The organism is Lentilactobacillus parakefiri, from assembly GCF_002157585.1.
Taxonomy (GTDB): Bacteria; Bacillota; Bacilli; order Lactobacillales; family Lactobacillaceae; genus Lentilactobacillus; species Lentilactobacillus parakefiri.
The window spans coordinates 57,672-115,342 of record NZ_BDGB01000161.1 but is presented as its reverse complement, the minus strand read 5'-3'; the positions used below and the strand labels follow the sequence as shown (position 1 = coordinate 115,342).

The following is a 57,671-nucleotide window of genomic DNA, read 5'->3' as shown; positions in this document are numbered from 1 at the left end:
TTCCTGGACACGGATTTATGTTCTATATTAACAAGCCATCAGTGATTATCGGCCGTAATCAGAACGTTTGGGCCGAAGTCGACGTTGACTATCTGCACGAACACGACATTGAGTTGGTTCGGCGAACGTCGGGTGGCGGGGCCGTCTACCACGATCTGGGGAACTTTATCTTTGAAAACATTCTGACGGATAACGCTGATGATTTTGGCGATTATGGGCATTTTGCAGAACCAGTTTTGAAAGCGCTTCGCAAATTGAACATTGACGTTAAAATGAAGGAGAACTCCAGTGATCTGATTTTAGACGGTAAGAAATGGTCTGGCATGACCATGTTTAAGAGTGGGCAAGGCTTGGCTGCCGGCGGCACGATTATGTATGATCTGAATATTGAAAACGCCAGAAAGGTTCTCACTGAAGACCAGATGGAGATTCAAAAGGGGCTCGGAGTCCGCTCCAAGCGCAGTCCGATTATTAATTTGAAGGACTTTCTTCCTGATGGGATGACGATGGCCGATTTCCGGGAATATTTATTAAAAGAAATCTTCAACGTCAAGTCACTAGATGATATTGAGACTTATCACATGACGGACGAGGATTGGGATAATGCGGACAAACGGCTTGAGGAAACCTATGGTACCGATGCCTGGAACTTTGGTCACAATCCCGGCTACTATGATTACGCCGATACTGAATTTGACCAGGGTAAACTGGGGATCAATTGGACGATTGATGACGGCAAGCTTTCCCATCTGAAGTTCAACCCGTTCTTCAAGGTTGATGGTGATTTGAATACCGTTGAAGCTGCCTTGAGTGGGAAGAAACCCAGTCGGTGGAATGTTAAGCGCGCGGTTAAGAAGGCTGGGATTGAGACTGTTGATGAGGATCAGTTGACTAACTTTTTGATGAGTAGTTTTGAGAAGAGCGAATAGGCTTTGGAGAGCTGAACGGAAAGCATGTTGATTATAGTGCTTGATCAATAAATGTGAAAGTTAACGGGAAATTGAGTCCTCATTTACCAGTGCTTTATTGTATTGAAAGGTTAGATTTCAAACTTGGTACCCAAGCTCATTATTATTGAAATGTATGGATAGGAAAGATCTCAATAACAAAATTGAGGTCTTTTTTCGTCGGTGAATAAAATGTGTATTTTACCTCCTAAAATTATCACATATAGAATAATCAATATTTTATTAATAACAAAAGTTACTAATTATGAACAAAAACCGAAAAATGTGTGAATAATTGCACCACAGCAACATTCTGAACACAAATTCTGATATTCTAAAGCCGTAGAAAAGAAGCGGAATCGACTCACGAAATTTCAAGGAGGACAATTTCATGAAGCCAAAACGAATTATATTAGGATTGTTGTGTGCAGGTATTATTCTTGGAGGAGGATTGTCAGCACAGGTTGTGAATGCTGACATAACTAATTCTGAGACTCGAATACAGAACCAACAAGAAATGAACATTGTAGAGTTAAAGCAGGGCGATGTTGAAATGCAAGGGGATACAATCATAGGTGTGATAAGCCATACTGTTGCTCAGAAGCTGATAGATGGTGGGAAGCTTGTTATTCCGAAAGGATTAGCCACTGGGATTGGACACCATGCCTTCGCCCTGCATCAGCTTGAAGCAGTGGCAGGCCATGTTGGGCGGCCGGGAATCACTTCAGTATCTGGTCCAGGAATTGTTCGAATAGATCCCTATGCATTTCACGGAAATCAAATTAAATCAATTGAATTACCGTCGGTAATAGATGTTGGTCCTGCTGCATTTGAAAGCAATCAAATTCAATCATTAGATTTGCCGTCAGCAATCATTGTTGGTTCTTACGCGTTTTACAATAATCAAATTAAATCACTTGAATTGCCATCAGCAACAAATGTTGAGGATCATGCGTTTGCATACAATCAAATTAAATCACTAGATTTGCCTTCGTTAACGGAGGTTGGGAGACGGGCATTTAATAACAACGAATTATATGATATTAGTCTGCCAAACAAGGTCTCAATTACAGACCATGCATTCATGGAACAATATAATGATGACCGACGAAAATCAGAAGCAACTAAAATCGACCCAATGAAATTTTCAGACGTTCTGGAATCACAAAAACTATCATTCAAGATAGGTGGAGTCGAACAATTAACACCAGAAAATATCAACATTAAAGCACGAGGTGTCACGGTTGATAATGACAAGCAAACTATCTCTAATCCAAAAAAGGTAAATCCTATTTATTTATCCATTGAAGCCCCGAGATTACAATATAGTATTCATTCTCAAATTAGTTTGACTGAAAAGCCACCGGTGACTCCTCCCGTGACTCCCCCAACGACGAATCCTGGTGGAGAAAATGAAAAAGAACCAGTAGACCCAACCCCACCAACGGATACTCCAACACTAACTGACCCAGTAGCCCCTGACAAGCCAACGGTGGAATCACCAAATTATGTGGACAAAAAGGGTTCAACAGTTCATGCAATTAAGGGGCTCTACATGTACAAGGCCGCCAACTTCATCAAGACTCAACGAATTGCTAAGTATCCGAAACAAAAACGGATTAATCGCCCAATGTTTGTAATCACAGACTATGCCCGTTCAAAAGGTGGCCCATTACGATATAAGTTAAAAGACGTCAACCATAACAGTAAATCGGCAGGAAAGATTGGTTATATTACCGCCAACCACAAATATGTTGTACCAGCATATTACCAATCAATGCCAAAGAATAAGCAGATTACTGTGATTGGTAAGAATGGAATTCACGCTTATAAGAATGAAACGCTAACAAAACGCACTAGGGCCTATAGAAAGGGGATCAACTTAACTGTTAAGAAGATTGTTAAGCACAATTTAACTACCCGGTATCAGTTAACCAATGGTGATTATGTCAGTGCAAATAAGAGGTTGGTTATTCAAGGCAGATACTAGGTTCAAATGGGAATCTCGATGAGAATCGAGATTTTTTTGATGAATTATAAAATATTTATTTTATCCAATTCTGATAGCAGTATAATTAGTTTGTTAATTATACTGTTAAAGGAGTAATACATGAATGAAAAAATGGAAGATATTGTTAGGAACAGTTGCCTTGTTTCTCGGATTATTATTTGTATCTGGTAGTCTGAATGTTGTTAGTGCATCTTCTCGTAACGTTCCATCTAACATGCGAGGATACTGGTACTACTACGAAGGGCATGGTAAGTATTATCGAATTAAATTTACTAAGCGCATGTTTTATTCCTGGGAATACAAAGGCCATGGTAGTTGGAGTATGCAACGGTTTGCGGTAAACGCCTATAAATCGCACCATAAAGGATGGTATACGATTGGAAGCCCCAAGAAAGAAATGGGTGCTCCAGAAATGTACAAGTATTCACCGAAAAAAATTAACGGACGACTTCATAAATCGCTTCAATTTAGAACTGGAACTATGTACTATCGATACTTTAAAACAAAAGTGCCACACAGCTTTAATAAGTTTGGGGTTCCATCTTGGTATTAAAGGAGGAGTAGTCAGGTGAAAACAAAAACGATGATCGCAACGGCGTTATTAACTGCTGGGTTAGGAATTGGTGCGCTAGGAACACCTGTAAGCGCTTCAAGTTGGCATGAAGGTTTACCATCTATCTTGCGTCATACCAAATGGTACCAAGCAAAACACCCAAGTTATAAGTTGACTTTTGGTAGTCAAAGCTTCGCCTTCTGGGGTCCAACTGGTGGGGCAAGGTTTGGGTTGCCAGAGAATAACGTCAAATATAAAGCCGTTAAGCGTCATCTTTATTTGGTGTACGCACATGATCGCTGGGGAAGCTTTAGTGGACGCTACTTTAAATATACTAACCGGCACAAACTGATTCAGTATGGATATTCTAAGGGATACACATCTGGAACTATCGTTTTTCATAGGTACTATTAATAAGAGTTAGCGACTCGCAACAAAGAGGTATTCAAATGAAGACAAAAAGAATTATCGCAACGGCTTTATTAACTGCTGGATTAGGATTAAGTGCTATCAGTACGAATGCTAATGCCTTAAGTTGGCATAAAGGAACACCACGGGTATTGAGAGGTTACTGGGATAATAATAAAGCTAAAGATGAGCTCCAAATAAGCAGCAAATTAATCTATGTGATCCCGTATGGTGGAGCATCAGTTTCTCCTGTAAAGTCAATTAAGTATCGATATGTTGGTTACCATACTTATCAGTACAAGCAGGGATTATATACCGGGAAAATTAAATTAAGTACCAATCATCACTATGTTAAATTCCAAGGAATATCTGGATTATTTGCTAAGAAGTAAGATCTTACTTATAAAATTTGAATTTTATAATTCCTTTCTCTTGACGCAGGTAGATACATTGTATATACTTTGCTTACCAAGAAGAGAGGTTGTATTTTTATGGCTAAGACTTTAAGTGAAGATGGCAAAACAAAATTGTCCAAGTGGGGCAACTCGAATGCTACCAGAATACCCAGAAACCTTGTTGAACAGTTGGGCTGGAAAGATAACGAGGATTTGTCTATTAATATCGAGAACAATTCTTTAGTTCTGAAACCAATCTCAGATCGCCCGAGCAATATCCATGAACTATTTGCTGGCTGGGAAGACGATGGAAAACGCGATACCGAAATAGATTGGGGAGAAAGTAAAGGTAATGAGCTGAAATGGTAAGACAGGGCGACATCTTTATGGTGAACTTTAATCCTAGTAAAGGACATGAACAAAAATCACAACGCCCAGCAATTGCATTGAGCAATGATCTTGTCACTGAAACGAGCAACATGACAATTGTTGCTCCAATCAGCAGTACTGCAAGACACTATCCAATGTATCATCGACTACAAACGACAACGAAAATCTATGGACAAGTGTTATTAGATCAAACCATTGCACTAGACTTAAATGCACGTGGCGTTGACGATCGTAGCGTTGTTGAGCATATTTTGAGACAAGAACTTAAAGATATCATTTACCAATACAGTTTGTTATTTGATATTGACTGATATATCCATAACAAGAAAGACACTTTGAAACCTGATTCCATACAGGTTGTAAGGTGTCTTTCTGCATTGAAGCCAAGAAATACGACAAATTAACATAATAAATCGAGGTGTTCATTCCACAGCCACTTTCTCTCTCGTCAACATCGGCATCGGCCGGGTTAAAAAGTCGTTTGCAAAACGATCATCCATCAGCCAAGCTCTAATCTCCGATTTCTTCAAAATCAATGGCATTCGGTTATGAATGACGCTGACGGAATCATTGGGTACGGTCGTCATTAAAATACTTTGCGGTGTCCCATCAAAAATATTATAGAAACCACCAATGTATAAAGGATCAGGTTGGTCCTTGTAATTGAACCAATACTTTTGTTTGTCAGGCGTCCATTCAAAAAAGCCGCTCGTCGGGTAAACACATCGGCGAGACTGGAACGATTTGGCGAACATCTTCTTCTCGGTAACCGACTCCGATCGTGCATTGATAATGAGTTGGCCCGTATGAAAGCCGGGGAAGCCCCACTTCATCGCCACGACTTGAACTTGTTGCTGCTTGGCAATGACCAGCGCAGTTTGATCGGATGGGAAGATTTCACCGGTTGTCGGCTCGTAGCCAGCTTGGGTTGCCAACTCATAAATTCGTGCGATTTCACTGTTACGTTTGGGTTCAAACATGTAACGTCCACACATTAGAATTTCCTCCTTAGAGACTAATTGTTAAAGTTATCTAGGATACGCCAATTCCACAATCTCAATATGGCATTGTTGAGTCATAAAATCAATTCCTTGTAATTATGAACCGTTGATTTGACCATAAATTTTATGGAAAGATGTCAAGTAGGCTTTACGGTTGGCTTACATTCTTCGTGTGAGGGATAATACACTTAAGGAAAAGTAAGGAGAAAATGTAATGGCAAAAAGTGATACTAACGTTGTGATTGTTTCAAAAATAACCGCAAACAACCAAGTCACAATTCCAAAAACGGTTCGTGAGGTTCTGAATGTACAAGCGTCAGATGAAATTGAATGGGAAGTAGGATTTGACGGACAAGTTACCGTCAAAAAGGCATCTCCTGAAGAAAGCGACTTTTGGAAAATAGTTGATGAACAAGAAGAGAAATATGGCAAAGTTGATACTCCTGAAGTAGATTGGGGTTCAGATGTCGGGTCGGAGGAGTTTGATTAATGATATTGAATCAAGGAGACGGTTTTTATTAACCTCAATCCTGCAAAGGGACTGAAATGAAGAAGCAACGACCACGCCTAGTTGTTAGTAATGATCAATATAATCGACACTTAGAAAATCCAAAGCTAAAGTAAAAAACTTTAACTTTGGATTTTTTTGTGAGTAGTGTTTCACAGCCAATTAAGCGATGAACAATATTTGAATCTTTTAAGGAAAAATCAGTATAAGACTGTTCAATGCTTAACGCCATGCTGTTTTGAACAAATCACCCAAACCCCACGCCTGTCAACAGATACAAAAAATACGGAATCTTCACAGTTTCTTCTTATATTGTCGATAAGAGACGGATACGATCAATCATATGGAGGAAGACAACAATGAAGAAAAGGACAAGCTTTTGGATACAAGCAATTGGCGTGTTGACGCTGGTTCTGGGGAATTTCTTTACTGCCGGGACCGCTTTAGCCGACGTGATTTCGACTAGGGAAGTTGTCGTCGATAACGCGAAATTGATTGATGATAAACGTGCATTAGTAACGAAATCAAAAGTTGGCGACTCCGCCAACTTGGCATTTGATTTGACAGTGGGCGGGCTATCACAGGCCGGCACTGTGAAATTTGACTATAATGCGGATTATTTCAAAGTGAAGCAGAAACAGTTCAAGTTTTCCAATGGTGACACTAAGGTCGTCGTTGACATTGATGGTAAAGAATCAACCATTTCATGGACCAACGCCATCGATAAAACCGACCTCGAGGTGATTTTGCCGGTGAAATTCAACCGGACGGTGAATGACCGCGAGTTGGACTTTGTAGTGGACGATGAAAAGATTAAGCTGCCGACTTTGACGGTGCTTGATGAAGATGAAAAAGTGAAGCAGGAAGAGACAACCAATCAGCCGGATGGCAACCTGCAGGATGACGACATCTTGAGGGAAGCCCTGGCTGACGAAAAGGCATCTGATGAGGCCCAATCTGCCCGTGAGGCACAAGAGGCCAAGAAGGAAGCCGAAGTTAAGACTGAAGAAGAAGCAGAACCAAAAAAGGAAACTGAAATTGATGAGAACTCTTCTCAAGCAGATGACGTTCAGCAGCCAAAGCAATCCAACAGTGAGAAAGCTGAAGCGCTGCTGAAAGAAAAACGTGAAGCTGATCAGAAGAAGGCTGAAGAAAATAGTCGTCAGGCGATTGAAGACAGTAAAAAAGCCGATCAGCAGGCACAAACTACTTCGCAAGCTGATTCTCAGGCAGTGAAGGCGACGGGGGAAACCAAGGAATCCCAGACGCCACAAACACCTGATGTATCGGACCTGGTGGGTAGTAAGGAAGCCGTAGCGGATGCTGATGATGCGGATGGTGAGGAACCGACTGCCAACACCTTGAAACGCAATCTACCAGTTAATGGCGTTTTCGATGTGAATGAAGGAAAGCGTGATATCACGTCTGCAATCAAAGCTGCTAAAAAGCCACAATTCTTTACCTCAATTGATTTTACCTATACAGATAAAGATGGTAAAACGCAAAACCAAAAAGTTCCTGCTGTGCTTGAGGAGATTATCGAACTTCCAGATATTCTTCGTGTTCATAAGAACATTGAAATTACCTATCTTTGGGATATTGATACCATCAAGGAGAACACCGACGTTGATATTCAGGATGGTGACTTTTACACCTTTGATCTTAAAGGGATGAAGTATAATTATGGCCAATCTAATCAGTTTGACGAATATATTAAGTATAATGGCCGAACAATTGGACGGTTCATCATGACACCTGGTGCCGATGAAGATACTCAGAAAGTTAAGATTATTTTTCTGCCTGGCAAATTAGAAGGTGTGACAAACATTGAGTACAAGGCCAAATTAAAGACTGAAATCAATGCGCACTCCGAAGAAATCTCGTTTGGGGAAACGACGGTTGGTGACAGTGGCATTGAGGTTGAAGAAGATCTCGTTTCAATTGAAAAAGTTGGTGACTTCCATGAGTCCAACGGCGTAACAGATTTAGATATGCTGGAGTGGACATCGACATTTAAGGTGAGGTATGGCAAGGAAGCCACTAATGTTGTTCTTCACGACAAATTCCACAGTGGCTACGAAACGGCTAACAAGAATGTGGACTATGTGTTCACCATCAAAACAGCTGATGGTAGTACTACGACGATCAATGACAAGGATAGCAACGACTATAAAATGATTGTGGGGAGTAGTCCATACTTTAATTTTAATGTTGGAAATTTAAAGTTACCGGACAATATTGTTGAGATTGAAGTTAAGATGATAACTCCCGTTACACGACCCGATTATGATCAATACAAGAATGAAGTTCGTGCCATAAAGGTAGAACTTGCGGGTGTAAAAGATGATGCCAAGACACTGTATGTTTTGGCGACTATAACCCGAAAGGACGATCAACTTAAAAAGACGGCCGATATTGATAAGGACGGAAACATTAAATATACGGTTTCTTTTGAGGTGAAACACGGTCAACAAAACATTGTGCTGAAAGATACTTTAAGCAACGCGGGATTTAACTTTAGTACTGATGAGAAGGACTATACGTTAAGCCCACATGTTGACAAATGGATGAATGGGAAACCGGTTATTAATGATCGGACGCTTACCATCAAATTTAGCGATGCAATCGTTCCAACGGATGAGGGAGCCTCACAAAGGTATACACTTACGTATACCATTAAACCGAAAGCAAATGTAATCGATCAAGATTACAAGATTACCAATACCGTTGAGATTAATGGGCAAAAGAAAGGTCATAAGCTTGACCCAACAATCAACAGTAAGAATAGCGTAAGTCTCGATTGGCAAAAAATGATGAGTTCATGGTCAATTCACGTTAACCAAATTAACAGAAAAGTTGATGGCTCATTCAAGATTACGGAACCCGTCAAAGGAAAAAATCTGAATTTCTTAGATTTTAAGAAGTTTTACGAAAGCTTTAATAATAATGCTGGGTTGACTAACGAAGTTAAGAATCATATCTCGTTTTCAAAGACGGCAAACGACCCAACTTGGGATTACAAAGTTGTGGGCGGTAAAACATATTGGACAGGTGATGAGGGCAATACTCAAGAAGCATTTAAAGTAACACTCTCTGGGAACCAGATTGACATTACCGTTCTAAATTTACCAAAGGATGAAAACTCATTTATTATTTATCTAAACAATGTTCCTTTGAATAAAGAAGAGATTTTAAAGGCAACTCCGGATGAATTGAAACAGATTTGTAATTACGCTGAAATAGATTACCAAGGCTCAGGAAAACCAACGGTGTCTACTTGTGTGGGCCAAGGAGATCAAATTCGGAAAAACATCTCCAAAGAAGGCCAGTTAGACAAAGACTTCCTCAACAATGGTCTCATCAACTGGACAACCCGCTTCAATTACCGTCAGTACCTGGGATCAGATGAATACGCTGCCTTGGTAACTAATGGAATTGATATCACTGATGAGGTGGGGCCGGACGTGATCAAGGATGTGACTGGGCATCCAACTAATAAAAACCTCCAAGATATTCAGGACCGCTTAAAAGAATCGCTAGTAGTTTCGTTGGCGAAAATCAATCTAAATGGTCGCGGAATTTCCGACACGCAGAAATTGACTGCAGATCAGTATGCGATTGATGTTGATATCAATGAAAACCACAAGGTGACCTTTAATCTGAAATTATCTGAAGAGGCTTACAAAAACATTTATCTGGATCATGAAAACGCAAACGGCGAAAGCGAAATTGGTAAACGGGTCTTCGAGCTGAAGTATCAATCAAAGGTTCAGAACTTTAAAGCTAATGAAGATACGACATATGAGCACCTCAAATCTTGGACATTTAATAATAAGGTCACAGCCGAATGGAAAAAGAATGCCGGAGATAAGGAAAAACACAGCCTCACCGCCAATGCTAGCGTATCCTATGCTGATAGTGGGTACCTGCTAAACAAGAGTGGGAAGCTGCTTAAAGACAACCTTGAATTAGATGAAGGTAATGGTCAAACCCGATCGGTTGGGGCGGTTAAATGGAGCCTGGCGATCAATGGGAATGGCTATGAACTTAAATCACCGGTCAAATTAGTCGATACACTTAGCGGTGGTCACTATCATCTGAAGACCAATGACGAACGTTACAAGCTAAAGATCTACGAAGCCAAACGTTCATTGGTGAATGGTAAAGTGGAATATTTCAAGATAGATGATAGTGCGTTAATTGAAGGACATGATTATGATGTTGTGTATTCAGACACCTTGAACACAATGACGATTAAAATGAAGAGCTCATACCAGGTAAAAACGCCATTGTTAGTTGAGTACCACACAGTGACTTCAAAAACAGTTGGCACCACCTACAGTAATGAAGTTAAACTGACAATTGCGTTAAAAGATTTCGAAGATAAGGAAGAAGTTCAGTCAAGCGCTGAAGTTGCGGGGCAGTATACAACTTTTGCGGCCAACATTAAGAAAGTTGATGCGGTCACTGGTGCGCCACTTGAAGGCGTCAAGTTCCAACTTCAAATGAAACGGAATGGTAGTTGGGAAAATGTTGGCGAACCCAAAGCCACCGACAAAGACGGCTTCGTGTCATTCGATGGCCTTTATGACAAACCAACTTACCAAATTGTTGAAGTTCAGGGACTTGAGAACTACGACGATAGATGGGTTTCAAAAGAATTTACGATTACTGATGCCCAAGAAGAAGCTGAAGATGGCAATGAGAACACTTATTGCATGACTGCGAAGAATCAGCGGACCAATGCTTTGAAGATCAAGAAAACGGTCGTAAATGCACTTGGTGTTCATAAAGATGCTGAGTTTGAATTCAAGGTGTATGCGACCGATAAGGATGGCAAGGTAGATACCGCGTTTAACGACGACTTTACGTACGATGTCGATGGTGCTGAGAGTGTTGTAACCTTTAAGGATGGTGTATCGACGAATCTCCGCAGGATTAAAGACGGTGAAGTGATTACCATTAAAGGATTACCACAGGACAAGTATTACCGGGTGATTGAATCAGCCAATGGCACTTATCGTGCAACTCATACGCTCGAAAACCTCACCACGGTCCAAGTAGATGGTAATGACGGCAACGAGACCGATACTTTCCAGATGCTTCAAGGTAAGGACGCTGCGGTGGGAATTGTTAAATTTACCAATGAAGAAAAGACCACTCACTTTGGCTTTTCCAAGCTGATTGAAGGGCCAAATGCGAATGCTGATAAGAACGAAGAATTTGAATTTATGATGAAAATCATGGATGCAAGTGGCAATGTCGATACCAGCTTTAAGGGTGAAGTCGAAGGCATTAAACACACTGCCAACGGGGATGCTGCTGTCAAATTTGATTTCACAAACGGTCAAGCCACTCATGTTAAGTACACCGATGGCAGTACTGACCAAATCAAATTGAAAACTGCTGAAAGTTACCGTAACATCAAGCTACCTGCTAACGTCAGGGTGAAAGTGTATGAAAAGCAGCATGACCGATACACTGAAGTTCATTATCAGGTTGGCGACGGCGATGAAAACGAAGCAGGCGACTCGGACGAAGACGGCTGGAAAGCTGCCGGGGCAGTCACTGCAGATAATTCAACTGTCAAATTTATTAACCGTCAAGTTGTGAACCAGTTTGAATTTGAGAAGATTGTTGCTGGTGATATGCCAGAGGGCGTCGTTGACTTCGAATTTGAAGTGAAGGCAAATGATGATGCCACTCGTAATGCGATTAAAGGTCAGAAATACAAAGCAGTTGTTAAAAACGCTAGTACTGACAGAATTATCAACAGTGGTGAGATCACATTTGACGATGAAGGTGCCGTAACTGAAATTGAGTATGGCGTAACTGGGATCAAGGAGATCACTCTTAAGGACAACGAGAAGTTGGTGATCCTTGGATTGCCAAAAGACGCAACCAAGTTTACAGTTACTGAATTAAGCAAGGGTCACTACGACACCAACACGCATGTTGATGGCGAGAAAAAGAAGAATGACAGCAAAGTTGCTGACATTGAATTGAACAGAGAAAATTTCCAGAACTCAATCCAGTTCGAAAATATTTCTCCTGACCTTGTTCCATTCACATTGCGAAAAACTGTTAGTGGTAGTCTTGCACCGGGAGACCACGACAAAGTATTTGAGTTCGTGTTAACCATCAAGAACCCACCTGCAAATTGGAAAGGCGCAAAAACTAAAGAATTTAAGGCGGACAATGCAAATGGCAAGATCACGTTTACTGAAGACAATGGCGTGTACAAATCTGAAACCATCAAATTGAAAGCTGATCAAGGCATCACCATCTATCTTTCAAAGGGCTTGCTGCTTGAAGCTCAAGAAACTAAAACTCACGGATTTGAAGTGACTCACAAATTTGGTAACCACAGTGAAGATGGCGATACTCATGAGTTGACGACTGACAAGAATATGTCTGACTTGATCTTCAATAACCATTCACTCACAACTGGGATCGAAGTCAAAAAGACTGTCAAAGGCGAAACGGCTGGGGACGAAGACTTCAACAAGCAGTTTAGATTTAGGGTTGAAGGAACCGATGAGAATGGCGGTAAATTAGACGGTGAGTTCACGCTTCGCAAATACGAAGTAAGTGGTAAATACACTGACGCACCCGTTTCGTTTAATGACAACAACATCATTGCGTTCAACCTCAAACACGACCAAAAAGCGCAAATCCTCGGCTTACCAATCAGCGCCAAAATTCAAGTAACCGAAACTGAGAAGAGCAGTGAAGGCTACGATCCGAGTTACAAAGTGAACGAAAACACCGAGAAGTCAGGAAATGTCGCAACTGAATTTGTGACGCAAGAAGACAAGATGGGGATGGTTCATTTCACCAACACCAAACCAACGCCTGAATCCACAAATTTGAAGGTCAAGAAAGTTCTTGCAGGCCCTGTGGATGATGAAGATAAAGACTTTGAGTTCGAGTTCCGCGTAATTGCGACGCCAAAAGCCGGCATTAGCGATCAACTTAACGGGACATTCAAGGCTGAGAAACTCGACCAGAATGGTGATACTACTGATGTTACCGTGGCATTTAAAGACGGCCAGGCTTCAATAGTTGGTAAGGACGATAGAGCTGAACCAATCACGCTCAAGGATCGCGAATCCCTTAACATCCTGGATCTGCCAACCGACTACAAGTACAACGTCAGTGAAAGAACCCGTTACCAACGCTTCATGTTTGAAACAACTTACAATGTTAACGATACGGCTGACAAAGTGGGTAACGAAACTGGTCAGTTCGCGCTGAAAGACGGTCAGCAAGGCACGGTGGTCTTTACCAACACCAAATTTGAAGCCGAAACAGCTGAGCTGAAGATTAGTAAGCATCTGGCAGGCGGCGGGATCATTGATGCTGACAAGAACAAGGCCTTCCAGTTCGTGATTGAATCAGATACAAGCGTTGACGGCGAATATGACGCCTTGTTAAATGGTTACGACAAAGTGAAGGTGAAATTCACTGATGGCAAAGCCACTGTCAACTTGAGGGCTGACGAAAACATCTTGATTTATGACTTGCCAAGTGAGCACAACACTTACACCGTTACTGAAATGAACGGGTCCGGCTTTAAGACGCAGTACCAACTCAACGGAACCCGTATGGAGAACGGCGTCAAGACCAAAGAATTCAAGTTAGTTGATAAAGACCGAGTAAACGTTGACTTCACCAACAGCAAGGAGACCCAAAAACTTGCCAGCCTGAAGATCAACAAGCAAATTACCGGTGATGGGCTGACAACCAGTGACCATGATCGTGACTTCAAGTTCCGAATTTACTCCGGCGCAACCGGTAAATTCAAGGCGACTAAGGTTGATCAACACGGCGACTCACACGAAATGACTGTGAAATTCGCTGACGGCCAATCCAATGTGATCACGTTGAAGGACAGCGAATCGTTGACAGTGACCGGATTGCCGATTGAATACACTTACGCGGTCGGCGAAGAATATGTTGATGGTTTTGCCCCAACTTATCGGGTAAATGGTGCCAAGGTTCAAGAAGGGATGACCACTCAAACCTTCAAATTAGCTGAAGATCAAAAGGGAACCGTTGACTTCATCAACACCAAGAACGGCGAAATGGAGCTGGGAATCCTGCCCGTAAGTAAATTTGTCAACGAATTGGGAGACAGAAGCCGCAAGTTTGAATTCCACATCGAAGTGACTGATGGGGCAAACAATCCACTTAACGGAACGTTTAAGACCCAGGTGACAACTAACGGTCAAGCTGTGGATGGATCGATTCAATTCAACGGCGGTAACGGCAGCTTCACGTTAACCCATGGCCAGTCGATTAAATTCTTCGTTCCACTTGGTGCAAAATATGAAGTGTCTGAAAAGGATTACTCAGCCGATGGCTATGTGACAACGGTTACCAAACGAACCGCGGTGATGAACAGTTCAACGGTTACCGGAACGGCTACCAAAGAGGACGACAGCATTGTTTACCACAACGATTTGGAAGACGATGAAGGCGAGTTGCCGTTACCTGGCGAAGACTTCGATGATGCTTCATCTGGAACCCTTGATTGGGATGACACCACCGGAACATCCGGCAAAACTGGCAGCCTCGACAGCCCGATGGGAATTCCGTCATCTGGGTATACCGGTAAATCAGCCTTACCGCAAACTGGGGAAGACAATAACACACTGCTGATGGTGATTGGGATGTTCTTACTGGTTGGGTTGCTAGGAACCGCAACAATTTACTACGCAAAGCGCAAGCAAGAGAAATGAGACTGGGACGATAGGCGTTTAGATCCCAGAGTTTAACGAGAAAGTGCAATCATTCCTGGTTTTGGAATGGTTGCACTTTCTCGTTAAACTCTGGGATCTGCCGTTTGTCGCAGCTTTTCGCAAGATAGAAGTGGTGATCAAAGTTGCCATTACAAACACACAAAGGGTTATGTCCTAGCCGCTTTTCTGACATCAGCATGTCAATTATTCACATTATTTTCTCAAAAAGTATTGACATACTCTAATCTAACTATCATAATACGAACTATCAATTTGAAAGAAGTTTTCTACAGGCTTATTGACAGAAAATCCATTCGGCGGCTGAGAGATGGTAATGAAATTGTAGATTGTGACTTTCATGCTTTACCCATAAATCGGTGAGCGCAAGTTAGCCGGTTTCGGACTTGTCCGTTAAAGCAAGCAACGAGTGGATACGAAAAGTGTCTATGAAGGTGGTACCGCGGCCAATTGTCGTCCTTTTGTCTTAGTGACAGAAGGGCGACTTTTTTGTACGCCGGGTTGCTTTAGTGGGATTGATAAACATTGTTGATTACATATTCTATTAATGGAGAGGAAGTTTTATTTATGAAATATACAGTATTAGGTGCAGGTGCAATGGGTTTGCGGTATGGTGTTTTGCTGCAGGAAGCCGGGTTTGATGTTGATTTTGTCGACACGTGGGAACCACAAGTTGAAACGGTCCACCAGCAGGGTGGTGTCTATGTCTCCCGTGATGGGCAAAATAAGCATCTTGTGCCAGTGAACGTCTACTATCCTGAAGAATATAACGGTGATCCGGATGTCTTGATTGTTTTCACCAAACAGTATCAGCTGGCCGACTTTTTGAAACGCTGTGCCCGTTTCTTCAATGATAAACAGTATGTCGTTACCTGTATGAACGGCATGGGCCACGTTGAAAAGCTTAATCAATACTTCCCCAAGGAACGATTACTAGGCGGGACGGCCTTAATTGGAACGGTTTTAAATAAAGCCGGTGATGTCGACTTTATCGGCCCTAAAGGTGCTGGTTCGATGAACATTGCTAATGAAACGGAGAAGCCTGACGAGATAACCCACCGAATTGTTGATGACTTTCAACAAGCAGGCCTTAATCCAAACTTAACGACCAATTTCCTAGGAACCTTAATGGCCAAAGTGGTCTTCAATTCCGTCATCAACACCCTTTGCACAATGTTCAAGATTCGCATGGGTGAGTATATCCAATCCCCAGTTGCCCAAAAGCTGGGGGTTCAACTGATTGATGAAGCCTTCGATGTTTGCGAACGTGCTGGGATCACCTTGCTGAACACCCGTCAGGAAGAGTGGGAAACTGTGAAGTACGTCAGCACCGTTTCCAACCCACTGCACTTCCCGTCAATGTATCAAGACATCTCAAAGAATCGCCAAACTGAAGTCGATTACATTAATGGCTACATCTACGATCTTGGTCTGAAGTATCATTATGAAGCCAAAACCCATGATTTCTTGAGAAACCTGGTTCACTTGGCTGAATTCTCCGGTACTTTTGATGTTGATGGTTACATGAAATCGGTGCTGGAAAAAGATCAGCAGAATGCCGTCAAGACACCTGAAGAGCATGTTGCGCAAGCTTAAATACTTTTAGCATTATATAGAAAGAATGGGACTGGACAATAATGATTGTCGTCTCACCTGTAACTTTATCGTTTCGAATATTCCATAGTAAAAACGTGGGACTTAAAGCAGTTTCCGGCCATATAAGCCAGCAATCCAAATATCCAAGCCCTGGATATTCGGATTGCTGGCTTATATTCTGAAAACTAACCGCTTTAAGTCCCACTCCCATTCTTTTTTCGACGTCATTGGAATAGGTGGAGAGCTTTGCCCGGAGTTAAATTTTGGGTTAACATTGCTGAAACCATTTGGAGAAAAGTCCATAATGTAATGTATCTGTTTTGTTTAATTATTTACCAACTTATCCTTGTATTTTAAATGTAAGAGCAGTGATATAGTTCGGTACCTAATTAAGTGCAAATTAACCTTAAAAACGAACCTGGAAGGAGTAGGAAAATGCTGAAAATTGCCAAAAACCGGATCTCGTACATGGCAGTTCTTGGGGCAGTGCTGTTCATGATCATTCAAGTGATTGCGAACTTGAATCTTCCCAGCCTGACCTCTGACATTGTTAATAACGGGGTTGCTAAAGGAGATATTGGCTATATTTGGAAAGTGGGCTTTGAAATGGCTGGCTTTTCACTCATTAGTATTCTCGCAGCGGTCTGCAACGTCTTTTTAGCCGCCCGAACCTCACAAAAGTTGGGGCAGAACTTGCGGAGTGACGTTTACCGAAAAGTCATCAATTTCTCAAAAGATGAATATGATCAGATTGAAACGTCATCATTAATTACCCGAACCACAAACGATGTGGTTCAGATTCAAAACGTAGCGATTATTATGCTGCGGATGATGCTGATGGCGCCGATTATGTTGATTGGTGCCAGCTTCTTGGCCTACACCAAGGATCATCAATTAACCATGATCTTTTTGGTTGTTTTGCCGGTGATGATTATATTTGTTGGTCTCCTACTCTACTTCTCAGTCCCATTATCTAGAGCCATGCAGACGAAGACCGATAAGATTAACCGAATCTTCCGAGAAGGCTTGACCGGGGTCCGGGTTATCCGGCGCATTTCGGCAGGATCAATTTGAACAAGACCGATTTGAATATGCCAACCGGGATTACACCGATAACGCCATCAAAGTCAACACAATTGTGGCTTTGGCGTTCCCGGTCATGACCTTAATCATGAGTGGTACCAACGTCGCGATTGTCTGGTTTGGTGCCAAGCTAATTGGTGCTCAATCAATGCAGGTTGGTAACCTGATTGCGTTTATGAGTTATGCGATGCAGATTTTGATGAGTTTCATGATGCTCTCAATGGTGTTTGTCTTCATCCCGCGGGCACAGGCCTCAGCTAAACGAATTCAAACCGTTCTTGCTTTGAAATCAACCATGAAGCAGGCGGAACATCCGGTAGCACTCGATCCTGATGCCAAGCAGCATGATTTGAAATTTGACCATGTTGAATATCGTTATCGCCAAGCTGAAATGCCGGCCTTAAGTGATATTGATTTTGAAGCCCATAGCGGCCAAACGGTGGCGATTATTGGTGGTACCGGTTCAGGGAAGACGACTTTGGTCAGCTTGATTCCGCGATTCTATGATGTGGATAAGGGCGAGATCGAGTTGGATGGTCACAACATTAATGACTTTTCGATGAAAGACCTGAGAGCCCAGGTTTCCTTTGTCCCACAAAAGGCGACGCTGTTCACTGGAACGATCCGTGACAATATGAAGTATGGCAATCCGGATGCCACCGACGACCAGATTTGGCATGCTTTGGAAATTGCCCGGGCCAAAGATTTCGTCGAAGAAGACCCGGCCGGACTCGATCTTCAGGTTGAGCAGGGTGGGGATAACTTCTCCGGCGGTCAAAAGCAGCGACTCGCTATTGCCCGTTCACTGGTTAAGCAAGCCGCCGTTTACGTCTTTGATGATTCCTTCTCTGCGTTGGACTTCAAGACTGATGCCGATTTACGGGCGGCCTTGCGGGCTGATAAACATATTCAGCAGAGTATTACCGTGATTGTGGCTCAACGAATTGCGACGGTTGCTGATGCCGACCTGATCTTAGTGCTTGATAACGGCAAGCTGGTTGGTAAGGGCACCCATGATGAATTGCGGGCTACCAACAAGGTTTACCAAGAAATTATTCACTCACAATTACGAGAGGAGGATGACAAATAATGGCTGATAAAGATAATGCACCACAACCTGCTAATCAAAATCATGGCGGTCGCGGCGGCTTTCAAGGTGTTGTTGAAAAGCCCCACAACTTCTGGGGCACCACTAAGCGATTGCTTGATTACATGCAGGATCGATTGATCGGTCTGATTCTGGTGTTCGCCTTTGCGATTATCAGTGTTATCTTCCAAATCCGAACACCCAAAATTTTGGGTGAAGCAACCACTGAAATTTTTAAAGGATTGATGAAGGGAAATGCCCAACAGAAAGCCGGCTTTAGCGTGGCTTCTCTGCCAATCAATTACGAAAAAATCGTTCAAATTATTCTCATCGTGATCGTGATGTATCTGGCTTCGGCCGTTTTCAGCTTTTTCCAGCAGTACATTATGACTCGAATTTCCCAAAACACGGTTTATAAGTTACGGCGGGATATGAAAGGCAAGATGCGGCTGGTGCCGATCAAGTACTACGATACCCATAGTAACGGTGATGTCATGAGTCGAGCCGTTAACGATATGGATAACATTGCCAGCACCCTCCAGCAAAGTTTAACCCAGGCGGTGACTAGTTTTGTAACGTTCATCGGAACTCTCTGGATGATGTTCACAATTAGCTGGAAGTTGACTTTGATTGCCCTGGTCACGATTCCATTGAGTCTCGTAATTGTGGGGATTGTTGCCCCACGATCACAGAAGTATTTTGCGGCCCAACAGAAGAGCCTTGGTTTGTTAAACAACCAAGTTGAAGAAAATTATGCCGGCCAGATTGTCCTCAAAAGTTTCAATAAAGAACAGGACACGATTGACCAGTTCGAAGTTCAAAATAAGAAGTATTATCAAGCTGCCTGGAAAGCCCAATTTATTTCCGGAATTATCATGCCGTTGATGATTTTCCTCAACAATATCGGCTATGTTTTCGTGGCCGTTGTCGGCGGGATTCAGGTTGCCAACGGAACGGTAACTCTTGGTAACGTTCAGGCCTTCCTGCAATATACCAACCAATTCTCCCAGCCAATTTCTCAACTTGCCAACCTGATGAACACCATTCAGTCGACGATTGCTTCAGCTGAGCGGGTGTTTGAAGTGATTGACGAAGAAGAAATGAAGAACACCAAAGCCGACCGACCAGTGGAAAAAGACACGGACAACCTGGTTGAATTGGAGCACGTTCAGTTTGGCTACACCGATGATGAACTGTTGATGAAGGATTATAACCTGGCCGTTAAACGCGGTCAGCAGGTCGCTATCGTCGGTCCAACCGGGGCTGGTAAGACGCGACCATCATCAACTTATTGGAGCGCTTCTACGACGTTAAAGGCGGCAGTATTCGCCTCAAAGGGGTCGATACCCGTGATCTGGATCGGGAAGACCTGCGTTCGCACTTTGCGATGGTGCTGCAGGACACTTGGCTGTTCACTGGGTCAATTTATGACAATATCAAATACGGCCGTGAAGATGCCACGAACGACGAAATTATCGAAGCCGCCAAGGCAGCCCATGTGGACGAATTTGTCCGCAAACTACCAGAGGGATACGACACGGTCTTAAATGAATCGGCTTCCAACATTTCTCAAGGCCAGCGTCAATTAGTTACCATTGCTCGGGCGTTCGTTGCCGATCCGGAAATTTTAATTTTGGATGAGGCCACCAGTTCAGTCGATACCCGGACCGAAGTTCAGATTCAGCACGCCATGAGCCAATTGTTGGAGAATCGGACCAGCTTTGTGGTTGCCCACAGATTATCGACGATTCAAAATGCCGATAACATTATCGTGATGAATCACGGCGCAGTGGTTGAAACCGGTACTCATAATGAACTGCTGGCCAAAAATGGTTTCTATGCCGATCTTTATAACAGTCAGTTCTCAGACGACGTGTCGTTCAACTAGGGAGGAGCTTACGATGAAAAAATTAATGCCTTTAGTCGTTGCTGCCGCCTCTTTAATGGTCATTTTGAGTGGCTGTGGCAAACCAACGTTGACGGTGTCTGATCACCATTTGAGTGCGAATGCTTTGGCGGTGACATTGAAGGGCAAAAGTAATCAAAAACAGGTTGATTACACTGTCAATGGCGGCACGAAGCAAACGGTTAAAACAAACAGCGGCGCATTCGTAATTAGTGTGCCAACCAAGAATTATCAACAAACGGTCAAATTAAGCACTGATGGCAAGCATCAAGTCGTTACGGTCGCCAAGACTAACGTAATTGGCAACTATCAAAAGATGCGGACGTCATACAACCAAGGATTGACCGGAGCAGCACTGCCAAAGAAGGATCAGCAACTAGCCCAATCAATGGCCAAACAAGGGGCCCAGCTGAAGAAAGAAGCCGCCGAGTTGAAAGCCACAAAAGCAACCGACATGGCAGCCATGCAGGCTAAAGCACAAAAAGCGGCTGCCCTTCAAAAGCAGGCAGCCAAATTGAAACAAACCCAGGAACAGCTTGCCCCAGCAATGAAGAAGGCCAAGGCAAGTGTCAGTGATCAGCTGTTACCAGCCAACCCCAAAGATGGTATCCACAATTTAATCGATACCAATAAGATGACCTTAAGAATCAATTTATCGGGGGATAAAGTCTTAGGAATCGCGATGATGGTGCCGGTTAATAGTCTGAAGCACAAAAAGGATCTAAAGCCGTTCATTATGTCGTTTTCAATTCTAACAAACAGCGTCGGCGCGAATGCCAAGCATGTTTTGAACAAATTCCAAAAGGAAGCCAAGGCCAAGAAGTCCAGTTCGACAACCGCACCGAAGTTCCATTCCAATGGGCTGTTGTTTAGCTTGGGGTACTCTACCAGTACTTTGTACATCTTTATTACTAAATAGGTTCTCTTCAATCAAAAATGAGACGCTATTTCCAATTAAATGGAAATCAGCGTCTCATTTTTTTAAGTTAGTAACGAACGCCCATCAGCCAAGCCAAAATATACAGTAGCCAAATGTGCAGTGGGTAAAAGGCGTAGAAGAAGCCTTTCATACTGCGACCGAGTTGACCGTTGTAGAAGTAAATGGGAATTACGGCCAGAAACATTAACCACTGGAAGTTGGTGGTGAACATGGCGGACACATTAAAGCCAGTTGATAAAATGGCAACGGCAATAATTGCCAGCATCTGCCAGTTGCGGTTCTTTCTTAAAAGATACATTAATGGTCCTAAGTAGAGCAGAATCCCATTTTCAGCAATTAACGGGCTGGGAAGCATTGATGCCAGACCAGTCAATATGGGATTTGTGTGCCAAGCCGCCAAGATTCCCATGGTAATTGCAGCAAAGATCAGCGGCAGCACGATGATGAAGAGCCCACCCCAAATTTTTGAGGCTTGATGTGATTGGCGCCCTTGGGAAAGGGTTTGAATGCCATACATCGTTAAGACACCAACGAATAAGTCACCAAAAATATTATTGATGAGGCCGAAGCTGCCAAGGCTAAAGGAACGCTGAAGAACGGCGTTACCAATCTGCATGATCCAAAAGCCGATTAACAGCCTCGACAGATAGCGTTTTTGGTTGTGAGTGTGAACAAAGCCTTCCACACTCAGGAAGAAAAAGATGGTCGCAACCGGTCGTCCGAACCAATCGACCCAGTCGGGGGACCCCTGCACCAGCGAACATTTCGTGGACGTGGTCGACAAACATCAGGACGATCCCAATAACTTTGATATCAAAGTTGGTGATGCCACGGCTACGCTTAACAGTTGAATCGATAAGATCACTCCTTAATTAATGTTGTAGGCACATTTTAACATTAATGGGTGGTCATTTCATAAACAGTGCCGTTTTGATTGAATCGGATTTCTTAAATGAATTTCCGAAAGTGGGAGGGGGTCGTTCGATAAAACTTTTTAAATTGATCAATGAAGTGTGATGGATTATGAAAGCCGACTTTTGCGGCGACCTCGCGAATTTCCAGAGTTGGATTGGTTAACAGCAATTCCTTGGCCTTATGCATTCGATAATCGGTTAGATACTCAAGCGGAGTCATTGTGTATAAGCGTTTAAATACCCGGTTTTGATAGGTGACCGAATAGCTGGTAACTTTGGCAAGCTTTTCATTGGAAATGGGTTCGGCGTAGTGATTTGCAATGTATTTGAGAATTGGAGTTGTGATGGCGGAATCCTGATAGCGGTGATTGTTTAGTAAATTATTTTGTTTGAGCAGCATGATAAACTTATAGATTTGAACGGATTGATCGAGCAGCGCAATTGGATGGCTGTTGTTAAATTCATTCAAGACTTCCGGAATAAAAGTTGTTAGTTCAGGCGAAACTTGATTGATCACCAGATAATCACCAAGTTTCAAAAAGTCGGCCAGGGAACGACAAAGCGTGCCGTTGAAGGTCAAAAACGATACTTTCCAGGGACTTCCCCCAGTTGGGTGGTATTCATGAGCGACTCTTGGGCGCAGGAGAATTCCTTGTTGTGGCTCCAATGAAATGCTTTGGTGGTCGATCGTGATGACGCCACTGCCGCTTTGCGTCTGCAGCCAATGGTAGGCGTAATAGCCATTTAGCCGGTGAATTGGCGGCTGGTCCCAGTCATAGCCGACACTGTCACAATATAGCGGCATAGTTTCCACAGGTTTATTAAATGCAATTCGCATAGTAGCACTCCCTTTTAGTTTATTTTACTATAATTAGGTTAAATTAGGTTAAATTTGGGTATTTTAGGGTAAAAAGTCGGCATTGGTGAAAACCCTTACATTATATACTCTCTTTGTAAGCAAATATTTCTCAAATATTTCATACCGAAACCCGCATTTATTTGGCGGATATCGGCACGCTGGGAGGCGTTTTATAAATTGGATGCTGTACAAAAGAAAGATCGCCGGAAAAAATTCTGGTCGATTTTCAACTTTGCGTTTGCGAATATAGGTGGATCAGCGGTTTATATGACTTTCGGGACCTACTTTATGGTCTATGTTACCTCGGCCATGTTTACCGGCGTTCCAAAAGCACAAGCCAACAAGCTCATTGCAATGATTACCGGATTGATTTTCATTATTCGGCTTGTGGAAGTTTTCATTGACCCGATTATTGGTAATATTGTTGATAATACCAATACCCGCTGGGGAAAATTTAAGCCGTGGCTGATTGGTGCCGGGACGATATCCAGTCTATTACTGGCATTACTGTTTTCCGGGATCTTTGGCTTATCGCGGATAAGTGCAACTTGGTTCACCATCATGTTTATCCCGATCTTTATCACCTTTGATATCTTTTATTCATTCAGAGATGTTTCATATTGGGGCATGGTGCCCGCTTTGACTGAAGATAGTCATGAACGGTCATTATTTACTGCCGGTGCTAACTTCAGTGCATTTGGTCAAAACATTGTGACCATCATTATTGTTCCTGTTGTCACATACGTTACGTTTGTCTTTACCGGGTCACACAACGAAGGGCAACCCGGCTGGACGGCATTTGGCATTTTAATCGCCGTTGTCGGCATCATTTGCTCGTTCGTGGTTGGTTTGGGAACGCATGAAAAACATAATGCTTTGCGTGCCGTTACTAAACAAAAGACAAGTTTGAAAGACATGTTCTGGGCTTTGGCTCATAACGATCAAATGCTGTGGACCGCATTTCCATACCTAATTTATGGATTTGGTAACGCCTCCACTGCCGGCCTGATGTTCTACATGTTCAAGTACGTCATGGATAAGCCTGGGTTATTCTGGATTGCCGGTCTTATCCCGACAATTGCCGGTTTCTTTACCTCGCCGTTGTATCCCATCATCAATAAGTGGGTTACCAGAAAGACCATCTACGCTGTCAGCATGTGCAGCATGATTTTAGCCTACATTTTGCTGATTGTGTCAGTTGATAACTTACCGATGGTTATCACAGCCATGATCCTTTATTACGTGCCACAAGGCTTCATTTTCATGGCCGTTATTCTGACGTTGACTGATACGATTGAATATGGTCAACTTAAAAATGGGACCCGTAACGAAGCTGTTACCTTGGCCATCCGTCCAATGCTGGACAAGATGTCCAGTGCGATTTCAAACGCCATTGTTGGTTGGGTTGCCGTTACTGCCGGGATGACCGGTACCGCAACCGCTGCTTCAATGACACCCGGAGGCATTTCATTATTCAAACTGGTTGCTTTCTGGATTGCATTGTTCCTGCTCGTTATTGCATTGTTCATTTACGTCTTTAAGGTAAAGATTTCTGAAAAGAAGCATGCTGAGATTGTTGATGAATTGCAGAAGAAATTAGCGACTGAAGGAATTTCCGGAGCTCAAGCTGCAGACAACACCACGGCTCAAACGGAAGTTACCATGCCTGGCGCCAAGGCTGCTACAATTGCCGTTGCCGCACCAGTTAGTGGTGTGAGCGTTAACTTGGCAGATGTGGTTGACGAGCATGACCATAAAGGCTTGCCAGGTAACGGAATCGGTATTCAACCGACGGAAGGCAAGATATACGCGCCGTTTGATGGCCAAGTGCTGATGCTGTTTACCACCAGGCACGTCATTGGTTTACGCTCGAATGATGGTTTGGAAGTCTTGATTCATGTGGGACTTGGTACCGTGAATATGCGTGGCGAAGGCTTCATTAACCATGTTGATTCTGGCCAGTCCTTCAAGAAGGGTGACTTACTGCTGGAATTTAACCGTGACAAGATTCAGCAGGCAGGCTACAAAGATACCGTGGTTGTCTTGCTGACACAGGGTGACAAGGTTGTTCAGACTGATTACACGCAGCAAGAGGTCGTTAGTCACGGCGATGAACTTGTGAAGGCTCAATTGAAGAAATAAGATTGGGACGAAAGGCGTTTTGATCCCAGAATTTAACGCACTAAAGGCCCTCATTCCAGGTTTTGGAATGAGGGCCTTTAGTGCGTTAAATGGCCGGGATCAGCCGTTTGTACCAAGTTTTGTCAATATAAGGGGGGAAACCGTAGCTGTCACGATTTGACACACAGAATCGACTAATGATGGCCCCGATTTTTATTGGAATTAAATTACTTCAAAACCTTGAAGCGATCTTCATCACTCATAAATTCTTTTTCACCAGCTGGAGCTTCAATTGAACCGAAGTCCATTTGAGCACGCAATTTCCAGCTGTCAGGGATGCCAAATGCTTCCTTAACTTCGTCATCGATTAGTGGGTTGTAATGTTGCAAGTTAGCGCCAATACCATTTTCGGCAAGGGATGTCCAAACGGTAAATTGGGCGTTGCCTTGGGCTTGTTCTGCCCATTCGGCGAAGTTGTCCGCATACAGTGCGAAGTCGTTTTCAAAGCGGTGAACAACGTCCATGTCAGTGTAGTACATCACAGTCCCAAATGCTGACTTGAAGGCGTTAATCTTCTCTAAAGTCTTTTGGTAGGCTTCTTTGGTAGGAACCTCTGATTTGAGGCGTTTGCCAACGATGTCCCAGAGCTTTTCGTGATTGGCACCAAACAAGATCACAGCACGGGTGGTCTGGTTGTTAAATGGGGTTGGGGCTCACTTGATGTTCTTCTTAATTAAGTCGGCAATCTCATCTTCAGTCTGGTTGATGTTACGTCCTAATGCATAGATTGAGCGACGGTTCTTGGCAAGATCTAATAATTGTTCTTTCATTGGTTAAAAATTCCTCCGTTAGTTGCTTACTTTTAATTAGTTAATATGTTAATCATACAGATTGGAAAAAGTGATGTCAACTAAAATTAATCACTTTTCCTATCAATGTAAGAATACCACGGATGAGAGCGTGAAAACTTGATTTAGGTCAATTTTAATTGCCTCCATGCAGAAATCCTCGCTGAATCCGCCATTGGAGCGTGAGATTCACAAGTGACTAATAAATATGCTTGTTAATGAGATCCTCCAGTTCAGCAACCCATTTAAAAGCCAAAAAAGGAGGCTGCTTAAAAATACATTTAAGGCAACCTCCTAAGAGAATGATGATTAAGCAGCGACGTGCTGATCATTGGTAATATTTAATTTGGTATCTGAATTTTGCGCGTCGACTTGATTCAAGAATGCTTGAATTCGGGCCGTATAATCTTTAACAGCGTTGTTGGCTGAAGCGTGGCCACCAACATTGCCATCCAAGATCCAGAGCTGTTTGAGGGTTGAAGCACTCAGGTTGTACAATGTTTCGGTCTGGGTGTCAGGGATGAAAGTGTCATCAGCTGTTGCTATAAACATGGTCGGCAGCTTTGAATTTTCAACTGCGGTAATACCAGAAACGGCGTCCAAGCTGAATCCCTGGAGTAGTTTGTTAATATTGTTGAAGCCATTTAAGAATTGGTCAAATGGTACCAGGGGAATGGTCCCATTTAAATTCCAACCGATTTTTGAGGTGAGATTATTGAGACTGTTGGAAGCCCCTGTGTATAAGCTGAACAGTAGGGAAGGAATGGTTGAGAAGCCACAGTCCGCAATCACCGCTTTAACTGATGAAGGCAAATTGCTTTGTGCAGCTGTTTGTAAGGCACTGTCGGCTCCGAGAGACTGTCCGTACAGGACCACTTTGCTTGTGGGTCCGTTGAGGTCGTTGATTTTGTTGATCCAATTAAGCCAGTCAGCTTTATCCTTCGCCCCAAAGGTTAAGAATTCGCCGTCACTCGTACTTTGACCGCGGGTGTACGGCATGAGGACGTTGTAGCCCATGTCATAAAAGACTTTTGAGATATAACCCATCCATTCCGGCTCGGTGGTCCAACCTTGACCGTAGATAATGGTTTTGGTGGAATTCGGATGAGCAATATAGGTTGCCGAAGCGTTTCCGGTCCCGTCAGCGAATGGTACCGAGAGCATTTGGCGCGTAACCTCGTTATCATACCAATTTTTGGCATCGGTATAGTAAGTTTTGGTAAATGCCGGATCGTATTTGCTATCCAAATCTGACCACATCTGGTCAACGTTATAGCGATCCGGTGACATCAACGTCCGAATCTTGGATAATAGTGCAGCTCCCTGACGAGAGGCAGCGAACGGATAAACAACTCCGGCCGCAATCGTACTGGTAATGCCAGTGATGAAGTTGATCAATGGATTGTTGCTTGATTGCTTCCAAGCAGGGTTATCTGGATTGTTAGCATCGTCAATCGTGATCCGATCATTAGCAGAGGGGGTCGCAGTCTTTTGAGAGGCATTGTTATCCGAAGTGGTTGTTTCAGGCTGTTGGGAAGCTGTAGAGTTTGGTGATGCCGTCCCATTTTCGACTGTCGGCTGGGGATTGTTCTCAGCTTGCTTAGAAGCCTGCACATCGTCAACGGCTGGCTGATTGTCCTTAGATTCTGAGTCGCTTGGCTGAGTAGTCGAGTCGCCACTGTCGGTTGATGCATCATCAGCTGAATAATCCGTTTCTGTCGTCGATGCCGAAGTCGCAGCTGGATCATTTACCGGTTGGTCGGTTTCAACATCTGATGTGGCCGATACAGATGGGCCGTCAACGGTTGCCGTAGGTTGGTCACTTACATTGGCTGACGTAGGCGAAGGATCAGTCATTTCGTTCGACGTATTTGCATATGTAGTTGTTTGGAAAACAAATAGTCCGAGCAAAACTGCCAGTAAGCTGGTCAGTCTTGGAGCACATTTAGCTCTGTTCAAATTCGATCTCTCCTTTCTTAATGGATTAAATAAAGCAAGTACTATTATAGTTGATTATTTATTACGGTGAAAGTATCATTTCGATTACAAATATTCTAAATGATGGCGGTTGAATTGCCGCCAAGTGGATATGCCAATTAAGTTCCAAATGTCATGGTGGTTAAGAACGCATGGGGGCAATAAACAGATGTAGACAAAAAAAGAACCAGCGACCAAAATCGCTGGTTCTTTCAAATTTTAAACTAATTAATTAGTCTTCAATTGGTGTAACGTTAGCAGCTTGTGGTCCACGGTCACTGTCTTCAACGTCAAGGGTAACTTTTTGGCCTTCGTCTAATGACTTGAAGCCGTCCTTGTTGATAGCTGAGAAGTGAACAAATACGTCACCATCGTCAGTAGTAATGAAGCCATAACCTTTATCAGCGTTGAACCATTTAACAGTACCTTGTTTCATAATATATGAAACCTCCTTGCGCTTTAAGCGCATAATTATATTTAATGTATCAAGTTGCAGTGATTCCAAGGAGTTATTTCATAATACTACAAAACAAATACCTTTGAAAATCGAACCCTTAAACACATTAAATATAATATACCAACATCGCAGGCCTTTGTCAAATTAGATTGCCATTATTTCGGGATTATGATGCAATTGCTTGCTTGGAAGCAACTGGTTCAACTTTGATAGTATCCTCGTCAACAGCGACTCTGAAGTCTTTGACGTCCGGATTCTGCAGATAACTATTGGTTAATTTATCGGTAATTTCTTTCGTGATGACTCTGTGCATTGGACGGGCACCAAGTTCTTGACTATAACCCATGTCGACCAACTTATTCTTGGCGTCGGCAGTAACATTGAAGTGGATGCCACGTGACTTATCAACCAATTGATTCAAGTCGTTTAACATCAAATCAAGAATCTTCAACAGATCAGGCTTGGTCAATGAGTTGAATTGGATAATATCGTCAATTCGGTTCAGAAATTCAAGTTTGAAGTAAGGCTTCAAGCGGTCGATCACGTTTTGCTTGTTATCCGCATCGCTTTGACCGGCGTTACTGGTCATGATAATGACGGTGTTACTGAAGTCAACGGTTCGACCCTGGGCGTCTGACAAACGACCATCATCCAAGATCTGCAGTAACAGGTTCAAGACATCTGGATGCGCTTTTTCGATTTCATCCATCAAAATCAAACTGTATGGGTGGCGACGGACTTGTTCGGTTAATCGGCCGCCTTCTTCATAACCGACGTATCCAGGTGCTGAACCAATCAATTTGCTGGCACTGATTTTGTCCATGTATTCCGACATATCATATCTGAACATGGCCTTAGTGGTGCCAAATAACTCTTTCGCAAGCGCCTTGGCTGTTTGAGTCTTACCAACACCGGTAGGGCCGACAAACAAGAAACTGCCAATTGGCCGGTTGCCTTCAGTAAAGCCAACCCGGCTACGACGAATCGCGGCTGAAATGGCATCCAGTGCTTTGTCTTGGCCAATAACTTCTTTCTTCAAGTCCTTGTCCAAATGATTCAGCTGGTTGACTTCGTTCTTATTAACGTCGGTTACCGGAACACCCGTGATCCGTTCAACGACGGATTGAATGACCTCAGGAGTGACCTTTGGTGTTGTCACTTTGGTGCCGCTGTCGATGTTATCGATCTGTTGTTGAACCTTTTCCAGCTTGTCACGCAGCTTGGCAGCCTGTTCGAAGTCCTCTTTCTTGGAGGCTGCCTGCTTATCTTTATTCAGCTCCTCAGCCTCTTGCTGCAAGGTGGACTTATCCTTCGTCAGTGAAGAGCCCATCGCTACTTTGGCACCAGCTTGATCAATCAAATCAATGGCCTTGTCAGGATTCATTCGGTCCTGAATGTAACGGTTGCTCAAACTAACCGCCGCTTTTAATGCATCTGCGGTGTATTGAACGTGGTGAAACTTCTCGTATTTTGGTGCCAGGCCTTTGATGATCGTCAAAGTATCTTCTTCGCTCGGTTCGTTGACCATGATTGGCTGGAATCGACGTGCCAGCGCCTGATCTTTTTCAATATCCCGGTACTCATTGCTGGTGGTGGCACCGATTAACTGGAAGTCACCGCGAGCAAGCTTCGGCTTTAAAATGTTACCAGCATCCATCTTGTCACCTTCACCAGTAGACCCGGCGCCGATGATTTGATGAATTTCATCAATGAACAGAATGACGTTCTTATCCTTTGACACATCGTCAATTAATTTCTTCATCCGCTCCTCAAATTGGCCACGGATACCAGTTCCTTGAACCAGTGAAACAACATCAATTGAGATGATCTTCTTGTTGAGAAGTTTTTCGGAAACATCGCCGGCAACAATCTTTTGTGCCAAACCTTCAACAACCGCCGTCTTACCAACACCGGCCTCACCGATGAGGACTGGATTGTTCTTAGTGCGTCGACTGAGTACTTCTTCCATCTGTTCAATTTCTTTATCACGGCCAATGACTGGATCCAACTTGCCATCTTTAGCCATTTGGGTTAAATCAGTCCCATATTCGTCCAACAGTGTTTTCTTTTGCTGAGGCCTGCGTTCTTGAACCTGAATGGGTTGTTGACGGGATTGCTGGCGACCGTTGGAATCAGACATTGCATTCCTGAAGAATGGGTCGTTAAAAATGTCATCAAAGCCATTAGTTCCAAAAATATCGTTATTCATAGGCTATGCCCCCATATTCTAAATGATTTTCGTGTATTTTTTTAAAAAGTTCCAAGCGGGCGAACACTCATTCCCCTTCGGAACAACTATATAATATCATGCATTTGTAATGCGTTCAAGCATTTTGATTGGGGACGTAAAGCTGAGGGATGATGTTTCATCAGCGATTTTTGTTGAGAATAACATAATTTCAAGAATAAAATTAGCACTCTAAAATTTAGAGTGCTAACAAGCAATGTAATAATTATCGATTTATGACTCGCGCAATTAATCGGTAATCTCAAACGTAAAAGCGACTGAATCTTTTAAAGTGTCGTGAACCGTACATAGGTGAATCGTGTCTTCAATAAACTGATCGTTGCCTTCTTTATCCAAATTGGTTTGGCAGGTGAGCTTCACATGAATACTTTTGACACGGGATGACTTGTCGGCGAAGCGTTCTGTTTCTCCGGTCACTTCGACTTCAAATTGTTTGACTTTAATGTTGGAACTTGGCCGGTTAACTAATGAAGCTGCGCTGGCCCCCAAGCAGGCACCAACGGCTCCCAGTAGGTACTGAACCGGGTTGGGCCCGGCATCGGTGCCGCGGAACTTGGTGGGCTCATCAGCGATGAATTGGTGGACACCCGCGGTATTGATGGTTTGTGCGCCAACATCCCGTAAGGTCGTGTGAACATTATAAATTGCCATTGCTAAAATCTCCTTTTAATTATCATTTGGTTTACAATCTTAATATAGACGATTTTCAATGGAAGCGAAATCAAAAGTACTTATGAAAGGTGAAGGGCCACAATGAAAACGCTAATTCTAATCTCTCATCCTCATTTCGAAGATTCTGGGACACAACAATTTCTTAAAACGAGTTTTTATTCCCTGGATGACGTGAAATACCAAGTGATTGATGACTTATATGCCGCCACCAACGCGATCGATATCGATAAGGAGCAAAACGCACTGAGGGACTTCGACCGAATTATCTTTCAGTTTCCAATGTACTGGTATTCGTCACCGGCGAGCTTAAAGCAATTTATGGACGATGTTTTCACGCGAAACTACATTGTGGCTAAGCATGCTTTAAAAGATAAGGAATTGGGAATTGTCGTCTCTTTGGGCGATGCTGAAACTGACTTTCAAGCTGGTGGTCCTGAGCAGTTTACAATTTCAGAATTGCTGCGGCCGTTTCAGGCGTTTGCCAATAAGTCGGGGATGACTTATCTCAAGCCGTTTGTCGTCAACCAATTTGGCTATTTGACCCCGTCAGAAAAAGAAAAGCTACTGGTTGATTATCTGGCATACTTGAGTGCGACCATGCCCTTAAGTCTGGCTAATCGTGAACAGTGGCTGGTGCAGCGACTGCAGGCTACCAAAGCCGATAAGCCGGATGATCAGCAGCGGATGATCGATTTGGTGATTAACGCAATTGACGACCAGCAGAATAATGTTGAAAGTTTAAAAGAGGACGTCAAAATGATTCGCGATCAGGAGGAATAGTGATGAGTGATACAACGGACTGGCTGGCCGATCAGCTGGCACAATTAAAATCAGCCGACCAGTCATTTATTAATAAGTCGATCTATCAAGCAGCCATCGACTTGGCCAAGGAACAGGAAAAGCGGGCCCAACAATCGCAGGATGAATTGGATGGGCGAATCTGGAGTCCGGATAAGTGGTGAGGACTTGGTAGTCGCAATGGAGATCATATAGTCAATGTGGGTTGCTATTGTTCCACAATCAAATACAAAAAACGCCTCGTCGTAATTGGACGAGGTGCTTTTGATTATCAACATTGTGAATTCGATTAATTTACTTTGGGAGCTGTTGGTTTGTCACGGAAATCAGTTTTTAATCGAACTTTCTGGATTAAAAACTGATTCTTAAGTTTATTAGTGCTAATGCATCCAACATTATATCGCTCGTATAGAATAGGGTGAGTGTATACTCTGAAACTGAGGTTGGTGGGGTCATTTCTACAATTCCAATTAATGCAACCAATAGAAATGGTAGGCATATAATCCTGATATATATTTTCTGCTTCTTTTCTTTGAGAATATATTTTTTAGCTTTCTCGGGTTTTCCCAATTCACGATGACGGCGAAAAGAGCTGTATATATCAATTACAAAGGCAATTAATAAGCACACGAAAAAAAGCGAAAGAGAAAAGATATGTATGTTGAGCATCGTGAAAAGATTAACCATAAAAGAACCTCAGATCATCTAATTTTAAATTATATATTAAAGAGTTAATGAAATTTAAAGTTGACGGATAAGTTCATTAACTTTGGATATTAGTTACTAAACTGTATCATTTTAATTATATATTGACGGGCCGCATGTTTCAACGGATATTCACGATTCTAATGTAAAAGTGTGATTTTGAATTAAAACAAAAGAGTATTGCTGGTTTTGAAAACACATAGAAGGAGCCATCTGGCGAAAAAACACCTGATGGCTCCTTCTAAGAAGTTGTGAAAATAAGCTAATTGAATTTATTAACCAATCATTGTTATGATGGACAATAGCTTTGTAAATTTTTATTGCTCCATATGCTATCAATCCAATTAGTGCAATTAGAACCGCCCATGAAACAATTGAAAATATTAGATCGCCAAAGTAGATTGGTGTGCCTGCTACCATGATTATTTATTCTCCTTCCAAGGTAATTTTCTTCCTTTAGGCCTTAAATCGCATTTTAAAGGTTGTTGGTCTGACTAGTGTAATGGTACGTCCTGGAATAATAATGGAAAAGATTCGTTCCCCCTTGAAGGTTACGATGCCTGATCGTCTTCCTTTATTTATATGAACCCACGCAGATCTTTGCTCCCACTGAACCGGGTAGCTAAGCCCGGCAGTATCAGTCCAAACGTTTTTGATTTTCTTGATCTTATGTCCCTTCCTGGTAAAGCGTACATTTCCATAAATAACCTCTACTCCATTAGTATACAGCCCCTTCCTCACAATTTTTGATTTAGAATTGGACTTTGTGGTCTTTGCAAATGCTGTTGCTTGATATGGTTGAGTGCCTTCAAGCTTTCCTGACAGAACATAATTAAGCTGCTCTTCATTCTCAACGCTAACTGGTGTCATGCCTAACTTTTTTGCGGTATCGTTTGAAACAGTTTTCATACCGTACTGCTTTGCGATTTCTTTTTCTTGACCAAGGGTTAACGTTGCATCTCCTACTTGAGGGCTTTCACTTTCGGTTATATTTGCATCTTGAGTACGTAATGTATAAGAATCATTGGTGTCCGTATTACCTACATCAGTCTCAGGTCCCTTTACTGGTGTTAGTGCTGCAGTGGATGATCCGGTTCCCAATCCGGTTGCAGAGGAAGTTGCAGTGGCATTATTAGGATAATTAGTGGAAGCCCCTCCACCATTGTTACCACCGTGTGCTGGATCAATTATTATTCCTCCTCCTCCGGTATCCTTTCCACTGTCATTATCGCTGTTTTCAGTATTACCAGTACTTTGATTACTAATGGTACTCACATTTTCGGTGGTAGCAAAAGCATTCGAACTTTGAATATAGGTACCTGTAAAAAGGGAAAGAAGTACAATACTGTATCTTATGATATTTTTACTCATATGAGTCATTTTTCTATATCCCCCCATGATATATTAAATTAAATTACGTAGTGTTGAAACAATGCTTGTTATTGCACCAACAATTGACGTTCCCTGACCAACAACGTTAGAAACTGAACCCGTGATATGGTACAATAACTGACCAACGTTTGCTGCAGCTGCAGTACCGGTGTACCAAGGTTGAAGTCGAATATTAGCTGATTTTGCTTGATCATCCATCTGATCATTCACATCCTCTGAAGAATTTTCCTCATTTGTAGCGTTGGCACTAGATTGTACCTGCTGAGAACTGTTGTTATTCGTTGAGTTAGAACTATTAGTTGCTTGCTGGCTCGAGTCAGTAGTTTTGCCATTGTCGCTTTTATCTGCAGTTGTATTGGTACCATCTTTTTTGACTAATACATATACTTGTCCGTTATTTTTTACCGGCTTGTTCTTTACAATGGTTGAAGATTTAACCTTAAATGTTTCACTACCGTTGCTCTTCTGAGACGAGGTCCTTTTCTTTGCTTGTGTAACCGATTTCTTTAAATGTAAAATTTTACCCCTTGAATCGGATAACTGTGTTGACTTACGATTTACGGTAGGATTGGATGAAGGTTCTGAAGAAGGGGCTAAATTGTCTTCTTGGTTCTTCACACCTTCGGATGCAGTCGCCTTTCTTTCAACACAGACATTTTCATTTATATCTGACTTTTTGGCTATTTGATCGGTGGAGTAAGACGTATCTTTCGATAAGGAGTTGGCAGTAGTATGAGACATCAAGACTGTGTTAGGCACTGGTGAAGACTCAGACAAGTTGCTGGCCTGACTAGGTATAGCAGTGATAATCCCCCACGCAAAAGGAACAATAGTAAAAACTAATAATCGCTTAACTCTAATCATGATAAAATCCCCCATTTGTTATATTTGTGAACATAAGCATACAGTTTATGTTCCATACCTGTTATGACATAACGGGTTGAAAATTGAAATATTAAATGTGATATACATCACAATAATTGTTAACTATGGTTGTTTACACTAAAACATGTAGGACGGAACACTACAATAACAGACAAGAAGCTGAGAGAATATGGATAATCGAAATGTATATTATTTCATCAATGAGTGTTTATGTTGAACGATTGTAGGTAATATTAAGTAGTATATCTCTCGAATACTCTTGCGCCCTTTGTTGATGCACGTTATATTCGTAAAATATTAAGATAACCAATTAGTCATTTAGCATGAACTCTACTTTTCTTGCCTTGTTCAATTGTAAGTGGATATAATCTAAACTTCTAAGAAGAGGAACAATGGATTTTTGCCTCTAAACCAACGAAATTCTTTCTTGTAAAATGGAAGTTAGCACTTAACGACTGCAGTGGATTCTTCTAGACAGATAACATGACACTTCAATTTTGTCGTGCGTCTTTTCCTTTGTTGCTAGCTACTTGTTATTCTCTGAAGTCTCACCACAGCACTTTTGGAGCGTTCGGTGATAAACTAGAAACGATTAATAGGTAGAGGGGGACGACTAAATGGACATGGTGTTACTGTTGACCATTATTTTGGCGGCAGTCGTTTTAGCTAATATTTTGGCTCGACATATTTTGGTTATTCCGCTGCCGTTTTTTCTGATTGTGTTGGGGATGCTTCTGGCAGTCTTGCCGGTCTACCGTGACTTTCATCTGGATCCCTCGACATTTGCTTTGGCGATCATTGCACCCATGTTATTCAATGAGGCACAAAACAGTTCGCGGTTCTGGATTGGCCGGTCAATCACCAACATTTTGTCGCTGGCGGTTGGCTTAGTACTGGTCACCGTCCTGGTAGTCGGTTCTGGGCTTCACGTCGTCATGACAATTCTGCCGCTCACATTGTGCTTTGCATTGCTGGCGATTGTCACGCCAACTGATGCCTCGGCGGTTAATTCCATTTTTGAGGCCAACCCGATTGCAGAAGAGCAGGCGGGGATTTTGCAGCATGAGTCGCTATTTAATGATGCAGCAGGCATTGTGCTGTTTGATTTATCGTTGACCGTCTTTGTATCGGGGACCTTTTCCTTGAAACTGGCGGTTGCGATGTTTCTTTGGGAGTTTTTAGGCGGCTTATTGTTTGGCAGTCTGATCGGGGTGGTCATTGTCAGTGCCCGGCTGTTCTTGATTCGCTACAACGATGATACGCCGATTATTATGGTGCTGATTCAATTGATGTCGCCATTCCTGGTATATCTACTGGCTGAAAAATTAGCGTTCTCTGGTATTTTGGCGGTGGTCGCCGCCGGCTTGGTTCAGGGTTCTGAGCGTGACAAGCTCCGGTTGACGTCGTCTCGAATGCAGCTGGTGACCAGCAACGTCTGGGAAGTGGTTTCCGGAACCCTGTCCGGGGTGGTCTTTGTTCTTTTGGGCTTGTCACTTCCAGAAGTGATCCAGGCATTGCATCAGTCGCCCAATCCTAATTTGAATATTTTAAAATTAGTTTTGATTGGCATCGGCGTCTATACGGTAAAAGGGGCTTTGAGATTAATCTGGAGCCGGTACATGCTCAAGCGGCGGGTAAAATCAAACCACGAGTGGCGTGACAGTTTGGTCATGGCCCTGAGTGGCGCGAACGGAACGATCACGCTTTCACTGGCGTTTTCGATGCCAAACACGGTGAACGGTCAGCCATTTGAATTTCGTGGCATTATGATTTTTGTTGCGGCGGTGGTTATCTTAACCAGTTTAATTATGCCAACTATCTTTGTGCCGCTCATCCTTCCAAGCCAAGACAGCCAACAACCACGGTATCGCTGGGTAAGGCGGATGATCCAAGCGGCGATTAGCGATCTTCTAAAAGAGAAGGAACATCAAGCAGAGGCCCAGGTTGTGATTGACTCCCTGCAGCAGCAATTAGTCCTAGACAGCACACCGAACTTCCATCTCCGGCGGCAGTTAATGAGCGAAAGCCATCAAGTGGAGTTAAAGACCGTCCAAAAAATGTTTGATGACGGCAAAATCTCTCAGGATGAGTTAACATACTATACCAAATTTTTGAGCTTAAATAATTTTTCCGCAGATGAAAAAATCTGGAAAAATGTGTTATTGAGAATTCGATTTAGCTTACATGTTGGCCGATTGTATAAAGATTTGAATCGGGCACAAGAAGCGTTTTTGACAGCACCGGTGGCTTTGGAAGAGGTTTACTGGCGCGAGCAATTTGAAAAGCATGGCGAGAACATTCTGCCAATTGAAGAGGCGGGCTTTAACGCCGTGATGGACTTCTTAAAGACCAAGCAGGGCCAAAATGGTGTTGAAACTAATATGGTCAAGCGATTCTATCGAACCAGACACCGACGAATTAACGGCCATGACGTTGATATGGACATCGTCTATCAAATGTTCATGCGTGCTTTCCATAGCGAGTATGAGCTGATTCAGGATTCGCTGCAGACGGGCAAGATTGATGCGACATTGGCCGAAAAGCTACAAACGCGGATTTCAACCGATGAGATGACTTATTTGCAGAATATGGAGTTGTTTAGGGACTAGGTGCGACGAGACCTGGGTTGGTCGCGGTGCATAAGTACAGAATGGCGGGTGATGAACGAATTGTGTTCATCACCCGCCATTCTGTACTTATGCACCGCGATCAGGGTCGTCGGAGCACAATTCAGCAAAGTAATAGTAGGGCTACTTATTCATCTAAGCGGAGGAGTCTGGCCTGCGAAGCACAATTCCGCAAAGTAACATCATGAATCCCATTTTTTTACCTAATCCTCCTTTACTTCGAGTACACTCGAAGAGCTAAACTCAACTTATGCATGAAAAATCAAACTTGAAACGAAGAGAGGAAACATCATGAAATACCGTAATTTAGGGAAGCAAGGCCTCAAAGTCAGTGAACTGGCCTTAGGCAGCTGGATGACCGATGTTAGTGATTCAGCCAAACAAGATTTAGCGGATCAGAGCTTAAAGCTGGCATTTAGTAAAGGCATCAACTTTTTTGACTGTGCTGATGCCTATAGTGGTGGGGCGGCTGAACGCTTTTTGGGCAAAGCACTCAAAGAATTTCCGCGAAAAGAAATTGTGCTGTCAAGTAAGGTTTATTTTCCAACCGGTCCTGGCATTAATGACCGTGGGCTTTCACGCAAACACATCATGGAGTCGATTGACCAGTCACTGACGAACTTACAGACGGATTATTTGGATCTGTACTTCTGCCACCGTTTTGATCCCAACACACCATTGGAAGAAACGTTAACGGCGTTAAGTGACCTGGTTGACCAGGGCAAGATTCTCTACTATGGCGTCAGTGAGTGGCGTCCGGTTCAAATTCTAGAAGCCTAGTTAGTGATCCAGAAGCTGGGACTTCACCCGATGTCAGTCGTTCAGCCTCAATATAATATGTTTGATCGCTACATTGAGCATGAACTTATGGACGTCTGTGAAAAAATAGGGCTGGGAATTGTGCCGTTTTCACCACTTTCTCAAGGCTTACTGACTGGGAAGTATCGTAAGGGACACAAGATTCCTGCCGGATCACGGGCAACTTATCAAGACCAAATTCAGGCGTTGTTGACTGAGGATAATTTAGACAAAGTTGAAGAATTGATCAAGATGGCAAATGAGTTGAACACCGACCTGGCAACCTTTGCGTTAGCTTGGACAATGCGTGATCCGCGCATCAGCAGTCTGATCACGGGGGCAAGCAAACCCAGCCAACTTGAGAATAATCTCAAGGCGGTTGAGTTGGAGATCCCTGAAGATTACTTTGGGCGAATCGATAAGTTATTTGGATTCAAAAAGTTTGAAAGACATATTGGTTAATAGAAACAGTGTGGGAAAATAAGCAGTTAGCTTCCAGAGTCTAAGGTGGATTAGCCGAATATCCTGATTTTGGATGTTTGGCTAATCCACCTTAGACGGCCGGAAGCTGCTTATTTTCCCACTATTCGGCTAGGCAATATTAAGACAACAAAAAGGGCCTGAGCAAAAGATTTAGTTTTGCCTCGCCCTTTTCATTCATTTTTTGTGTGATATCACTTATTTGATGCTGCGTTTCGCCATCAGGAATTGTTTGATTGTTCAGGATCCGGATATCCTGGTGCCCAATGGTTAATCGGCCCAAATTGATGGCCGACTTGGATTTCATTTTCAATTGCAACATCAACGAACTTTTTGGCAATTCGAACCGCCGTTTCAACATCGTTACCGCGGGCGAGTTCTGCAGCAATACATGCAGACAGGCTGTCGCCGGTGCCGTTCTTACGGTCAGTATCGAAGAAGTCGCCAGTCAGCCAGAAGCTTTTGCCGGATTCAAGGAGCACATAATCGGATACTTCTTTTTGCCCGGGTTTGTGATGACTGCCCTTGATCATGATGTTATCAGCACCAAGATCCCGTAGTTTCTGCGCAGCGGTGACCATGTCGTCTTTGGTGTTAATTTCCATTTCAGCCAGCTTTTGTGCTTCAAAGAAGTTGGGGGTAATCACGGTTGCCAATGGGATAAGCTCATCACGGAGCGTTTTGTAGGCGCTCTGTTCCAGCAGCATGTTGCCATGCTTGGTGGTAATCACCGGATCAACCACCAATGGTCCAAAATCGTATTGTTGGTAGTTTCTGATTACCGTTCGAATCAGTTCCGTGTCAGCCAACATCCCGGTTTTGCTTGCCCGAACGTGATAGTCGTCAGCCAAGTCTTTGAATTCTTGGTCGATGAAGGAAGTCGGCAGGGTGACTGAATCATGAATCCCGTAACTGTTGCCGGCAACCGCGGCGGTCATGACGGCCGTTCCGTAAATGTGTCGTCTAAAAAATGTATGTAGATCAGCTTGCATGCCAGCACTGCCATCGCTATCAGAACCGGCAATTGTCAGTGCTTGTGGATATTGTTCCGTCAAATTAATCACCTCAACTGTTCATTTAATTATTAAGAATACCACATTTCATTAGAAATCATAGAGAAACTGCAGATTGATTTGCGTTCTAACCTAAACTTGTATTATAATAATTTAGTCTATTGGAATTATGAAATCATAATACAAAATAAGGAGAGTCTAATTATGCGAATTTGTCATCCACACGGCGTACAAGGACGTCGTCCAGTTAACCGTAAAAAAGATATTAAGCGAAACAAAGAATTATCAGACTTGCAACATTTCTTGAAGCAAAAGCCTGCTAAGTAATTCGTTCATCCTTTGCTGAACATCATTATGTCAGAGTCAAGCAACTATCAAAGTTGTTTGGCTCTTTTTTACGCAGTCGCGGTTGCCTCGAAGGCTTCGACATCCTTCTCTGTGCCGATAATGGTGACGATGTCCCCTGGCTTGGTGATCGTCGATTGATTTGGGATGATCGCACCGTCCTCATCTGCGTGGGAAAGGGCAATCATGGAAATACGATAACGATTGGTCAAGTTGAGTTCTTTCAAGGTCTTGTTAAATAATTTCGGATTAGTCAGTTCAAATTCAATCACTGATAATTCACCCTTTAGTTTTAAGTCGTTCAGGATTTTAGGTTCCATCACGTGCAGGGCAATTCGTTGGCCCATATCTCGTTCAGGCTGAATGACTTCATCTGCGCCTAATTTTTCGAGGACTTTGGCATGACGGGCATTTTCTGCCTTGCAAACAAGGTTTTTGACCCCTAATTCCTCACAGATCATGGTTGTCATAATGCTGGCTTCCAAATCGGTACCGATGGCGACAAAAACGTTGTCAAAGCTGCCGATACCTAGTTGGGTTAACGCTAATTCATTTTGCGTGTCAGCTACAATTGCTTCAGTTGCCCGGTCACGAAATTCATTGACCCGTTGTTCATTTTTATCGATCACCAGGACTTCCTGGTCGTGTTCCAGCAAGGTGTTGACGATGCTGGAGCCGAATAGGCCAAGGCCGATGACTGCGTAGTTTTGTTTCATTTTTTTGGTGCTCCTTTGGTTGAGGGTTGATTTTGTTTGGCTTGAGAATGTGATTTGTATTGTTCCTTGCGTGTTGTACTTGGGGGGATTTTACCTAGCGGAGGCGTGCTCCGGGAGCCAGCTTTCTCCGCTTAGTCCGATAACTGAAGTCAACGCAAAACCAGCGTTAACTTCAGTTATCACACTAATGCTCAAAAGCTAACCGGCTCCCGTCGCACTCTTACCCGATCATCACATTCTCCTCCGGATACCGAAACGCATCTTCGGGTCTCTTGGAGTTAAGCAGTGAATACATTACGGTAAAGATACCCACTCTGCCCATGAACATCAGGGCCGCGAAGATTAATTTGCCGATGACACTTAAATGGGCTACCAGTCCCAAACTAAAACCGGTGGTTCCAAATGCCGAGATAACGTCAAATGTGATGTACTCCAAGCCCTGGGTTTTCGGGATCGTTTCCGTGAAAGTTAGAATCATTGTCGCGATTGACAAGACCACTGCGACCAAGAAAACTAGCGATAGTGACCGGGTGACGTTATCGTTACTGAAACGCCGGCCCCAGAAAGTGGCGTCTCGCTTGCCACGAAGCGTCGACCACACTCTGATTAACAGGATGCCCACCGTGGTTGTCTTGATCCCGCCGGCAGTGGATCCCGGGGTTCCCCCAATCAGCATTAAAATCATGGTGAAGAACATGCCACCCATTGTGATGTGCGTCAGCGGCATGGTATAAAAGCCGGCTGTCCGTGGCGTCACCGCCAAAAACCAAGTGTTCATAATCCGCTGGAAGGTGGTTAAGTGGCTCTCCTGCCCAAAGTTGCCCTCAGTTAACAGATACACCACAAAGCTGAAGCCAATCAATCCGAGATAGGTGGTCAGCGCTAATTTGGTATGCAGACTCAAATGGTGATCTTCCCTGTAGAATAAAATGTCTTTCCAGACCAGAAAGCCCAATGAGCCTGAAATAATCAGGATGGTCAAGACAAAGAGCAGGTGGGGATCGGTCTGAAATTGCTCCAAACTGTTGTCGTATAGGTCAAAGCCGGCGTTACAAAAGGCACTGATCGAGTGAAAAATGCTGTATCCCAGTCCCTTCGCCAAACCATACCGAGGATAAAAGTCGATGAAGATGAGCCCCGTTCCCAGCACTTGAATGGCCAGTGAAATCCGCACCACCAAAAAAACAACTGAACTGGTATTGGCAAATGACTGCAAGTTTAAAGACTGTTGAGTCAACAATCGCGTTGTGAGATCGACCTTCCGCCGCATAAAGATAAATAACAGAACCGCAAAGGTCATAAATCCCAGACCGCCAATTTCAACCAGCATTAAAATCACAATCTTGCCGAAGATGCTCCAATGCAGGGCGGTGTTGACGACCGTCATCCCCGTTACGCAGGTGGCAGAAGTTGCCGTGAAGAATGCGTTAATGTAGCTGGTTATGTGACCGGATTTACTGGCAATCGGCAGTGACAGCAGAAAGGTTCCCACTAGAATAATGATCAGAAAGCCCAATGTTAAAATCTGTGGGAGGGCCAACCTGGTTTTCGAGTTCAAAGAATCAGTACCTTTCACTTGGCAGAATCGCCAATTTCTAATGATGACATCATATGTATTATCGCACATTCGGCCGATTGCGCCCAACTCCAACGGCAAAATAGACTATAATATGATTAAATACGTGATTGAGAGGGATAAATCTGATGCTGATAAAAAATGTCCATATTGAAAACGCTGAAGAAACCAGCGATGTCAAAATTGAAGATGGCAAGTTCGTCAAAATTGCCGCTTCAATTGAACCCGGTGATGGCGAACAGGTGATTGACGCCACTGATAAATTACTATTGCCGCCGTTTGTTGATCCCCATGTTCATCTGGACGCGACCCAAACTGCTGGCGATCCCGAATGGAACCAATCAGGCACCTTATTCGACGGGATTCGAATTTGGAGTGAACGAAAGAAAAAGTTGACCATCGACGACGTGAAGACCCGGGCAAAGAAGGCCCTTAAGATTCAAGTTGCAAATGGGATTCAATTTGTCCGCAGCCATGTTGACGTGACCGATCCGGATTTAACAGCTTTAAAGGCTTTGATTGAAGTCAGAGATGAGGTTGCCGATCAAGTTGAACTTCAGCTGGTGGCCTTTCCCCAAGAAGGAATTCTCTCATACCCCAACGGCAAAGAGTTGATGATTGCCGCAGCCGATATGGGTGCTGATGTGATTGGTGGCATTCCCCACTTTGAATTTACCCGTGACTATGGGGTTGAATCGCTCAAGTTCTTGATGAAAGTTGCTGAAAGTAAGGGTAAGCTGGTCGACGTCCATTGTGATGAAATTGACGACCCAGCTTCACGCAACCTTGAAGTGCTAGCCACCTTGGCTCTTGAAAGCGGCATGGGCGACAAAGTGACTGCCAGCCATACCACGGCGATGGGCTCGTATAATGACGCCTATACCTATAAATTATTCCGACTGCTGAAGATGTCACACATTAATTTCATTGCCAATCCATTGGTTAACACCAACTTGGGCGGCCGGTTTGATACCTATCCAAAACGTCGGGGAATGACCCGGGTTAAAGAATTGTCCGAAGATGGCATCAACGTTGCCTTTGGTGAAGATGATATCAAGGATCCTTGGTATCCAATGGGTAATGGTAATATGCTTGATCCCGTTGAGATGGGCATTCACGTTGGCCATTTGATGGGGTACGGTGACATCATGGATTCTTACCAGTTCATTACGACTAACGGTGCCAAGGCCATGCATATCACCGGCCACTATGGCATCAAGGTCGGCAAACCGGCTAACTGCATCATTATGAACAACGATAATTTCTATAACGCCTTGAACGAACGGTCTGAAATTCTCTACTCAATTCATAATGGCAAGGTGCTGGTTCAAACTGAACCCAAGCAGGTTAAAAATTATTTTGAAGATTAATTGAAAAGCACTCGGATTTTAAGCGTGTGTGAGCGATACCCCAAAGCTACAGTTTTTACTTTAACTTTGGGGGGATAGCTCAGTGACACTGCGTTGGCCGGGTGCTTTTTTGCTGCCGTATGATTGATTCTGAAAGGGCATTGGTTGCCATTTATCGCGAAATATGAAAAACTTTTGATGAGGACACACGAGTTTAGGGGATGAATGCAGTTTGGATATCTTATATTGTGGCGACGACCATATGTTTTCGGGGTTAATTATTTCACTTCTTTCTCTGACAAAGCATGCCAAGGAACCACTGAACATTTATATTTTGACGGGAAAGCTGCACAATCGTCATCACCAGTTTCAAGCGCTGAGTGATGACCATGCTGCATTTTTGGATCAGTTAGTCAAACGGAATGGGGAAGATAATCAGGTTACCAAACTTGACATGACCGCCCAATTTGAAGCTGACCCACCAACTGCCAATATCAACACATTGTTTACCCCATATAGCATGTTGCGGCTGTATAGTGATTTGGTACCACAATTTTCCGACCGGATTTTGTACTTGGATGCGGACGTGGTGTGTCGACGCCCATTTGAAGACTTTTACCATCAATCCCTGGCTGACACCGATTTTGTTGGGGTGTTAGACCATTATGGACGCTGGTTCTTTCACCACCAGCTTAAGCCGTTTGATTACATTAATTCCGGGATGCTGTTGATGAACTTGAAGATGATTCGCCAAGATAAATTGCTGGTACGCTGCCGGGATTACTGTCGCAAGTGGCCAATGATTATGCCGGACCAGTCTGCCATGAACAAGCTCGCTAAGCACAAAGCATTTGCGCCGGAAAAATATAATGAGCAGCAGGACGTTCAGGCAGACACTGTTTTTCAGCACTTCTCCACCCGCTGGAAATTGTGGCCGATTATCCATACAGTCTCAGTCAAACCTTGGGAAGTGGATAAGGTCCATGAACAGCTTCACCTGCATGAGTATGATGATATTCTAATGGCGTATCAGGCGATCGTTACTCAGTTGGGCGCTCAAGGGGAATTGAATTTAGAGTAAGAAAACCCGCTTGGCAATTGATTTTGTCGGGCGGGTTTTTGGGTGGGAAGACTCTTGAGATGTGTTTTGGTGTACTCTTGGTTTCCCTATAGCGCTTTTATTTTATTTTGAAATCTCTTAGGCTTCGGGAATAGGCTTTGATGGGTGTATGAAAACAGCCTAGCCTACTTGGTGAGTGTGGCGCGTTTGTTATATTATCTTGAGCTCCCTTCGACTTTGGAGATACGCTCCGACGCAACTGAGGTTAACGTGTAAGACCAAAATGATTTAAATCCAAACCCAGGATTTTAATCATTTCGGCCTTACACACCACCTCACCCGTTGCTCGTCGCACTCTGATTTTTCACATACTCCCTATACAACGGTGTCGTTGCCACTAGTTCTTGATGGGTGCCGTGGCCGGTTACTCGGCCATTTTCGATGAAGTAGATTTCATCCGCATTGGTGATTGTGCTGAGTCGATGGGCGATCACCAACGTTGTCCGATTGGCCATCAACTGATCTAATGCTTTTTGAACCATCATTTCAGATTCGGAATCCAGGCTGGCGGTTGCCTCATCCAGCATTAAGATTTTCGGATCCTGGAGGAAAGCCCGGGCAATCGCTAATCGTTGGCGTTGACCGCCCGATACTTTAACCCCGCGTTCGCCGACTTCCGCATCAAGTCCCTGTGGCATGGTCCTGACAAATTGAGTTGCATAAGCCATATCTAAAACGTGCCAGAGTTGATTATCGGAGAAATTCCTTGGCAAACCGTACGTTAAATTGTAACGAATCGTTCCAGACATGATGGCAGCGTCCTGACCAACTAAACCGATTTGCTGGCGCCAACCCGCTAATTGAATATCTTTAATCTTAGTATTGCCAATCGTAATACTGCCGTTATTGGGTTCGTAAAAGCGTTCAATTAAGCTAAAAATGGTTGATTTACCACCACCGGAAGGACCAGCAAACGCAATCACAGAATGTGGCCTAGCTGTAAATGACAGATTCTTTAAAATTGGTTTACCACTATCATATGCAAAATCGACGTGATTCATCCTCAGCACCTGATCACTGACGTCAAAGGTCTCTCCCGACTGTTGGTCCTCTTCCGGCGTTTGGAGTAATGCCTGAATCCGCGTGGTTGACCCGCTTGCTTTAGCGACGTCAGACATGAATTGACCAAGGACGGCGAACGGACTAATCATTTGAACCAGGTACATCAGAAATGAAAATAAGGTACCAATGTCGATTGCCCCTTGACGAACCCGAATTGCACCATAACCCAAGATTCCAAGAACCATTGCCATCATGACCATCCCCATCACTGGGCCGGCAATGGAATCATAGATAGCTTCTTTCAGCCCGATGCGGTACAGGCGATGCATCCGTTGATCACCAGCGGTTCGTTCCAAGTTTTCAGCCGTTGAGGATTTAACCAGCCGCACCTCGCCGAGCATTTCACCGGCTTTCCCATTCAAATCCGCGAGGGCATCCTGTCTGGCTCTGGCTACCTTGTGAGATTGGCGGACAATTGGCAACAGGCAAATTAAGACTAATGGGACGGCAATAAACATGATGATGGTCATTCGCCAGTCCATAATCAGCATTAACACTAATGCACCCACCAGTTGAAGAATCGAAGTGGCGGTTTTGGGAACCGAATTTGCCAGCAGCTCCTTAACCTGAGTGGAATCGTTGACCAGTCTGGAAGTAATTTCACCCGATTTGGTTTGGTCGAAATACCCCACCGGCAGCGTTAAAATTTTATCCCAAAGCGTTGTGCGCAGCTTGTAAACCACATCTTCGCCAAAAAACCGAGAATGCTGCCGGAGAAGGCACCAATGATTGTACTTAGGACAAACAGTAAGATGACGCCGACAATCAGTTCGACGTTCATTGAACGGCCAATCGAGTTGATGATTCCTTTTGCCAGACCCGGGACCATCAGTTGCATTGCCGTTGCGACAACGCCGAGGAAAAATCCGAGCAGCAGCTGCCAGTAGCGGGGATGAATTCGGTTGATCAGGGTCATAAATGTTTTAAAATTAAAGGTTGTTTTCTTGTTGGACCGAGCTTGCATCAAAATTATCCCCTAAACATGTTTAATGGAGTTGGGACAACAATCGTTATCGTCTCACCCGTACTTTGTCGTTTCAAATGTTACATCGCAGAAACGTGGGAATTAAAGCAGTTTCCGGCCATGTAAGCAAACAATCTGGAAACTAACCGCTTTAAGCCCCACTCTCCATTGTTATCCCAAATATCCTAGCATAGCAAGCGATAATTTAATACCAATTGAGTCAATAAATCATGGATTTTTAGCGAATTACCATTTTTCAACGTGCTGTGTGATAAAATAATGGCATGATTGGGTTAAGATGGTTCTGTTCCATCGATTTAATTACCAAGCAGAAAGGACGGCATTCTCAGTGGCAAAACGGGCGTCAAAGGTTTTTAAGTATCGAAGTTTTGATGACGACGTGGTCTTTACCAAGAATCAAAACGCCACGATTCCTGATGACTATATCTGGCTGCATCAAAATTGGTTTTACCGCATGATTGCCACGGTCGTCTATGTGATAGCGGTGGTTGTCAGCAATGTATATTGCCGACTGTTTCTGCGGACGTCCTTTAGAAATAAGCAGTGCCTTTCGACCCAGGGCAAGCGCGGCGCGTTTATCTATGGCAACCACACCCAACCGCTGGGCGACGCTCTTTTGCCAATGCTGGTTGCTATTCCCAGACGGGCATATCCAATTGCCGAGCCGGCCAACCTCGGAATTCCAATGATTGGCCGGTTGCTGACGATGGGTGGGGCACTGATCCTGCCGGCCAAGCTTTCTCAAATGGTTCAATTTCAGCGGGCAATGAACCATAGATTGAACCAGCATCAGCGGATTTTCATTTATCCAGAAGCACACGTTTGGCCGTACTATACGAAGATTCGGCCGTTTCCGGTTGGGGCTTTTCATTATCCGGTTGCCGCTAATTTGCCCAGCTACTGCATGACGATTACATATCAAAAGAGCCGCTGGTTTCACCGCCCCAAACAAGTCGTGTACTTTGATGGGCCGTTTATGCCGGATCAAACACTGCCCCGCAAACAACGGCAGCAAAAATTACACGATCAAATTCACGCACAAATGGTGGTGAGAAGCCGCCAAAGTAACGTTTCATATATGACATACCAGCAACAAACACATTGATTTTAGGGGGATTCATTCATGTTAGATCAAACGATACCGATTTTTTACGCGGTTGATGATAACTATGCACCTTATCTGGCAGTTTCACTAGCTTCACTGGTTGACCATACATCCTCGACCAGAAACTATCATGTGATTATTTTATGTGACAATCTCAATTCCGACAATCAAGCGCAACTCAAATCGTTTCAAGCGACGAACGTCGAAATTAGCTTTGTCTCAATTAACGACCGCTTAAAACAAGAAATTACCGATAAAAACAACAAGCTCCGAAGTGATTACTTTACCTTTACAATCTATTTTCGGCTGTTTATCGCTGAATTGTTCCCAACCCTTGATAAGGCACTGTACCTGGATGCCGACACAATTGTTTTAAAAGACGTGGCTGACCTATTTGATACGCCACTTGGTAATAACTTGGTTGGGGCAGTACCGGATTATTTCATCGGCCATACGCCAGAAACAATTGATTATGCTGAGAAGGCGGTCGGAATTGATTCTCAAAAATACGTTAATTCAGGGGTGCTGTTGATGAACCTGGCTGAGATGCGACGATCGAAATTTGCGGAGCACTTCTTACAGCTTCTGAATCAGTATCACTTCAAGAGCTTGGCACCTGACCAAGATTATATGAACGCAATTGCCAAAAACCGCATTTATTATTTGAATCCATCGTGGAATATTCAAATCACGACTCCCCAAGACGTCACTCCTTGGCTGATCCACTATAACCTGTTTGCAAAGCCGTGGCGCTATGATGACGCTCCCAGACAGGACTATTTTTGGGCCTATGCCAACCAGACCGGCTATGATGGCCTGCTCAAACAGCAACTGGCTGACATGAATTCAAAAGAAGTTGCCCGCGATCAAAAAAACCCAGCGGATTTAATCCAACTGGCCGTCGATATTATCAAAACACCGACCACATTTTTCGCAATGGCTAAGCAAGGAGTAAAAATTGCCTTATGACCTTTACACCAGTCAAACTTGGCGGCCGTGACACGGTAATTCAAAACATTGCCAAAAACGTTCGTGAGGGAAAGTTGAACCAAAAAGTTGAAATTCATGATCCCGTGCTGACACTTTCTGAGCAGCATGAGGTGTTGAATCACTTTTTAGACCTGCATCAAACCAAACGCTACCATTGGCGGGCAGCTGAAGCCCGATCCGTTATGAATATGGCCACCAGGATGATGAGCCCCAATCTGTCCGTTGATGGGACTGAAAATTTGAAGGGCGTGAACTGGCCGGCGATCATTACCTGCAATCATTTCAGTCCTATTGACAGTCTTTTAGTCCGATCGGCCCTCCATCTGCCGGACTTATCGATTGTGGTGGAACTCACCAATCTCAAGATGTCTGGGATGCTGGGATTTTTGATGACCTATGCCGATACCATTCCGGTCAGTGACAGTGTTAACTACATGGGCAAAGGATTCATTGACCTTTTAAAGGGGAGTTTGGCACAAAAGCAGTCGATTTTGATTTACCCCGAACGGGAAATGTGGTTCAATTACCGCAAGCCCCGGCCGCTTGAAAGGGGAGCCTATTACTACGCGGTTAAATTCAATGTGCCAATTGTGTCCTGTTTTGTGTCAATGGTGGACGCGCCAACTAAGTCGGATCCTTATGGCATCAACTACACGGTGCACATTTTGCCGCCAATCTACCCAGAAGTCGTCAAACAGACTGCCAAATCATCTCGAGCCGACGCTGATAAAATGCGCGAACAGGATTACCAGCAGAAAGTAGCTGCTTACGAGAAAGCCTATCACCGCCAATTCAATATTGCCTTTCAACAAGACGATGTGGCAGGGAACTACCAATAAGCCCGGTTTGAAAAGACAAAAAGGCATGACTGTGAGCGAAATCAACTTTCATTCACAGTCATGCCTTTTAAGCATACTTATAGGAACTAATTAGCTTTCTTTTTCTTAGCAACGACCGACTTTTTGACAGCGGCCGGCTTCTTCTTTGGAACCGAAGCAGCCTTTTTCGCTGCCGCAGCTTCCTTGCGCTTACGAGAACGTTCCTTCAAAATGTCTTTGAGGGCATTAATGTCATCTTGGTGCAGGTCTTTCCATGACTTGTACGATGTGTTCGTGTCGGTGTCGGTGGGTTTAAGACCGGTATCCAACCAAAACAAGGCTTCAGTCAAGCTTGGAAAGTTGTGCATCCAAAGTGTCTGGCCATTCTCGGAATCAAATGCGACGTAAGAGCGTGCGTGGTGCTGTAAAAATGTATGCTTTCGAATCTTGAAAGCTTCACGTTTTCTTGTTAACCGATAATCAGGTAAAATATACTTGCCCTGTTTTTTTAATCGAGGAAAACGCTCGTTTATTTGATCTGACTGGTCTTTTAGAAGCGCTTTTGCTTCATCGACTGAGATCAATGTGGCTTTAGTTTGGGTCATATTAAATTTGCCCCCTTTTATTAACATTTTCGCATAGATTTATCTAATTGCAAAGTAGATAGAAACATTATAATTAATAATTAACCTTTTTTCTGAAATCTTTACATTGAGGAGCGATTGTTTTCATGAAATATTATGCAGTCAAAAAAGGTCGCGAGACTGGGATCTTTACCAGCTGGGATGAAGCCGAAAAGAAAGTGAAAGGATTTTCCGGCGCCCAGTATAAAAGCTTTAAAACTGAAGCTGAGGCCAATGCCTACCTCAGAGGAACAGCACCAAAGGCGTCAACAGTAAAAGTTCACCGTAAATCTCACTCAAAAAAGGGGTCAACCGGCCGTCGTTCGGTCCGACCCGACGGTGAAATCATCGTGTATACCGATGGCGGTTCCCGCAACCACGGCAACTTCCGTGGCGGCCACGTCAAGGCTGGCGATAAAGCAGCCTGGGCGTTTTTAGTTCAGACCAGCGGCCAAAAATATTCTCAGTCTGGCGGCGAGTTTGGTGCGACCAACAATCGAATGGAAATAATGGCCTTCTTGGAAGCTCTGAAGTATCTGAAACGTCAGGGCCTGCAAAATGACCGGATTGATTTTGTAATGGATTCCAAATATGTGCTGGATGCCATTCAAAAGGGCTGGCTGGCAGGTTGGCGACGGCGCGGTTGGAATAAAAGTGATGGGTCAAAGCTGCAGAACAAGCAGCTTTGGCAGTTAGTTGATGCTAATCTCCGAGATTTTCCAATCGTCCGGTATTACTGGACAAAAGGCCACGCAGACGATGAAGGAAACGTTTTTGTCGATCATCTGTTGAACCAGACCATGGATCAAATGGGTAAGCCGGAGCCGACATCCAAACCAATCGTTAAGTCGACTGATGGTGATGAGCGGCCGCTTCACAAATCACAACCAACTGAAAAGCCGGCGCAAAGGCAGCCAACTCCCGCCAAGAAAAAGACAGCGCCGGCGACACCAACCGCAGTTCAGGACATTGAAAACAGCCTGAAACAGCTTGGCTTGTTCGATGATGACGATGATTAGTGCATATGATTGGTTGAGTGGTAGCGACGGTCAACTTCTTTACTCCAGAAGCCACCGGATAATTGGACCGGCTCTTGAACCATGATGAAAGCATCAGGTGAGATTTCCTTAATCTGGTCCATCAAGCGGCGATCTGCCTTTCTGGGAGCCAAGATGCTGAGTACCAGTCGAGCGCCCGAGCGGCCTTCTGCACGGCTGACGGTGACCCCATAGCCGAGATTACGCAGTTTTTCGGCCAGCTCTTCGTTATGAGCGTGGATTGGGTTGGTCGGATCAATTTGAACGGTCACCTCAAAGTTGACATATCCCAAAGCGATCTTGTCCTCGATGATGATTCCAAAGTAGATCCCGACTCCAAATCCAACGGCATACGCGGCAATGTTTAACGGGCTATCAATATGCTGCAAAGCAATCGCCAGCGCCATGACGTAGACAAACTCTTCGCCGACCGCCACAATTGGCGCTAAAAATTGGTGGCCCTTGACAACCAGCATCGTTCTGAAGGTATTAATCGAAATGTATAACGCGTTTAATATAAAAATTGTGATTGCAAGTTTCATTAAATAGTTCCTCCCGATCCGTTTAATTTAAGTCTATCACTTTTCCAAAAATTATTACCAAAAAGGACGCCATTTCCTATCATGATAGGCATTGACAGACGGTTGACGTTGACAACTATTGTATTTAAAGGTATTCTAAACTTTGAATAATATTAAAATGTAAGGGTTGCTGACCTAATGAATAATATTAATTTAATACCATATTTGACATTCGAAAACACCAAAGAAGCTTTGGATTATTATCAAACTGTTTTTGGTGCAACGGATGTTCAACGTGTATCCCCAACTGAAAAGCAAGCCCAAGAGATGTCGCTTAATGACGATGTCAATCTTGACGACCTCACCATGCAAGCCAGTTTCAACATTTTAGGCAAGCGATTTTTTTGTGCGGACAGCTTTTTAGGTAAGCCAGTGATTTCCTCGATGATTTCACTGATGTTCGAAGTTGATTTGCATGATTCTGAGGTTCTTTCCTCACTCCAGGATTTATACGACCAGGTAGTGGCATCAGAAGAAGTCAAAGTAATTGTCACTTTTGAAAAGAAATCTTCTGGCAATAAGTACGGCCAGATTGTTGATAAGTATGGGATCACTTGGATTTTTAACGCGGTTAAGTAATATAAGCTGCCTACTGGGCTGAAAACACAGATCTTGTTTTCAGTCTTTTTTTGTAAGAAGGGGTGTCTAAAATGACTGATTTTGCCAATATTAAAGGTGTCTTGTTTGATCTCAATGGCATCATTACCGATTCATGGCGTTATCACAGCCAATCATGGCGGCAAGTGGCTGAAGGGATTGGGATTCAATGGAATAAAGAACTTGAGGAAGCAATCAAGGGGCGCGATCGGATTGACTCATTAAATGAGATTTTACGAGCCGGTGGGATTGCTGACAAGTATTCTGAACAAGAAAAAGAAGCACTCGCCGATAAAAAGAATGACATTTATCAGCAAATGCTTGAGGTCATGAATCCGGATGATATTTTGCCAGGTATTCGCGACTTTTTGGCGGAGTTGCGATTGAATCACTACCAAATGATTATTGCTTCAGCGTCGGCCAACGCACCTAAGGAAATCCAAAAGCTTGAATTAGAAGATTATTTTCCACTGATTGTGGATTTAGCCAACATCAAACACAATAAGCCGGCGCCCGACGTTTATTTAAAAGCGGCCGACATGCTGCATTTAAAGGTTGATCAGTGCATTGGCATTGATGACGGGATTGTCGGCGTGGCCTCAATTAACGCAGCCAATGTGATTTCGATTGGCGTGGGTGACCCGGAAGTTCTAAAGATGGCCGACATTAACTTTGAATCAACTAAGGAACTCACTTTGGCTAATATTCGTCAGAATTGGCCGAAGTGATCGGTTAAGTATTGTTGCAAGACGACCGCTTGATTATTCTCACGGTCCTTAGCACCATAAAGCAGAATGACATTGCTGTCCTTGAGTTGATCGCTAATTAGTTTGATGAAATCTTTGGTTTCCGGATTGGCATCAAGCTCTGCGATGTATTTTTTCTTAAAGTCGGGAAACTTTTCGGGATCATGCGAGAACCATGTTCGCAGCTCCTTTGACGGGGCAATTTCTTTTTCCCAAACGTCCAGTTTGGCGTTAACTTTGGAAATTCCCCGTGGCCACAAGCGATCGACGAGAACTCTATAGCCGGAAAGATCCTGTGGCTTATCGTAAATTCGTTCTAATTTTAATTGCATCTGATAACCTCCATTTATTTTTGAAAGGGATGGTTGATTTGGACCAAGACCCATTTTATTCTAACGGCACCACCGACGAGATTTCTAAGCGACTGTTGGGGATGCTTTTGACATATGATTCACCAAAAGGCTTGGTGGGTGGCCGAATTGTTGAAACTGAAACTTACATGGGGCAGCAAGATTCTGCCGCCCATGCTTTTAAAGGCAGGCGGACGGCTTCCAATGAACCGCTTTACGGGCCTCCGGGAACAGTGTACATCTATTCGATCCATGGGCGTTACCTCTTGGATGTTGCTGCCCAGAAAAAGGATGTTCCCCAAGGGATTTTGATTCGGGCAATTGAACCAACGATTGGCTTGGCAATTATGGAACAGAACCGGACCCGGCATGGGGTTGAGCTCACCAACGGCCCGGGGAAACTGATGGAAGCTTTGGGGATTGCCGATAAAAAGATGAACATGCAAATTTTTGGTGATAGTAAGCTGAATATTCACCAAGATGACAAAAAAAGCCCCATTCAGATTGAAGAATCTAATCGAATCGGGGTTGCGAATCAAGGGACTTGGGCAACCAAGCCACTGCGGTATTTTGTGAAGGGCAACCCCTATGTTTCGGGCGTAAAAAAGCGGGATTATGATCGAAACACATACGGCTGGCGTTAGTTGTTCCGGTGGGCAATCTTTGCTGAAACAGCACTAGCGATCGCGCCGACAATATCATCAATAAACGTATTGGATGTGCCGTCTTTGGCTTCATCCAATTTTTTTGTGATACCGGTCTTCTCGCGGTCAATAAAGCCATAATTGGTGATTCCGATGGTGCCGTAAATGTTGGCAATGTTCAGAGCAATGCCTTCATCAACGCCGAAAACACCAGAGTCATTCATGATGATGCCTTCAAGTGGTTCTTTGATTTTACCTTCAGTTGCTAATCGATCTAACTCTAAGCCGACCATGGCGTTATTGAGGACTTCTCGTTTATGGAGCACGTCAATGGTGTCTTTTTTGACTTCGTCCATTTGAATATTGGGGACGAATTTTTTTTGAAGATTATAGGCCATCTCGGCGATGTCTTCATAGGTGACGCCCCGGTCTTTGAGTGCTTGAGTGACAAATTCGTAGGCAGCGGTGTCGGGGAATTTGAAGTTTTTATTGTTCATGTGATCATTCCTTTCCAGTAAAAGTGAGCGGATCCAAGCGGTTAGAAATCGGAGTGTAAGTCTCCCCTGAGAGAAATTCCCGGTTTTGGAATTTTTCTCAGGGGTGCTTACACGGAGATTTCTGCTTGGAGGAGCTGTCCTAAAAAAAGTGAGCGGATCCAAGCGGTTAAAAGTCGGAGCGTAAGTCTCCTCGGAAGGAAATTCCCCGGGTTTTGGGGATTTGCTTTCGAGGTGCTTACGCGGAGACTTTTGCTTGGAGGAGCTGTCCTAAAAAAGTGAGCGGATCCAAGCGGTTAGGAGTCGCCAAGTAGGCTAGGCGTTTCACGGCCGTCGGATTGTAAGTCTCCTCGGAAGGAAATTCCCCGGGTTTTGGGGGATTTGCTTCCGAGGTGCTTACAAGGAGACTCCTGCTTGGAGGAGCTGTCCTCAAATCTAAACAAACGGCTGGAACGAAAGCCCCAGCCGTTTGTTTAGATTAAATTAAAGCAGATATTTTGCGTCAATGTCTGGGTCTTGTGAAGTTAAAATCTTCGGACCATCCTTGGTGATTGCCAAGGTGTGCTCGTATTGAGCTGAAGGGGTCCCATCGGCTGAAACGTAGTATGTCCAGTCATCCTTCTTGTCGTAACGATCGGCAATTTCCCAAGTACCTGTGTTAACCATTGGCTCAATGGTGATGGTCATGCCTTCCTTTAAACGAAGACCTTGGCCTGGAACACCATATGCGGGAACGTTAGGCTCTTCATGAATTGAAGGTTGAATACCGTGGCCAATCAGCTCACGGACGTCACCCATGTGGTGTTGGTCTTCAACGTAGGTCTGGACAGCGTTACCAATATCACCAAGGCGGTTGCCGATAACTGCTTGATCAATACCCAGGTACAATCCTTTGCGGGTAACTTCCATCAATTCCTTGATCTCATCGCTGACGTCACCAACGGCATAGGTCCAGCAGGAGTCGCTTTCAAAGCCATCTTTATTGACACACATGTCAACTTTAAGGATGTCACCGTTCTTTAATTTCAAGCCTTTACGGGGAATTCCATGAGCGACTTCATCGTTAATGGAAATACATGTTGCAAATTTGTAGCCGTCAAAGCCCATCTCTGAAGGGTAGGCATCGTGATCTTTGATGTAACGACGGGCAAATAACTCAATGTCCCAAGTATCCAAACCGGGCTTAATCATCTTGCGGAGTTCCTTATGAACGCCGGCCAGAACTGCACCTGATTCAGCCATCTTTTCAATTTCTCGTGGTGATTTTAATGTAATCAATATTCTACTTCCTTTTAATTAATCTTTATTAAACACTAGTCTATTAAAACACAAAAAATGGCCAACCGGCCAGATTTTAACTTATTCCATCGATGATTCCCTTTTGGAGGGCTTCCAAGATTAATTTGACTTCTGTAATCTTTGAATCTACCAGATATTGCATCGTTTCGTCTTTGTCTTTCTTAGCGGAACTCATCTGGTCGTTTAAAAATTTGAGCTGCGAATGAAGGTATTCTGTTAAGTTCATGGTATCACCTCTCCAATTACTATTTACATATATTATATCCTAATAACCATTAGTTTACATTAAAACCGTGTTTTTACAAATTATTTGTTCATAGATTGTAAAAATTCTAATGTAAGAGTTAAAATGAAATGGGAGGGAATTAAAATGGTTAATAATATTTGGCTACGTTGGTTCTTTGTGCTGTTGTATCTAGTAATGGGCATTCTGCTTTTTATGGGCATGAATATGGTTGTCATGTATCTGATGGTGATTGGGATGTTTTTGGAAGCTTTATGCAGCTTAATCGGTTATTATCATAGTAAATAGATGATACGAAACGCTTTGAGGTGAATGACATGACAAGCTATTATCAAGGTGTTGATCTTGGTGGGACAAATATTAAGGCCGGACTGTTTGATGAGGATTTTACAATGGTGAAAAAATTACATATGCCAACTCACGAGGAGAAGGGACCGACAGTGGTCTTGAACCGGATTTGGACCGCCTGCCAGCAATTAATGGCTGACGCGGAAATCACATCGGATGATATTGTTGCCGCTGGCTTTGGGATTCCAGGTCAAATGGACGTCGAAAAAGGGATCTCAATTTTTTCGCCTAATTTTACTGACTGGAAAGATGTTTCGGTCG

46 protein-coding genes and 6 pseudogenes (2 of these 52 cut by a window edge) are annotated in these 57,671 nt (G+C 43.6%); 31 read left to right on the top strand and 21 right to left on the bottom strand.

Annotated elements, in window-relative coordinates:
- The 7 genes from lplA to LPKJCM_RS12645 form a co-directional block, all read left to right on the top strand.
- On the top strand, positions 1-929 hold the 3' portion of the coding sequence (gene lplA, locus LPKJCM_RS12675; protein ID WP_057961887.1) for a lipoate--protein ligase. 94 nt of this gene lie to the left of the window's left edge; only the last 929 of its 1,023 coding nucleotides appear in the window; its start codon lies beyond the left edge, outside the window; its stop codon occupies positions 927-929.
- Between the two features lie 409 nt (positions 930-1,338).
- A complete protein-coding gene (locus LPKJCM_RS12670; protein WP_057961886.1) occupies positions 1,339-2,937 on the top strand; it encodes a leucine-rich repeat domain-containing protein in 1,599 nt (532 codons plus the stop codon).
- 124 nt (positions 2,938-3,061) lie between these two features.
- Complete coding sequence (locus LPKJCM_RS12665; protein WP_057961885.1) at positions 3,062-3,511, top strand: hypothetical protein; 450 nt, start codon at positions 3,062-3,064, stop codon at positions 3,509-3,511.
- 15 nt (positions 3,512-3,526) lie between these two features.
- Positions 3,527-3,925 carry a hypothetical protein gene (locus LPKJCM_RS12660; RefSeq protein ID WP_057961884.1) on the top strand — a complete coding sequence of 133 codons (399 nt, stop codon included), beginning with the start codon at positions 3,527-3,529 and terminating at the stop codon, positions 3,923-3,925.
- Positions 3,926-3,960: 35 nt separating this feature from the next.
- Entirely contained in the window at positions 3,961-4,311 is a 351-nt protein-coding gene (locus tag LPKJCM_RS12655) for a hypothetical protein (RefSeq protein ID WP_057961883.1), read from the top strand.
- A gap of 99 nt (positions 4,312-4,410) precedes the next feature.
- Entirely contained in the window at positions 4,411-4,683 is a 273-nt protein-coding gene (locus tag LPKJCM_RS12650; RefSeq protein WP_057961882.1) for an AbrB/MazE/SpoVT family DNA-binding domain-containing protein, read from the top strand.
- Positions 4,677-5,015, top strand: a complete 339-nt coding sequence (locus tag LPKJCM_RS12645) for a type II toxin-antitoxin system PemK/MazF family toxin (RefSeq protein ID WP_057961881.1) — start codon at positions 4,677-4,679, stop codon at positions 5,013-5,015. The genes LPKJCM_RS12650 and LPKJCM_RS12645 overlap by 7 nt, the downstream gene beginning before the upstream one ends.
- Before the next feature lie 111 nt (positions 5,016-5,126).
- Here the strand turns inward: LPKJCM_RS12645 and LPKJCM_RS12640 are convergent, their stop codons facing one another.
- On the bottom strand, positions 5,127-5,699 hold the full coding sequence (locus LPKJCM_RS12640; RefSeq protein WP_057961880.1) for an SOS response-associated peptidase family protein: 573 nt from the start codon (positions 5,697-5,699) through the stop codon (positions 5,127-5,129).
- 220 nt (positions 5,700-5,919) lie between these two features.
- On the opposite strand from LPKJCM_RS12640, the gene LPKJCM_RS12635 reads away from it, so the two are divergent.
- From LPKJCM_RS12635 to LPKJCM_RS12610, 7 genes and pseudogenes are all read left to right on the top strand, one after another.
- Positions 5,920-6,195 (top strand): type II toxin-antitoxin system PrlF family antitoxin, encoded by a 276-nt coding sequence (locus tag LPKJCM_RS12635; RefSeq protein ID WP_057961879.1) that lies wholly within the window; start codon positions 5,920-5,922, stop codon positions 6,193-6,195.
- Positions 6,196-6,245: 50 nt separating this feature from the next.
- Positions 6,246-6,329: pseudogene (locus LPKJCM_RS13980) on the top strand (hypothetical protein); the annotation flags it as partial.
- A gap of 243 nt (positions 6,330-6,572) precedes the next feature.
- Positions 6,573-14,957, top strand: coding sequence for an LPXTG cell wall anchor domain-containing protein (locus LPKJCM_RS12630; protein WP_087069688.1), 8,385 nt, complete (start codon positions 6,573-6,575; stop codon positions 14,955-14,957).
- A 585-nt stretch (positions 14,958-15,542) separates the two neighbouring features.
- Positions 15,543-16,571 (top strand): ketopantoate reductase family protein, encoded by a 1,029-nt coding sequence (locus tag LPKJCM_RS12625; RefSeq protein ID WP_057961878.1) that lies wholly within the window; start codon positions 15,543-15,545, stop codon positions 16,569-16,571.
- Positions 16,572-17,006: 435 nt separating this feature from the next.
- Positions 17,007-18,744, top strand: a pseudogene (locus tag LPKJCM_RS12620) (ABC transporter ATP-binding protein).
- Positions 18,744-20,629: pseudogene (locus LPKJCM_RS12615) on the top strand (ABC transporter ATP-binding protein). The pseudogenes LPKJCM_RS12620 and LPKJCM_RS12615 overlap by 1 nt, the downstream one beginning before the upstream one ends.
- A 13-nt stretch (positions 20,630-20,642) precedes the next feature.
- Complete coding sequence (locus LPKJCM_RS12610; RefSeq protein WP_057961877.1) at positions 20,643-21,566, top strand: hypothetical protein; 924 nt, start codon at positions 20,643-20,645, stop codon at positions 21,564-21,566.
- A gap of 67 nt (positions 21,567-21,633) precedes the next feature.
- Here the strand turns inward: LPKJCM_RS12610 and LPKJCM_RS12605 are convergent, their stop codons facing one another.
- A complete protein-coding gene (locus LPKJCM_RS12605) occupies positions 21,634-22,341 on the bottom strand; it encodes a TraX family protein (protein WP_225364205.1) in 708 nt (235 codons plus the stop codon).
- Between the two features lie 194 nt (positions 22,342-22,535).
- On the bottom strand, positions 22,536-23,339 hold the full coding sequence (locus tag LPKJCM_RS12600) for an AraC family transcriptional regulator (protein WP_057961876.1): 804 nt from the start codon (positions 23,337-23,339) through the stop codon (positions 22,536-22,538).
- A gap of 198 nt (positions 23,340-23,537) precedes the next feature.
- On the opposite strand from LPKJCM_RS12600, the gene LPKJCM_RS12595 reads away from it, so the two are divergent.
- Positions 23,538-25,502 (top strand): sugar MFS transporter, encoded by a 1,965-nt coding sequence (locus LPKJCM_RS12595; RefSeq protein WP_087069687.1) that lies wholly within the window; start codon positions 23,538-23,540, stop codon positions 25,500-25,502.
- Positions 25,503-25,708: 206 nt separating this feature from the next.
- Here LPKJCM_RS12595 and LPKJCM_RS12590 read toward each other — a convergent pair.
- The 5 genes and pseudogenes from LPKJCM_RS12590 to LPKJCM_RS12570 form a co-directional block, all read right to left on the bottom strand.
- A pseudogene (locus LPKJCM_RS12590) lies at positions 25,709-26,311 on the bottom strand (nitroreductase family protein).
- Between the two features lie 327 nt (positions 26,312-26,638).
- Complete coding sequence (locus LPKJCM_RS12585) at positions 26,639-28,288, bottom strand: CocE/NonD family hydrolase (RefSeq protein WP_057961875.1); 1,650 nt, start codon at positions 28,286-28,288, stop codon at positions 26,639-26,641.
- Positions 28,289-28,538: 250 nt separating this feature from the next.
- On the bottom strand, positions 28,539-28,742 hold the full coding sequence (locus LPKJCM_RS12580) for a cold-shock protein (RefSeq protein ID WP_013728822.1): 204 nt from the start codon (positions 28,740-28,742) through the stop codon (positions 28,539-28,541).
- Between the two features lie 187 nt (positions 28,743-28,929).
- On the bottom strand, positions 28,930-30,972 hold the full coding sequence (locus LPKJCM_RS12575; protein ID WP_057961874.1) for an ATP-dependent Clp protease ATP-binding subunit: 2,043 nt from the start codon (positions 30,970-30,972) through the stop codon (positions 28,930-28,932).
- 267 nt (positions 30,973-31,239) lie between these two features.
- Positions 31,240-31,662 (bottom strand): OsmC family protein, encoded by a 423-nt coding sequence (locus LPKJCM_RS12570; RefSeq protein ID WP_057961873.1) that lies wholly within the window; start codon positions 31,660-31,662, stop codon positions 31,240-31,242.
- A 102-nt stretch (positions 31,663-31,764) separates the two neighbouring features.
- Between LPKJCM_RS12570 and LPKJCM_RS12565 the strand changes: the two genes are divergently transcribed.
- Together LPKJCM_RS12565 and LPKJCM_RS12560 are read left to right on the top strand one after the other, a co-directional pair.
- A complete protein-coding gene (locus tag LPKJCM_RS12565; protein ID WP_057961872.1) occupies positions 31,765-32,463 on the top strand; it encodes an NAD(P)H-dependent oxidoreductase in 699 nt (232 codons plus the stop codon).
- 2 nt (positions 32,464-32,465) lie between these two features.
- Positions 32,466-32,645 carry a hypothetical protein gene (locus LPKJCM_RS12560; protein WP_057961871.1) on the top strand — a complete coding sequence of 60 codons (180 nt, stop codon included), beginning with the start codon at positions 32,466-32,468 and terminating at the stop codon, positions 32,643-32,645.
- A gap of 673 nt (positions 32,646-33,318) precedes the next feature.
- Here the strand turns inward: LPKJCM_RS12560 and LPKJCM_RS12550 are convergent.
- The 3 genes from LPKJCM_RS12550 to LPKJCM_RS12540 are packed head-to-tail and all read right to left on the bottom strand — an operon-like array spanning position 33,319 to position 35,442.
- The gene (locus tag LPKJCM_RS12550; protein WP_057961869.1) at positions 33,319-33,606 is read right to left on the bottom strand and encodes a hypothetical protein; all 288 of its coding nucleotides are present in this window, start codon (positions 33,604-33,606) and stop codon (positions 33,319-33,321) included.
- A 36-nt stretch (positions 33,607-33,642) separates the two neighbouring features.
- Entirely contained in the window at positions 33,643-34,566 is a 924-nt protein-coding gene (locus LPKJCM_RS12545; protein ID WP_057961868.1) for a hypothetical protein, read from the bottom strand.
- A gap of 24 nt (positions 34,567-34,590) precedes the next feature.
- A complete protein-coding gene (locus LPKJCM_RS12540; protein ID WP_057961867.1) occupies positions 34,591-35,442 on the bottom strand; it encodes a hypothetical protein in 852 nt (283 codons plus the stop codon).
- A gap of 638 nt (positions 35,443-36,080) precedes the next feature.
- Here LPKJCM_RS12540 and LPKJCM_RS12535 point away from each other — a divergent pair.
- The gene (locus LPKJCM_RS12535; protein ID WP_087069686.1) at positions 36,081-38,072 is read left to right on the top strand and encodes a cation:proton antiporter; all 1,992 of its coding nucleotides are present in this window, start codon (positions 36,081-36,083) and stop codon (positions 38,070-38,072) included.
- Positions 38,073-38,381: 309 nt separating this feature from the next.
- Positions 38,382-39,350, top strand: a pseudogene (locus tag LPKJCM_RS12530) (aldo/keto reductase family protein).
- Between the two features lie 239 nt (positions 39,351-39,589).
- Here the strand turns inward: LPKJCM_RS12530 and thiD are convergent.
- Complete coding sequence (thiD, locus tag LPKJCM_RS12525; RefSeq protein ID WP_087069685.1) at positions 39,590-40,423, bottom strand: bifunctional hydroxymethylpyrimidine kinase/phosphomethylpyrimidine kinase; 834 nt, start codon at positions 40,421-40,423, stop codon at positions 39,590-39,592.
- A 162-nt stretch (positions 40,424-40,585) separates the two neighbouring features.
- On the opposite strand from thiD, the gene LPKJCM_RS13800 reads away from it, so the two are divergent.
- Positions 40,586-40,708 carry a hypothetical protein gene (locus LPKJCM_RS13800; RefSeq protein WP_013728814.1) on the top strand — a complete coding sequence of 41 codons (123 nt, stop codon included), beginning with the start codon at positions 40,586-40,588 and terminating at the stop codon, positions 40,706-40,708.
- A gap of 68 nt (positions 40,709-40,776) precedes the next feature.
- Here LPKJCM_RS13800 and LPKJCM_RS12520 read toward each other — a convergent pair whose 3' ends face one another.
- The gene (locus LPKJCM_RS12520) at positions 40,777-41,442 is read right to left on the bottom strand and encodes a potassium channel family protein (RefSeq protein WP_057961863.1); all 666 of its coding nucleotides are present in this window, start codon (positions 41,440-41,442) and stop codon (positions 40,777-40,779) included.
- Between the two features lie 220 nt (positions 41,443-41,662).
- Positions 41,663-43,000 carry a TrkH family potassium uptake protein gene (locus LPKJCM_RS12515; RefSeq protein ID WP_057961905.1) on the bottom strand — a complete coding sequence of 446 codons (1,338 nt, stop codon included), beginning with the start codon at positions 42,998-43,000 and terminating at the stop codon, positions 41,663-41,665.
- A gap of 146 nt (positions 43,001-43,146) precedes the next feature.
- Here LPKJCM_RS12515 and codA point away from each other — a divergent pair, with 146 nt between their 5' ends.
- Complete coding sequence (gene codA / locus LPKJCM_RS12510) at positions 43,147-44,388, top strand: cytosine deaminase (RefSeq protein ID WP_057961862.1); 1,242 nt, start codon at positions 43,147-43,149, stop codon at positions 44,386-44,388.
- A gap of 211 nt (positions 44,389-44,599) precedes the next feature.
- A complete protein-coding gene (locus tag LPKJCM_RS12505) occupies positions 44,600-45,448 on the top strand; it encodes a glycosyltransferase (protein WP_087069684.1) in 849 nt (282 codons plus the stop codon).
- A 314-nt stretch (positions 45,449-45,762) separates the two neighbouring features.
- Here the strand turns inward: LPKJCM_RS12505 and LPKJCM_RS12500 are convergent.
- Positions 45,763-47,513, bottom strand: a pseudogene (locus LPKJCM_RS12500) (ABC transporter ATP-binding protein).
- A gap of 349 nt (positions 47,514-47,862) precedes the next feature.
- Here LPKJCM_RS12500 and LPKJCM_RS12495 point away from each other — a divergent pair.
- From LPKJCM_RS12495 to LPKJCM_RS12485, 3 genes are read left to right on the top strand one after another with little or no spacing between them, the layout of a single operon-like run.
- Complete coding sequence (locus LPKJCM_RS12495; protein WP_057961861.1) at positions 47,863-48,639, top strand: lysophospholipid acyltransferase family protein; 777 nt, start codon at positions 47,863-47,865, stop codon at positions 48,637-48,639.
- Between the two features lie 18 nt (positions 48,640-48,657).
- Complete coding sequence (locus tag LPKJCM_RS12490) at positions 48,658-49,608, top strand: glycosyltransferase family 8 protein (protein ID WP_057961860.1); 951 nt, start codon at positions 48,658-48,660, stop codon at positions 49,606-49,608.
- On the top strand, positions 49,605-50,468 hold the full coding sequence (locus LPKJCM_RS12485) for a lysophospholipid acyltransferase family protein (protein WP_057961859.1): 864 nt from the start codon (positions 49,605-49,607) through the stop codon (positions 50,466-50,468). Before LPKJCM_RS12490 ends, LPKJCM_RS12485 begins: the two co-directional genes overlap by 4 nt.
- An 86-nt stretch (positions 50,469-50,554) precedes the next feature.
- Here the strand turns inward: LPKJCM_RS12485 and LPKJCM_RS12480 are convergent, their stop codons facing one another.
- Positions 50,555-51,052 carry a hypothetical protein gene (locus LPKJCM_RS12480; RefSeq protein WP_057961858.1) on the bottom strand — a complete coding sequence of 166 codons (498 nt, stop codon included), beginning with the start codon at positions 51,050-51,052 and terminating at the stop codon, positions 50,555-50,557.
- 125 nt (positions 51,053-51,177) lie between these two features.
- Between LPKJCM_RS12480 and LPKJCM_RS12475 the strand changes: the two genes are divergently transcribed.
- Positions 51,178-52,089: a ribonuclease H family protein gene (locus tag LPKJCM_RS12475; RefSeq protein WP_057961857.1), complete on the top strand. Its 912-nt coding sequence runs from the start codon at positions 51,178-51,180 to the stop codon at positions 52,087-52,089.
- Here LPKJCM_RS12475 and LPKJCM_RS12470 read toward each other — a convergent pair.
- Positions 52,086-52,649: a DUF2179 domain-containing protein gene (locus LPKJCM_RS12470; protein WP_057961856.1), complete on the bottom strand. Its 564-nt coding sequence runs from the start codon at positions 52,647-52,649 to the stop codon at positions 52,086-52,088. The two genes, LPKJCM_RS12475 and LPKJCM_RS12470, sit on opposite strands and share 4 nt — an antisense overlap.
- Before the next feature lie 177 nt (positions 52,650-52,826).
- Here LPKJCM_RS12470 and LPKJCM_RS12465 point away from each other — a divergent pair, with 177 nt between their 5' ends.
- Both LPKJCM_RS12465 and pgmB read left to right on the top strand, forming a co-directional pair.
- The gene (locus tag LPKJCM_RS12465; RefSeq protein ID WP_057961855.1) at positions 52,827-53,267 is read left to right on the top strand and encodes a VOC family protein; all 441 of its coding nucleotides are present in this window, start codon (positions 52,827-52,829) and stop codon (positions 53,265-53,267) included.
- A 71-nt stretch (positions 53,268-53,338) separates the two neighbouring features.
- A complete protein-coding gene (gene pgmB, locus LPKJCM_RS12460; RefSeq protein WP_057961854.1) occupies positions 53,339-54,013 on the top strand; it encodes a beta-phosphoglucomutase in 675 nt (224 codons plus the stop codon).
- On the opposite strand, the gene LPKJCM_RS12455 is transcribed toward pgmB, so the two are convergent.
- On the bottom strand, positions 53,995-54,363 hold the full coding sequence (locus tag LPKJCM_RS12455) for a DUF488 domain-containing protein (protein ID WP_057961853.1): 369 nt from the start codon (positions 54,361-54,363) through the stop codon (positions 53,995-53,997). The genes pgmB and LPKJCM_RS12455 overlap by 19 nt on opposite strands.
- Positions 54,364-54,392: 29 nt before the next feature.
- Between LPKJCM_RS12455 and LPKJCM_RS12450 the strand changes: the two genes are divergently transcribed.
- On the top strand, positions 54,393-55,025 hold the full coding sequence (locus LPKJCM_RS12450; RefSeq protein ID WP_057961903.1) for a DNA-3-methyladenine glycosylase: 633 nt from the start codon (positions 54,393-54,395) through the stop codon (positions 55,023-55,025).
- Here LPKJCM_RS12450 and LPKJCM_RS12445 read toward each other — a convergent pair.
- From LPKJCM_RS12445 to LPKJCM_RS13270, 3 genes are all read right to left on the bottom strand, one after another.
- Positions 55,022-55,522 carry a phosphatidylglycerophosphatase A family protein gene (locus tag LPKJCM_RS12445; RefSeq protein ID WP_057961852.1) on the bottom strand — a complete coding sequence of 167 codons (501 nt, stop codon included), beginning with the start codon at positions 55,520-55,522 and terminating at the stop codon, positions 55,022-55,024. The two genes, LPKJCM_RS12450 and LPKJCM_RS12445, sit on opposite strands and share 4 nt — an antisense overlap.
- A 480-nt stretch (positions 55,523-56,002) precedes the next feature.
- A complete protein-coding gene (map, locus tag LPKJCM_RS12440) occupies positions 56,003-56,797 on the bottom strand; it encodes a type I methionyl aminopeptidase (RefSeq protein ID WP_057961851.1) in 795 nt (264 codons plus the stop codon).
- Between the two features lie 76 nt (positions 56,798-56,873).
- Positions 56,874-57,044: a hypothetical protein gene (locus LPKJCM_RS13270; protein WP_013728796.1), complete on the bottom strand. Its 171-nt coding sequence runs from the start codon at positions 57,042-57,044 to the stop codon at positions 56,874-56,876.
- A gap of 144 nt (positions 57,045-57,188) precedes the next feature.
- On the opposite strand from LPKJCM_RS13270, the gene LPKJCM_RS13265 reads away from it, so the two are divergent.
- Positions 57,189-57,350, top strand: coding sequence for a hypothetical protein (locus tag LPKJCM_RS13265; RefSeq protein WP_165758621.1), 162 nt, complete (start codon positions 57,189-57,191; stop codon positions 57,348-57,350).
- 29 nt (positions 57,351-57,379) lie between these two features.
- A protein-coding gene (locus LPKJCM_RS12435) for an ROK family protein (protein WP_057961850.1) crosses the window boundary here: on the top strand, positions 57,380-57,671 show its 5' portion. 698 nt of this gene lie beyond the right edge of the window; only the first 292 of its 990 coding nucleotides appear in the window; it begins with the start codon at positions 57,380-57,382; its stop codon lies beyond the right edge, outside the window.

What these genes read in the sequence shown, in the direction of transcription:
- LPKJCM_RS12670 (WP_057961886.1), top strand. Translation starts at nt 1,339, where the DNA reads ATGAAGCCAAAACGAATTATATTAGGATTGTTGTGTGCAGGTATTATT.
- LPKJCM_RS12665 (WP_057961885.1), top strand. Translation starts at nt 3,062, where the DNA reads ATGAAAAAATGGAAGATATTGTTAGGAACAGTTGCCTTGTTTCTCGGA.
- LPKJCM_RS12655 (WP_057961883.1), top strand. Translation starts at nt 3,961, where the DNA reads ATGAAGACAAAAAGAATTATCGCAACGGCTTTATTAACTGCTGGATTA.
- LPKJCM_RS12650 (WP_057961882.1), top strand. Translation starts at nt 4,411, where the DNA reads ATGGCTAAGACTTTAAGTGAAGATGGCAAAACAAAATTGTCCAAGTGG.
- LPKJCM_RS12645 (WP_057961881.1), top strand. Translation starts at nt 4,677, where the DNA reads ATGGTAAGACAGGGCGACATCTTTATGGTGAACTTTAATCCTAGTAAA.
- LPKJCM_RS12640 (WP_057961880.1), bottom strand. Translation starts at nt 5,699, where the DNA reads ATGTGTGGACGTTACATGTTTGAACCCAAACGTAACAGTGAAATCGCA.
- LPKJCM_RS12635 (WP_057961879.1), top strand. Translation starts at nt 5,920, where the DNA reads ATGGCAAAAAGTGATACTAACGTTGTGATTGTTTCAAAAATAACCGCA.
- LPKJCM_RS12630 (WP_087069688.1), top strand. Translation starts at nt 6,573, where the DNA reads ATGAAGAAAAGGACAAGCTTTTGGATACAAGCAATTGGCGTGTTGACG.
- LPKJCM_RS12625 (WP_057961878.1), top strand. Translation starts at nt 15,543, where the DNA reads ATGAAATATACAGTATTAGGTGCAGGTGCAATGGGTTTGCGGTATGGT.
- LPKJCM_RS12610 (WP_057961877.1), top strand. Translation starts at nt 20,643, where the DNA reads ATGAAAAAATTAATGCCTTTAGTCGTTGCTGCCGCCTCTTTAATGGTC.
- LPKJCM_RS12600 (WP_057961876.1), bottom strand. Translation starts at nt 23,339, where the DNA reads ATGCGAATTGCATTTAATAAACCTGTGGAAACTATGCCGCTATATTGT.
- LPKJCM_RS12580 (WP_013728822.1), bottom strand. Translation starts at nt 28,742, where the DNA reads ATGAAACAAGGTACTGTTAAATGGTTCAACGCTGATAAAGGTTATGGC.
- LPKJCM_RS12575 (WP_057961874.1), bottom strand. Translation starts at nt 30,972, where the DNA reads ATGAATAACGATATTTTTGGAACTAATGGCTTTGATGACATTTTTAAC.
- LPKJCM_RS12570 (WP_057961873.1), bottom strand. Translation starts at nt 31,662, where the DNA reads ATGGCAATTTATAATGTTCACACGACCTTACGGGATGTTGGCGCACAA.
- LPKJCM_RS12565 (WP_057961872.1), top strand. Translation starts at nt 31,765, where the DNA reads ATGAAAACGCTAATTCTAATCTCTCATCCTCATTTCGAAGATTCTGGG.
- LPKJCM_RS12560 (WP_057961871.1), top strand. Translation starts at nt 32,466, where the DNA reads ATGAGTGATACAACGGACTGGCTGGCCGATCAGCTGGCACAATTAAAA.
- LPKJCM_RS12550 (WP_057961869.1), bottom strand. Translation starts at nt 33,606, where the DNA reads ATGGTAGCAGGCACACCAATCTACTTTGGCGATCTAATATTTTCAATT.
- LPKJCM_RS12545 (WP_057961868.1), bottom strand. Translation starts at nt 34,566, where the DNA reads ATGACTCATATGAGTAAAAATATCATAAGATACAGTATTGTACTTCTT.
- LPKJCM_RS12540 (WP_057961867.1), bottom strand. Translation starts at nt 35,442, where the DNA reads ATGATTAGAGTTAAGCGATTATTAGTTTTTACTATTGTTCCTTTTGCG.
- LPKJCM_RS12535 (WP_087069686.1), top strand. Translation starts at nt 36,081, where the DNA reads ATGGACATGGTGTTACTGTTGACCATTATTTTGGCGGCAGTCGTTTTA.
- LPKJCM_RS13800 (WP_013728814.1), top strand. Translation starts at nt 40,586, where the DNA reads ATGCGAATTTGTCATCCACACGGCGTACAAGGACGTCGTCCAGTTAAC.
- LPKJCM_RS12520 (WP_057961863.1), bottom strand. Translation starts at nt 41,442, where the DNA reads ATGAAACAAAACTACGCAGTCATCGGCCTTGGCCTATTCGGCTCCAGC.
- codA (WP_057961862.1), top strand. Translation starts at nt 43,147, where the DNA reads ATGCTGATAAAAAATGTCCATATTGAAAACGCTGAAGAAACCAGCGAT.
- LPKJCM_RS12490 (WP_057961860.1), top strand. Translation starts at nt 48,658, where the DNA reads ATGTTAGATCAAACGATACCGATTTTTTACGCGGTTGATGATAACTAT.
- LPKJCM_RS12485 (WP_057961859.1), top strand. Translation starts at nt 49,605, where the DNA reads ATGACCTTTACACCAGTCAAACTTGGCGGCCGTGACACGGTAATTCAA.
- LPKJCM_RS12480 (WP_057961858.1), bottom strand. Translation starts at nt 51,052, where the DNA reads ATGACCCAAACTAAAGCCACATTGATCTCAGTCGATGAAGCAAAAGCG.
- LPKJCM_RS12475 (WP_057961857.1), top strand. Translation starts at nt 51,178, where the DNA reads ATGAAATATTATGCAGTCAAAAAAGGTCGCGAGACTGGGATCTTTACC.
- LPKJCM_RS12470 (WP_057961856.1), bottom strand. Translation starts at nt 52,649, where the DNA reads ATGAAACTTGCAATCACAATTTTTATATTAAACGCGTTATACATTTCG.
- LPKJCM_RS12465 (WP_057961855.1), top strand. Translation starts at nt 52,827, where the DNA reads ATGAATAATATTAATTTAATACCATATTTGACATTCGAAAACACCAAA.
- pgmB (WP_057961854.1), top strand. Translation starts at nt 53,339, where the DNA reads ATGACTGATTTTGCCAATATTAAAGGTGTCTTGTTTGATCTCAATGGC.
- LPKJCM_RS12455 (WP_057961853.1), bottom strand. Translation starts at nt 54,363, where the DNA reads ATGCAATTAAAATTAGAACGAATTTACGATAAGCCACAGGATCTTTCC.
- LPKJCM_RS12450 (WP_057961903.1), top strand. Translation starts at nt 54,393, where the DNA reads ATGGTTGATTTGGACCAAGACCCATTTTATTCTAACGGCACCACCGAC.
- LPKJCM_RS12445 (WP_057961852.1), bottom strand. Translation starts at nt 55,522, where the DNA reads ATGAACAATAAAAACTTCAAATTCCCCGACACCGCTGCCTACGAATTT.
- LPKJCM_RS13270 (WP_013728796.1), bottom strand. Translation starts at nt 57,044, where the DNA reads ATGAACTTAACAGAATACCTTCATTCGCAGCTCAAATTTTTAAACGAC.
- LPKJCM_RS13265 (WP_165758621.1), top strand. Translation starts at nt 57,189, where the DNA reads ATGGTTAATAATATTTGGCTACGTTGGTTCTTTGTGCTGTTGTATCTA.